Origin of the sequence: Propionibacterium acidifaciens DSM 21887 (genome assembly GCF_000426605.1) — a bacterium.
GTDB classification, from domain to species: domain Bacteria; phylum Actinomycetota; class Actinomycetes; order Propionibacteriales; family Propionibacteriaceae; genus Propionibacterium; species Propionibacterium acidifaciens.
The window spans coordinates 1-57186 of record NZ_AUFR01000014.1; the positions used below are offsets into that span (position 1 = coordinate 1).

Consider the following 57186-nt stretch of genomic DNA (forward strand, 5'->3'; position numbering starts at 1 on the left):
CACGCCATGGCCGGCCACATGCGCACCGGGCTGACCGGCGAGGCCCCCACCCGTGGTCACCAGGGTCCGCCCACCGGTCCGGGGCGCCACGGTGTCCCCGTTCCGACCACCCGACCCGCCGGACGGGCAGCGATTGCGGGCTCCTCCTGGGCGGTCACCCCCGCAGCCCCTCGATGCCGAGCCCGGTCAGCCGGTGGCGGATCAACCGGGCCAGGTGCTCGCGGCCGGTGCGGGCCGGCAGCACCAGGTAGCGCTCGGGCGCCCGGGCGGCGAGGTCGAGGAAGCCCTGGCGCACCCGCGCGTGGAAGCCATCGCCCGCCTGCTCGAGGCGGTCCCTGCCGCGCTTGACGCCGACGGCCCGCGCCGGGTCCATGTCGAGCAGCACCGTGAGATCGGGGACGAGCCCGCCCGTGGCCCACGCGCCGATGGCGGCGACGTCCTCGACGTCGAGCACCCGCCCGGCGCCCTGGTAGGCGAGCATCGAGTCAAGGTAGCGGTCGCAGATGACCACCGCCCCGCGGTCGAGGGCCGGACGCACCACCTGGTGCAGGTGCTGGGCCTTGTCGGCGGCGTACAGGAGGACCTCGGCGCGCGGTGCCACATCGCCCGTGGCGGGGTCGAGCAGCAGCCCGCGCAGCGCCTCGCCGAGTCGTGTGCCGCCGGGCTCGTGGGTCACGACGTGCTCGACGCCGGCCTCGGCCAGGGCGCGGGCGGCGAGGCGCACCTGGGTGGACTTGCCGACCCCGTCGCCGCCCTCGAAGACGACGAGCCTGCCCGCACGGGAGCGCCCGGATGCCGCCACGGTCAGCCCTGCCGTCCGAGCTCGGTGAGGGCCTCCACGACGCGCGCCGGGCCGGGCCGGGGCCGGGAGCCCCCGGAGGCCCTCGGCAGGTCGTCGCGCAGGCCCGGCCAGTCCCCGACGAAGGCGGCGCGGGCGGCCGAGGCCCGGGCGCAGGCGCGCTCGGCGGCGCGTCCGGCGCGGTAGGCCTGCTCCGGCGTCATCGCGGCGAGCCCCTCCGGCTCGGGCTCGGGCCCCTGGGCCGCCGCGAGGCCCCGCACGATTCGCTCGAGCAGCCTGGCGGTGCGCTTGGCCTTGCGGATGGCTGGTCGGCCGGCGCGGACGAGGGCGAGCGCCCGCTCGGCGCTGGCCAGCGCCTGGGCCCACGTCGCGTCGTCGTCGGGATGACCGACCGCGAAGTCGGCACCGGCGCGCAGACCGGCGAGCTCGGTGCCCAGCCTGGCCCCGAGGGCCTCATCGGCCCGCTCGGCGGCGGCATCGTCGACGCGCGGGATGCGCACCGCCAGCTCGAGTGCGTCGAGCAGCTCGTCGTACTCGTCCATCCTCCGGACGGCCCCGGGCGCAGCGGCCTCGAGAACGTCCAGCCGGCCGAGCTGGTCGGCGCGCCAGGCCGGGTCGGCGACGCCGCGCAGGACGTCGAGCTCGCCGCGGAAGCCGCGCAGGGCCCCGGCCAGGGCGTCCGGGTCGTCGGTCCCGCCGCTGCGCAGTTCGAGATCGGCGCCGACGATCGCGTGGAAGCGCCGGGCCAGCAGCCAGGACAGGAAACCGGCCGTCGTCGGGTCCGCCGGCCGCCCGCCGATGGGAGCGGGGGCCGGGGCGAGCTCGCCGACGCGGGCGAAGAGGCCCTTGAACCCGTCGACCCGCACCGCACCGATCTGGGCCATCTGCTCGGCGACGAAGGCCCGCTGCTGGGCGCTGAGACGGGCCACGTCGACGGTGGACTCGCGGAAACGGCCCGTGGCGATGCCGCCGCGGCGCACGGTGACGCGGTCGTCGGTGAGCACGGCGAGGATCCCGCCGGACTCGTCGAGGATCCCGTAGCGGGCGCGCGCCCGGGTGCAGCCGATGACCGGGCCCAGGCGCGCCCGGCGGCGGAAGGGCGCGACGAGATCGGCGACCTCGTCGGGCAGCTCCGAGTCGCCGTCGGAGGCGATCGGCCCCGACCGTCCGTCGGGCAGCCAGGGCCCCCACGCGGGCGCCCGGACGAACCACTCCCCCGATCCCCCGACGACGCGTTGGGCGACCATGACGCCGGCGTGGAGCAGGCGCTCGGTCGGCGTGTCGAGGACGGTCAGCCGCACCTGCCCGGCATCGGGGTCGTCGAGGAGGACGACCCGGTCGAGGTCGAGCGCGGTGCTCGTGAGCTCGGGCGCCTGCACGTGCCAGGGCGTCTCGAAGAACCAGTTCCTGCTCTCATGTGCGCTCATGCCCGCTCCTCGGATCGGTGTTCGGGTCCTGCCCGCCGGCCCCTGCCGCGGTCAGGAGGAGAGTCTCGACTGCCAGTCCTACCACGAAGGCCGTCCCCGCCCCGCCCCGCAGGCGGGAGGAGGGCCTACTCGGTCGCCCTCGCCGTGCTCCCGGCGGCCGTTCCGGGCCTCTCCCCGGCCCGGGCGTCCGACGCACTCCCGGCTGCGGAACCGGCCGCCCCCTTCGGGCCGGCGGCCCCGGAGGCCTTGGCTGTCCTCTTCGTCGTGGCCTTCTTCGTCTTCGCAGTGGCCCTCTTCGCCGTCCCGCGCGAGCCGCGCCGCTTCGGGGCGGGCCCCTTGGCGCGCTTGGCGGCGAGCAGCTCGGCCGCGCGCTCCAGCGTCACGGCCTCGACGGAGTCGGTCCTGGGCAGCGTGGCGTTCGTCTCGCCGTCGGTGACGTACGGGCCGAAGCGGCCGTCCTTGACGACGACCGGCCTGCCGTTGGCCGGGTCGGCGCCGAGCTCCCTGAGCGGGGCCGCCGCGGCGCGGCCGCGGCGCTTCGGCTGGGAGAAGAGCTCCTCGGCCTGTTCGAACGTCGTGGTGAAGATGGCCTCCTCGCTGGGCAGCGAGCGGGTGTCGGTGCCGCGCTTGAGGTACGGGCCGTAGCGGCCGTTCTGCGCGGTGATGACGTCCTCGCCCTCGCCGCCGACGACGCGCGGCAGGGACAGCAGCCGCAGGGCGTCGTCGAGGGTGACCGAGGCCGGGTCCATCGAGCGGAAGAGGCTCGCCGTGCGCGGCTTCGCCCTCTTCGAGCCCTTGGCCGGCGCCTCGTCCTCGGGCAGGACCTCCGTGACGTAGGGGCCGAAGCGGCCGTTCCTCACGACGATGGCCACGTGGGTCTGCGGATCGAGGCCCAGCTCGCGGTCGCCGCCGCCGGCCCTGGCCAGCAGCTCACGGGCCGCCTCGACGGTCAGCTCGTCGGGGGGCATGTCCTCCGGCACGTTGGCGCGGTGCGCATCCTCGTCCTCGACGTAGGTGCCGTAGCGGCCGACCCGCACGTCGACGCCCGAGTCGAGGTCGCCGAGGTGGAAGGTGGACAGGGCCCTCGCGTCGATGTCGCCGAGGGCCCTGGTCAGCTCGTGCAGGCCCTCGCGCGCGGACCGGCCGGACGCCTGCCCGTCCTGCGGACCGAAGTAGAAGTCGCGCAGCACCTCGAGCCGGTCGACCTGGCCCTTGGCGATCGAGTCGAGCTGCTCCTCGAGGTCGGCCGTGAAGTCGTAGTCGACGAGCGCGGTGAAGTGCTCCTCGAGCAGGCGGGTCACGGCGAACGCCAGCCAGGTCGGCACGAGCGCGGCGCCCCTCTTGAAGACGTAGTCGCGACTCGTGATCGTGCGGATGATCGACGCATAGGTCGACGGGCGGCCGATGTCGAGCTCCTCGAGCTTGGCGACGAGGCTCGGCTCGGTGAAGCGCGCCGGGGGCTTCGTCGCGTGCCCCTCGGCGGCGACCCGGACCGGGTCGAGCGGCTGGTCGGGGGACAGCCGCGGCAGCCTGGTCGTCCGCTCGGCCGGGTCGTCGGTGGACTCGACGTAGGCCTTGAGGAAGCCGGGGAAGGTGATGGTGCGGCCGGAGGCGGCGAACCGTGCGGTGCGCACGGCGCCGGCCCGCTCGCCGAGGTCGACGCGCTGGGGGCAGGAGGCCTCGATGCGCACGATCATCTGCTGGCCGGTGGCGTCGGCCATCTGGGAGGCGACGGTGCGCTGCCAGACGAGCTCGTAGAGGCGGAACTGGTCGCCGCTCAGCCCGGACTGGGCCGGGGTGCGGAAGCTCGCGCCGGCCGGACGGATGGCCTCGTGGGCCTCCTGGGCGTTCTTGACCTTGCTGGCGTAGATGCGCGGCCGGTCGGGCAGGTAGTCGGCACCGTAGAGCGAGCGCACGGCGTCGCGCGCGGCGTCGACGGCCTGGTCAGACAGCGTGACCGAGTCGGTGCGCATGTAGGTGATCCAGCCGCCCTCGTAGAGCTCCTGGGCGATGCGCATCGTGCGGTCGGTGGTGAAACCGAGTTTGCGGCCCGCCTCCTGCTGCAGGGTCGTGGTGCGGAAGGGCGCCGCCGGACGGCGGGTGTAGGGCTTGGCCTCGACGCCGGCGACGGAGAACGGGGCCTTCTCCAGGGCCGCGGCGAGCACGGCCGCCGCGGCCTCGTCGAGGACGACGACGTCGCCCTTGACCCTGCCGAGGGAGTCGAAGCTCGCGCCCTGGGCGATGCGGCGGTCGTCCAGACCGACCAGTCGGGCGGTGAACTCGCGCGGGGAGGCCTCGGCCCCGGCGTCGAGGGTCGCCTCGAGGTCCCAGTAGGAGGCGGCACGGAAGGCCATGCGCTCGCGCTCCCGGTCGACGATGAGACGGGTGGCGACGGACTGCACGCGGCCGGCGGACAGGCGCGGCATGACCTTCTTCCACAGCACGGGGCTGACCTCGTAGCCGTAGAGACGGTCGAGGATCCGGCGGGTCTCCTGGGCCTGGACGAGGTCCTCGTCCAGCTCGCGGGGGTGGGCCACGGCCTCCTGGATGGCGTCCCGGGTGATCTCGTGGAAGACCATGCGCCTGACCGGCACCGTGGGCTTCAGCTCCTGGAGCAGGTGCCATGCGATGGCCTCGCCCTCGCGGTCACCATCGGTGGCCAGGTAGAGCTCGTCGGAGTCCTTGAGATCGGTCTTGAGCTTGCGGATCGTGGCCTTCTTGTCGGCGCTGACCACGTAGATCGGGGTGAAGTCGGCGTCGACGTTGACCCCGGTGCGCGCCCACGGCTGGCCCTTGTACCTGGCCGGCACCTCGGCGGCGCTGGTGGGGAGGTCGCGCACGTGCCCGCGGCTCGACTCGACGACGTAGCCGGGGCCGAGGTAACCGGCGATCTTCGTCGCCTTCGTGGGGGACTCGACGATGACGAGCCGGCGCGGTGTGTCTGCCACAGTGATCCTTCGTGTGCCTTCGTCCTTGGACGGCCCCGGGACGGGCCGATGACCGTTCGCCCGGGTGGACGGACGCCAAGATCGTAGCGCTCACCGGACCGGCGCCCGTCGTACCGAACGGGCACGGGGTCGATCCTCACCGGCCCCGTGTGGGGCTCACCATAGCCTCGCCGGACGCCGACGGCGAACCGCGCGCCGGGAGAATGTGGGTGCGTCGGCCGTGTCGGCCCACGCGTCGTGAGGCTCGGGGAACCGCACGCCCGGGAGCGGGCGCCGAGGGGCCGTCTGGCAGCCAGAGCCCTGGGGCGTCGAACCGCGTGCCCGAGGACGGATGATGCGGAGGCGCCTCCGCTCGCGGGACCGGGCGCGGATCGCGCCCGGGAGCGGGCCGTGGCGGCGGGACCGATCATCAGGCGGGCGGGGCATCGGACGGGCGGACGGTGATGAAGCCGTCGACGAGGGCGTCGCGCAGTCTCGGGGCGAGTCGGGCGCGCAGCGCGGCGGGGTCGTCGCCGAGCAGTTCGGCGACCGCGTCGACGATCCGGCCCAGCGGGAGCTCGCCGTCGCAGGCGCCGAGCACGCCGCCCAGCGCCGTGTCCACCTCGATCGCCCTTCGCAGCCCGGTGGTCCGGCGCAGGACGACATGGCTCGGGTCGGCGGCTCCGGGCGCGCCCGTGGTCTCCTGGACGACGTCGGGGTCGAGCGTGCAGCGGGTGGCGAGGAGCGCGTCGTCGTCCAGGGAGCGGGCGTCGAGGGTCCGCCACCCGGATGACAGGGCGGGCCCGACGGGTCGGCCGATGTCGTAGGGCCATTCCTCGATGCGGATCCGGGGCCGGGCGGCCCCGGAGTTGCGCAGCATGATCCACCCCATGCCGACGCCGGTGATGCCCAGCCTCTCGAAGTAGTCGAGCCACCGGCGGTAGCGGGGGCCCCATTCGTCGCTGCCGGCCAGGCCGGCGTCGGTGAGCCACATCTCGATGTACTCGTAGACGTCGAGTCTCTCGCGCTGGATCACCCACAGATCGCAGCCGGTGCCGGCCGCCCATCCGGACAGGCGGTCCTGCCAGCGCGCGCCGCCTCCGTCGGCCCAGTTGGCGAGCACTTGGAGCAGGCCGCCGCCGGTCAGGTGCCGCGGCCCCCGCCGGACGACCCTCTCGACGAGGCCGTCGCCGGCGAAGGGCCCCTCGCGGTAGACGAGGCGCTCGGCGCCGTCGTCGGGCGGGCTCATGACGTAGGGCGGGTTCGTGACGATGAGGTCGAAGCGTTCGCCGTCGACGGGCTCGTAGAGGCTGCCCTCGCGCAGCCCGACCCGGTCGATGCCGTTGAGAGCCATGGTGAGCCCGGCGAGCTCGCAGGCCCGCGGGTTGAGGTCGGTGGCGACGACACGGCCGGCGTGGCGGGCCAGGTGCAGGCTCTGCACGCCGCATCCGGTTCCGAGGTCGAGGGCCGTGCCCACCCGGTCGGGGACGGTCAGCCGTGACAGCGAGGTGGACGCCGGGCTGACGCCGAGCACGTAGTCGGGACGGGTGGGCGTGACGATCCCGTCCAGCCCCGGGACGGGATCGGCGGCGACCCAGCCCGACCAGGAGCCGTCGGCGTCCTCGAAGCCGTAGGGGCGGATGTCGACGGCCGCCCTGACGCGGGGGCCGCCCGGGGCGGGCCCCGTCGGAAGGGGGTCGCCGGCCGGCGGCGCCGCCCCCGGCACGGGGAACGCCGCGGGCCCCGACTCCCGAAGAACGCCCTCGTCGATCAGGGACCGGAGCAGTCGGGCGCCGAGCACCCGCTCGACCGGTCCGCGCAGCAGGGTCTGCTGCAGGGGGAAGAGGCGGATGAGGATGGCCTGAGCGTCGTCGGCGGCGCCGAGGACGTGCAGCGCGGGGATCGTCGCATTGCGCGCGAGCCCCTCGCTGCCGGAGGGGCCGAGCCGCTCGAGCACGGCGTCGACGGTATACCCGGCGTCGACGAGGACGGCGCGGAGCGCGCCGACGGCCTGACTGCTGAGCATGGCCCCACTGTGGCACACGGGGGCGGCAGGTGGGGCGCCGTCCGGCCGGGCCGCCGACGACGGGTCCGGCAGGGCGCCCGGAGTCCGGGCGAGGACGAAGGGCGCCCGCTCCGCAAGATGCGCGGACGACGAGGACGCCCGCGGCAGGGCGTCCGGGGCCCGATCCGATGCGGCGTCCGACCGGACGCGGCGGGCCCGCCGGCGGCACCACGAGGATGAGTCCCATAGCGTGGTGGCATTCCCGTGGCAATGTGCTCGGGCTGTTGAGGTCTTGGGTGGGTCATCGTGGGATCTGTCCGGATTCCGCCAGAAGCTCCAAGGATCCCACGATGACCCACAACCAGTCTGCCCTGTCCGCGCTCGTGCAGGAGATGGTGGACGCCACGAGGACCGGGCGACGAGCGGCCGATGCGCGGCGGGCACTACGCGGACGTGCAGTGGGGCCCGCGCGCAGTGGACCTCCGTCCAGCAGCTCGACGACTCGGACGTCGAGCTCGTGGGGGCCGCGCGCAGTGGACCTCCCAGGCCGAGCTCCATGGCCCGCTGGGTTGGCATGCGGGCCCGCGCGCGCAGTAGACCTCCGCTCGGCCCGGTGTCGGCGGTGGCGGTCACGGCTGCAGGCCCGCGCGCAGTGGACCTCCAGTCGGCAGCCGGCGGCGGGCACGAGAGGCGCTGCCGGATCTTCTCACGGCCGGCGTGGAGATGTGGACCTCCAGTCGGCAGCCGGCGGCGGGCACGAGGCCTGCGGGCACAATGGGCTTCATGGCAGTCCCCGAGTGGTTGAGCGAGCATCCCAGCGCGATCCACATCGACCACCGCGACGCCACCGGGGGCAGGCGCGGGCAGTGGCCGGCGTGGTTCTCCCCGCACCACCGCGAGGGCCTGGTCGCCCACGGCATCGAAACCCCCTGGGAGCACCAAGTACGAGTCGCGGAGCTCATGCACGCCAGACGTCACGTGGCGGTCTCCACGCCGACCGCCTCGGGCAAGACGCTGGCCTATCTGCTGGCGATCATCGCCGACACGGCCCCGGCCGGAGTTCCGACGAACTCCGCCACGGCCGGGGCTCCGCCGGACGGCGCACCGCAGAAAGCCGTCGGGAACGGAATCCCGACGGACGGCCCCTCCGGGAGGGCCGCGCCGGGCAGCGCCCCGGGCGGGACCGGCGCCCCCATGGGCCCCGCACGGCCCGGGGCCGAGGCCGGGGCGGGCGCAGACGCCCCGCACCCGTCCGGCGGGCCCCCGCACCTCTCGGAGGGACGCCGTCCTCCCCCGGACGGTCTCCCCCGGTTCCCGGGCGGGCCCCCAGGCCGCCCCCGGGCGGGGCGCGCCGCGACAGCGTCGTCGGCCAGTGCGCTGCTGGGCATCCACCGCGAACCGACGGCCCTCTACCTCGCGCCGACGAAGGCGCTCGCGCACGACCAGCGTCGCGTGGCGCGCGAACTCGGCCCGAAGGGCTGGCCGATCGTCGCCCTGGACGGCGATTCCGACGCGGCGACAAGGCGTTTCGCTCGCGAGCACGCGCGCCTCGTGCTGACCAACCCGGACATGCTCCATCATGCGGTCCTCCCCCGGCACGCCCGATGGGCCCGCCTGCTCGGCGGGCTGCGCCACGTCGTGATCGACGAGGGGCACCGCTACCGCGGCGTCTTCGGCGCGCAGGTGGCCTGCGTCATCCGGCGGCTGCGCAGGCTGTGCCGGGCCTACGGCTCCGATCCGGTGTTCGTCATCGCCTCCGCGACATCCGCCTCGCCCGGCGAGTCGGCGGCGCGCCTCATCGGCGAGCCCGAACCGATCGACGAGGTGACGCTGGACACGGCACCGCACCCGGCCCGCGACGTGGTGCTGTGGCGGCCCGAGGGCGACCCCGGCACCGACACCGCGGCCCTCCTCGCGAGGCTCGTCGACGACGGCAGGCAGACGATCGCCTTCGTGCCGAGCCGCGCCCAGTCCGAGCTGGTGGCGGAAGGGGCGGGGCGCAGCCTGCGCACCGACCGCCGCGTCCTCGCCTACCGGGCGGGGTATCTTGCCGGTGACCGGCGCGAGATCGAGCACGCCCTCACGACCGGCGGACTGGCCGGGGTGGCCGCCACGAACGCCCTTGAGCTGGGCATGGACATCTCGGGCATGGACGCCGTGCTCATCTGCGGTTTCCCCGGCACACTGGCCTCGCTGTGGCAGCAGGCCGGGCGCGCCGGGCGGGCCGATCGCGACGCCCTCGTCGTGGTGCTGGCCAACCAGAACCCGCTGGACGCCTACCTGTTCGCGCACCCCGAGCTCATCTTCGACGCCCCCGTGGAGCGCACGGTACTCAGCCCGGACAATCCGTACGTGCTCGGCCCGCACCTGGCGGCCGCCGCCCAGGAGATGCCGCTCCAGCCGGACGATGCGCGCTGGTTCGGCCCAGGAATGGCCGCGCTGGCCGATCAGCTCGCCTCGGCCGGGCTGCTGCGCCGCCGCCGGACCGGATGGTTCTGGCCGAGGCCGGAACGGGCGGTGGACGCCATCGACCTGCGCGGTCTGGAAGGCGGGCCGCTGGACATCGTCGAGACGGAGTCGGGGCGCGTCCTCGGCCAAGTGGATCTGGAGGCCGCTGACCGCAGCGTCTTCCCCGGCGCCGTGTACCTCCAGCAGGGCGAGCAGTACGTGGTGGACCGCTTCGCTCCGGAGCGCCGCGAGGCGCTCGTGCGCAGGCAGCGCCCCGGCTATCACACGCAGCCGCTGTCAACGACGCAGGCGCGCATCCTCCACGAGGACGCCGGTCGGCGCTTCGGCGCGACGCAGGTGCGCACCGGCGACGTCGAGCTCGTCACGCAGGTGATCGGCTACCTGCGTCGGGACGAGAGGACCGGCCAGGTGTGGGACGAGAATCCGCTCGAGCTGGACGAGCACCGCATGGTGACGAAGGCGGTGTGGTGGACGGTGCCGCAGGAGGTGGCCGACCGTCTGGGCCTCTCGGCGGTCAGGCTGGGCAGTGCCGCGCATGCGGTGGAGCACACGGCGATCGGCCTGCTGCCGGCCTTCGCCCCATGCGACCGCTGGGACATCGGCGGGGTGTCGATGGTGATGCACCCGGACACCGAGCTGTGCACGATCATCGTCCACGACGGGGTGGCGGGCGGCGCCGGCTTCGCGGCGCGCGGCTACGAGATGGCCGATGAATGGGGGCGGGCGACGCTGGAGCGGCTGCGCACCTGCGCCTGCTTCGACGGCTGCCCGGCGTGCGTCGTCTCGCCGAAGTGCGGCAACGCCAATCAACACCTCGACAAGGAGGCGGCCGCACAGCTGCTCGCCGCTCTCATCGGCGACTGAGCCGGCTGGGACGACTGCCGCGGCGTCTCCGGCGCCGGGCGTCGTTCCATCGCCCGCCGCCGCGTCGGCAGCTGGACCGCCGACCGGGACCGCTCCCGTGGCCGAACCGGTGACCGGGCGCCGGACGACCGCCGCCCAGCGGAGTCCCGCGCACCGGACGGCCACGCCGATGACAGGACCCGGCCCGGTGAGCGGGCCCACGCCGATGAGAAGGCTCATGCCGCCGGCCAAGGCCGCTCCCATGACCGGACCGGTGACCGGGCGCCGACCCGTCGCCTCCCCCGGGCAGTGCGGCTAGCCATCGGGGCCGTCCTCGTCCTGGGCCGACTCCGGGACGTTCGGGCCGGCCCGCCGGGCGGCCGGATCCTCGTCGGGGACGAGGAAGCCGGCATGGGCCCGTTCGTTCACCCGGGAGGGAGCCCCCGCCAGCGCCGGCCGGAGCTCGACCGACACCTCGACGTGGACGATGTACTCCCCGCCGCCGGCGCTCACGTCGCAGTCGGCGAGTTCACCGCCGTTGCGCTGAGCGTACTCACGGGCGGCGTCGCAGGCCGATGCGCCCTTCTCGTGGGCGTGCGCCCCGGCGAGGGCCGCCAAGTCGGCGGCTTGCCTGGCGCGCTGGTCGCTGGCGATCCAGCCCGACAGGACAAGCACCCAGAAGGCGGTGACGCACAGGACGACGATGATCGAGGCGGACAGCGCGGTGCCCGAGCCCCGCTCGTCGTCGCCGAGGACGGGCCGGACGGCGCGTTCGGGCGGGACCCCGCCTGAACGGGTCGGACCATGGCGACGGACCAGACCGGATCGACGGGCCGGACCGCCGGACCGGACCGGGGTGGCGGGCCGCGTCGCACGGGCCGCGTCGGGCCCGTCCGTCCGCGCGGTCATGGCCGCTGCTCCCTCGCGTGGGGCTCCTCGGTGACGGTGGCCCGACCACTGACCCGAACCGGCCCGAGGCGACCCCACCGCAGTTCATCGGTGACACTCACTCGGACGACCCCGTCGTCGACGTCGGTGAGGACCTCGCTGCCGGGCGGCACCGAGGCGCGGGCGCGCTCGGCGGCGGCCTCGTCGCCCCGGGCGAGCTGCCGAGCGATGGCGACCGCGGAGTCCTGGCAGCGCATCTGGGCACCGACGACGCCGATGACCCAGCACAGGCATGAGGCCATGAGCGCGGCCGAGAGGATCGAGACGGCCAGCTCGACGGTGACCATGCCGCGCTCGGCGCCTCGCCGGGCGCTCCGGGCGCTCCGGGCGCGCCGGATGCTGAGGTCGGGGAAGCACCGGTCGTGGGAGCAGCGACTTGGAATGGTGCGGATGACGCGCATCGTTCTGTCCTTCTGAATGGTTGGGACGGTCCGACTGGACGTCGCCGGACCGCGCGAGGACCCCGGCGGTGGGGCTGGGCCGGCCGAAGGGGACGAGCCGAGCGGGATGACGAGCCGGACGGGACCGACGGATGGGCGAGCCAGGCCCGAACGGAACAGGCCGGGCGAAGTCGGCCTCGAACGGGGTGGGCCCGCCGGGCCCGCCCGGACGATGGCGCGCCGGAGGGGGTGGGCCCGGCGCGCCACCGGGCGATGCGGTCAGGAACCGATCATCGGGGCGACCTTGTCGATGAGGTCGAGCACGAACTTGAGCATCTTCTGGAAGAACTGGTTGTCGGTGAAGATGTGCAGCAGGACGAGGGCGAGGGCCACCGCGGCGAGGATGCCGACGGCGTACTCGGCCGTCGCCATGCCACGCTCGTAGGCCCGGCGCAGCCGACCGGACCGCGGGCGCTCTGCGGCGACCGGAACATCGACGAACTCGGGAACGCCCTGGTCGTCGGCCGGATCGGGATCGGGCTCGACGACGTCATGCGGGTGCAGGGGGATGATCTGCGCGGTCATGGTGATTCCTTTCTGCGGCGAGGCCCGTGCGGGCCCCGCGGTCTGCGCCGGGCCCGCGGGCGGGCCGGCCGAATCGCCTTCGGCCCCATCGCCTCAGGCACCCGCAGTGTGTGCGTCGACCGGCCGGGCAGATCAGGCGGACAACATCGGCGCTGAACGGACAACACCCTGTGCGGCTCGTGACCCCACGAGGCCCGAGCCTGCCGGACCCGGTGGACGTGCACGCCGGGCCCGGCGCAGCACTGCGCGAGACTCGAGCCCGCGGGCCCTGGTTCCGCGGGCGGCGGCACGGGGGCGCGTCCGGGGTGTCTGACCCGCCCCTCGGGCCCTGGCCCCGCGGGCGGCGGCCACGTCGTCGACACGCGAGCGGAGCCCCTCCGCCCCGGGTTCCGGCCCGCGGACGCCTCTGCCAGGGACTCCCCGAGCAGGCCGGCGGGGTCGGCGACACGGGTAGCGGTCATCGTGATGGCTCCTGTTCGAGAGACCTGCGGTGAGCGAACTCGAAGCTCGAAGGACGACACGGTGGCCGCGTCCCCGTCGGGGACCGAGGCGAGCACCGCGCCACCCACCGTGCGGGACTCCGCTCCAGGTGGTGCGAGGCGGTTCCCACCCGGCCAGCACGATCCCCTCGGGCGATCAGCGGCGCCCGGGCCGCCCGGCGACAGCCCGGATCGACAAGTCCCCGTACATCCGATTCTTCCCAGCGCCCCGCGCGCCCGGCGATGACATGTTGGCCTCCCAGCCGCTGATGGGGAGGCCCCGCAGCGCCCCGCGCGCCCGGCGATGGCATTGCACCGTGCTCATCTGGACGTCCGTGGCGACGACGCGCCGCGCGCACCGGGGCGTCCCGGAGGGCGGGCCGGTGCGGAGGACCCGCCTCAGAAGTGGACGTTCGCCAGCACACCGGCGATGATCGGCACGACGCCCGAGAGGATGAACGCGGGCAGGAAGCAGCCCATCATGGGACCGACCGCCCGCACGCCGACCGTGCGGGCCCGCTCCGTCAGATGATTGCGTCGAACGCGTCTGGCCAGGTCGGCGTGCATGTCGAGAGTCTCGGCGAGCGCCTCCCCGGTGCGGGCCCCGCGCGCCAGGTCACGGCCGGCCGGGCCCCAGACCGGATGGTCGCGCAGGCCGTCCCAGGCCTCCGCCTCGCTGAACCCGACGGCCAGGCGCGCCTCGACGTCGCGCAGCAGCGCGGCACTCGGCTCGGGCGCCACGGCGGCGACCTCGCTCGTGGCGGTGCGCAGGGCCGCCCCGGCCTGGAGAGACGAGGCCATGAGCTCCAGCACCTCGGGCTGTTGGAGCATCAGCCGCTCCCGGCGCCGGCGCACCCGGCCCGGTTCGAGCCTGCCGATGAGCACCCACACGGCGGCACCGGCTCCCAGGCCGCACGGCCAGGCGACGAGGAGGGGCACCGGGAGCAGCACCAGTAGCGCCACCACCGAGGAGACAGCGCCGACGCCCCGCGCCCAACCGGGCAGTGCCGCCTCGCGCTCGCCCTCCCGGCCGGACCGGATCGGGCCGGCCGCGGCGGCAGCCAGCCGCCCGGCTCCCCCATCGGGCACAAGCAGGAGCCCGCACACCGCCACGGCGGCACCGGCCGCCACCGCCTGTCCGATCATGATCCGTCCTCCTGGGCCCGTCGGGCGAGCAGCTCGGTCCAGATCAGACCGGCGCAGGCGAGGACGACGGCAGCGGCCAGGCAGGACTTGCCGGCGAGGGTCGTCGTGAGGAAGCTGATCGGGTTGCCGCCGGCGAAGAAGCCCATGGCGACGCCGGCCGCCGGCAGGGCGCACAGCAGGCGGCCGGTGAGCCGGGCCACCGCCAGCTCGCCGGAGACCTCGGCCCGCATCTGGGCCTCGTCCGAGACGTTCTGGGCAACCCGCTGCGCCACCGGCGACAGGGGCGCGCCGGCCCGCTCGCACAACCGCCAGGCACGCCCCAGGGACGACAGCCCGGAACAGCCCGGGCGGGCGCCGGCGGCCAGCAGTGCGCCGCCGACCTCGCCGCCGACCAGCAGGGAGCCGACCGCCTCGTCGAGGACGGGACAGTCCTCGGCGGCGATCTCGAGGGCCCTGCGCGGGGTCTGGCCGATGCGCAGCTGGGCGGAGATGACCCGGCAGGCCCGGGCGACCGACTCGGCGCGCCGGAGCGCCCTCCTCTCGTTGCGGTGCTCCCACAGCACCCAGCCGAGCGTGCCGCACAGGGTCGCGGCGATGACGATCCACGCCAGCGCCCACGGCATGACCACCGCCGCGCCGGTGCAGCAGGCGGCGAATGCGAGCACGACGAGTGGCGCGACCCCGGGACGGTGCGGCGCGCCGACGGCCTCGTCGAGCCTGCGCAGCCGCCGCGCCCCGGAGGGCCCGATGGCGCAGACGAGGGCGAGGGCGAGCATGAGCGCGGCGAGGATCCTCATGAGGGCACCCCCGACAGTTCGGCCAGGCGCGACCACTGCCCGGCGGGCCGCGAGACCCCGTCGGCGGCGACGACGAGCGCCTCGTCGATGCGGACGCGCCCGTCATCGCCGCTGCGCACCACCCCGATCTGACCGACGCCGCGCTGCCCGTCGGCGCCGCGCCGCACGTGGATGACGGCATCGAGCGCGGCCCCGATCTGGGCGTGGCAGGCCTCGCGCCCCATGCCCCCGAGCGCGGCGAGGGCCTCGAGCCGAGCGGGCACGTCGGCGACGCTGTTGGCGTGGACCGTGCCGCACCCGCCCTCGTGGCCGGTGTTCATGGCGGTGAGCAGATCGCACAGCTCCGGCCCCCGCACCTCGCCGACGACGAGCCGGTCGGGCCGCATGCGCAGCGCCTGCCTCACGAGGTCGGTCATGGTCACGGCCCCGGCCCCCTCCGCGTTGGGCGGGCGGCACTCCATGCGCACCGCGTGGGGGTGGTCGGGGTTGAGCTCGCGGGAGTCCTCGACGATGACGATGCGCTGGTCGTCGGGGACGAGCGAGAGCAGGACGCCGAGCAGGGTCGTCTTGCCCGATCCAGTCCCGCCGGTGACGAGGAAGGCGGCCTTGTTGCCCACGAGCCCGGCGAGGACGGCCGCGGTGCGCCCGTCGATGCTGCCGCCGGAGCGGAGCTCTTCGAGCGTCATGGACCGGCGGGCGGGCACGCGCAGCGAGATGCACGTGCCGGGCTCGGCCAGACACGCGAGGACCGCGTGAAGACGGGTGCCGTCGGGCAGGCGGGCGTCGACCCACGGGCTGGCGTCGTCGAGGCGCCGGCCGGCCGACGCCGCGAGCCTGGCGGCCAGGCGGCGCACCTCCTCGTCGGAGGCGAACCCGGTCTCCATGCGCTCCAGGCCTGCGCCGCGGTCGATGAAGACGTCGTCCGCTCCGTTGACGAGCACGTCGGTGACGCCGTCGAGGTGGAGGAGCCCCTCGAGCGGGCCGGCACCGACGCTCGTGCGGCGCAGCGCATCGGTGGCGGCGAGCACCGACGCGTCGGAGACGACCAGGCCGAGCCGGTCGAGCCCCCGGGCCACCTCGGGCGGGCCCCAGTCGCGGCCGTTGGCCGCGAGCCAGCCGCGCAGGAGGTCGAGTTCGTCGTCACGCATCGGCGATCACCGCCTCGACGAGGGCGTCGACCTGACGCAGGTAGCGGCGGCGAGCCGCGCGGGCCGGCGGCTCGCCGACCCGGGAGGCGGCGGGCAGGCGCGGGTCGGAGCCGATGACGCCGACGACCGGCAGGCCGAGCGAGTCCGACACGGCGCCCGGGGCGAGCGGAAGACCGCGGCCGGTACGCACGACGACCTGGGCGTCCTGCCAGCCGTGGTGGGCCGCGCGGGCCCGGGCGGACATGACCGACCGGACCTCGGCCGCCACGACGAGCAGGCGCAGCGCGTTCTCGGCACCGGGCAGGTCGACGGGCGAGGGGTCGTCGAGGACGACGACCCGGTACGAGCGGGCCAGCGCGTCGAGGACGGCCCGCACCGCGACGGGTCCGGGCAGGCCCACGGCGGCCCCGTCCGGGCCGTCGGGGCCGCGCCCGCCGCCCGGGGTGCGCGTGGCGGCGAGCAGGTCGACCCCGCACATCCGCGGCAGCCGCCCGCTCAGATCGCCGACCGTGCCGGCTGCCGAAGCGAGATCGCTCCACCGCCAGCCCGGCTCGCGCTCGGCGCCGAAGAGCAGGTCGACTCCCCCGCTGCACGGGTCGAGGTCGACGAGCACCGACGACAGCCCGCCCTCGACGCAGCGCTGCGCCATGGCGCCGGCGAGCGTGGACGCCCCGACCCCGCCGCTGCCGCCCATGACGTCGACGACGACGGCCGTGGCGGTGCTCCCGCCCCGGGCCCGGGTGAGCAGTGCGGGCAGGTAGCCGGCGTGCCCGGGCAGGACGATCGCCGAGGCCCCCAGCGGCACCGACCACGCCGCGGCGGTCTCGGGATCGTCGCCGACGATGTGCACGTCCGTGCGGAAGGCCAGCCCCATGCCGGCGATGCACGGCGCCAGGTCGGCGCCGACGAGCACGAGCGGGGCCCTGCCCCAATGCTGGCGGATCTGGGCGCTCTCGCGTGCCACGATCGGCTCGACGCCGCACGAGGCGGCGGCCGCCAGGACGGCGTCGAGGAGCCGGGCGTCGCGCGTGGCGACGAGCACCGGGTGCCGGGCCGGCCCCGGGCGCTCGCCCCGGCGCCCGTCCGTCCCGACTCGGCGCCGGTGGGGCCCGTCCCCTCGGGTGCGGACCGGCCCGGACAGGCCCCGCCCCAGATCCCTCCCCCGGCGGCCCTGCCGGCCCGGATCATGTGGGCCCGGATCACGTCGGCCCCGGCCCTGCGGGGGCGGGGGGAGGATGCGCGGGCCGTCGGGCCCCGTGACCGGCTCGGGAGCGGGCCCAGCCCGCTCCTCCCCTTCGACGGTCACGGGCCCACTCGGCACGGGCCCCATGGTCACGGGCCCCACTCGCACTGCTCTCATGCCCGCAGTGTGTCCGGCGGGCCGCGGATTTCTCACCACCGGACGCATCTGTGGACAACCCTCCGCGTCGCGTCGCCGAGGCGGCCCGCCCGGCCGGTCTCCCGGCCCGCTCCCCCGGCCGCCCTAGTATGGGCGCCATGTCGTCCTCCGGTCTCCGCTTCCCCACCCAGGCGCTGAGCTGGCTCACCGGCGACCGCACCGACAGCAGGGTCCTGACCCTGTCGAACTCGGCCGGTCTGCCCCGCCGGATCGCCGCCGCCGGGAACCGTGTCTGGTGCCTCGGAACGGGGCCCGCCGCCGTGCGGCGCCTCGGCCCGGCGCTGGGCGTCGAGCCCCTGGCGGCCACCACCGCGGCGCTGCCCTTCGACGCCTGCCGGTTCGACGTCGTCCTGGCCCACCAGATGCTCCACCTCCTCACCGAGAAGCCGCACGTGTCCGAGATGGCGCGCGTCCTGCGTCCCGGCGGGTGGGTGGCCGCGTCCTATCTCGTGCGCGACGACTCGGTGCCGTGGGTGCGCCGCCTCATCTCGCTCATGCGCAGCGTCGACCCCGGGGCGATGAGCGCCGACCTGGGCGTCGGCTCGATCCGCACCCTCGTCGACCACAAGTACTTCCCGCGCTGCGAGCAGCGGGACTTCCGCCTCTGGGTGCCGGTGACGCGCGACGCCCTCGTCGGGATGGCGGCCGAGCTGCCCGCGGTGGCCGAGCTGGCCGATCGGGATCGCCGCCGCGTCCTGCTCGGCGTGGGCGCCATCTACGACGGCGCCTCGGCCGGCGGCGAACTGCGCCTGCCCTACCACCTGACCTGCCTGCGCGCCTACGTCGACCACGCCGAGATGACCACGCCGATCCGCCTCGGCGAGGACGCCCTCGTCATCCGTCTCTGAGGCGCCCGGCGGCGCCGGCCGGCCCGTGCCGGCATCCGTCCGGGGAGCCGCGTCGAGGGGCCGGCCTCGCCCCCGACGGACGCCCGCCGTCGTCCCCGACGACTCCGCCGGGTGGACGGCGGGCGGTCCGTCGGGCAGCGCCCGCTAGAATTCCCTGCGGGTGTGTCGGGAAGTCTGGTCGACGACGAGTCCCGCTCCGTCCACCCGAAAGCCGATCCGATGACGAAGACCGCTCCCCAGCCGCCGCGCCGCGCGCGCCGCATCGACCCGAACAACTTCCATCTCGGCGAGGTCCTGCGCGCCAACACCGCAGGGGGCGTCCTCATGCTCATCGCCACCCTCATCGCGCTGGTGTGGGCCTTCCTCGGCAAGCACGGCTACGAGGCCTTCGTGGAGTACCCGATCGGCCCGTACACGGTCGCCGAGTGGGCCTCCGACGGCCTGCTGACCGTCTTCTTCTTCATCTCCGGCCTGGAGCTCAAGCGCGAGTTCACCGAGGGGAGCCTGCGCCGCCCGGCCGATGCGATGGTGCCGATCACCGCCGCTGCCTGCGGCATGGCCGGCCCGGCGCTCGTCTTCATCGTCATCAACGTGCTCGGGGGCGGCACCCTCCACGGCTGGGCGGTGCCGGTCGCCACGGACATCGCGTTCGCCCTCGCCGTCCTGGCGGTGGCGGGCAGGCACCTGCCGCCCTCGCTGCGCGCCTTCATGCTCACCCTGGCCATCGCCGACGACCTCGGCGGCATCATCGTCATCGCCATCGTCTTCAGCACGGACCTGTCGTTCGCCTGGCTGGGCGGCGCACTGGCCTGCATGCTCCTGTGGTGGATCCTTCAGCGCCGTCGCGTCGACAACGGTTGGATCTATCTGCCGATCTTCCTCGTCTGCTGGTTCTGCATGCTCCACTCCGGGGTGCACGCGACGATCGCCGGCGTCGGCCTGGGCCTGCTCACCCGCAACACCCCCGAGGCCCTCAACGAGCCGCTCGACCGCTGGCAGCACGTGCTCGACCCCTGGTCGGCGGGTCTCGTCGTGCCGATCTTCGCCCTGACGAACGCCGGCGTGCACGTGGACGGGCAGTTGTTCGCCGCGCTGTGGACGAATCCCGTACCGCTGGGCATCATCGCCGGTCTGGTCCTCGGCAAGTTCATCGGCATCCTCACGGGCAGCTGGCTGACCGTCCACCTGTCGCGCGCCCGGCTCGGGGACGGCCTGACCTGGGGCGACATGATCGCCGCCGCGGAGCTGGGCGGTGTCGGCCTGACCGTCTCGCTGCTCATCGCCCACCTCAGCTTCCTCAACAACCCCGAGGTCTACGACGAGGCGAAGGCGGGCGTCCTGGCCGGCAGCACCATCTCGGCCATCCTCGCGGTGCTCCTGCTGCAATGGCGCACGGCCGTCCACAAGCGGTGGCGCCGCGAGAAGGCCCGCGCAGGACGCGCCCTCCGGGCCGGCGCCGGGGCCGCGCCGGTCCGGACCGGGACCGGGCCGGGGTCCACCGCCGGGGCCTGAGCCGCCGGCTCCCGGCCGGGGCCGTCCCCGCAGGCCGGTTCAAGCCGGACCTCGTTGACCACCGGGCGCGCCGACCCGTTACGCTCTTGTCAGACGAGCACCGTCTTCATGCGAGCACCGTCGTCACAGTTCGGAGGAAAACCATGGCTGAGCGTTCCCGACTCGGGGAGTACATCTCCACCATCAAGAGCGGTGCCCCGCAGATGATCTCGGGCATCAAGGAGCTGGCCCGGGCCGAGCTCGTCCCCTCGGCGAAGCACGCCGGGATCGGCGGCGTCGGGCTGGGCGCCGTGGCGGCCTTCGGCCTGTTCCTGCTGCACTGCCTGCTGTGGGCCGCGGTCTTCGGCATCGCGGTCTTCTTCCACGCCGTCGTCGGCTTCGGGTGGCTCGGCTCGATGGCCTTCGCCTTCCTCGCACTGGCCGCCATCTCGCTCATCCTCGTCATCGTCTTCGCCATCGTCGCCTTCCTGCAGTTCCGCCAGGTCAAGGCCCCGACCGCCACCATCGCCGAGACGAGGGCCTCCATCACCGCGCTGTCCACCGCCGTCACGGAGGGCGTCTCCGAGGCCAGGCGCGGTGTCATCAACCGCCGCGGCGACGACACGATCACCTACGTCGGCTGAGCCCGGGCCGGGCTCCGGACGCGCACCGACCCGGGACGCGCAGTGGGGCCGCATCCGTGACGGATGCGGCCCCACTGCGTCGTCGGGCGCCCAGCGGACCGCCCGCTCAGGCGTCGAGGTCCTGTTCGATGAGCGCGGCGATGGCGTCGACCGCGGCGGCGTCATCGGACTCGACGCGAACGGTCGCCCCCTTACCGGCGCCGAGGGTCATGATCATGAGCGGGGAGGCGGCGTCGACCCCCTCCTCGTCGCTGCCGGGGACCGACAGCAGGATCTCGTCGTCGAACTCGCCGGCCTTCTCGGCGATCAGCGCCGCGGGACGGGCGTGCAGACCGACCGCGGAACCGACGACTGCGTCTTTGCTGGCCATGAGACGTTCCCTTCGTAGAGGAGTTCCGAAGAACAAAGGTACGGGAAGAATTCTTCCACACGAGTGCACGGCCGTGGTGGCTTCTCAACTCCGTATTCCGAGCATCCTGCGCACCACCGTCCGGACGTGCCAGACTGGAGTCATTCGTCCGCCCCGATGGGCCGCACGGCCGCGGTTCGTCGTCCGCCCGGGGCCAGCGCAGGAGGAAGTCATGGCTCAGACCGGATCACTGACAGTCACCGGGACCGGCGTGGTGTCGGGCATCGCGTACGCACCGGTCCGCAGGGTGCAGCCCCGTCCGCAGCTGCCGACGGGCGGGACGATCGACGAGGGCGAGCAGCAGGCCGAGATCGACCACTTCGCCGAGGCGATCGTCGCGGTGCAGAACAATCTGCTGGAGCGCGCCGAGCACGCCACCGGCAACGCGGCCCAGGTGCTGCGCGCCACCGCCGAGCTCACCGCGGACCGCGGCCTGTCGCGGTCGGTGCGCAAGCTCATCAAGCAGAACGAGACCGCCGAGTGGGCCGTCGTCCAGGCCGTCGACAACCTCGTCACCCAGTTCGAGCGCCTCGGCGGCCTCTACGCCGAGCGCACCACCGATCTCAAGGACATCCGCGACCGCGTCGTCGCCGAGCTGCGCGGCGAGCCGACCCCCGGCGTGCCCGAGCCCACCGAGCCCATCGTCCTCGTGGCCGAGGACCTCGCCCCGGCGGACACCGCAGGCCTCGACCCGGAGCTCACCGTCGCGCTGGTCACCGAGGCAGGCGGCAAGACGAGCCACACCGCGATCATCGCCCGCCAGCTCGGCATCCCCTGCATCGTCGGCACCGGCAAGGCCATCCGCCGGATCAAGAACGACACCACGGTGCTCGTCGACGGCGCCGCGGGGACCGTCGTCGCCAACCCCGATCCGGACAAGGCCGCGGCCGCCGTCGCGGAGTCCGCCGACTACCTCAACCGGGTGCGCTCCTGGCGGGGCCCCGGGCGCACGAGCGACGGCTACGGCGTCGAGCTGCTGGCCAATGTGGGCAGCGGCGAGGCGGCGGCGAAGGCCGCCGCGGGTCAGAGCGAGGGCGTCGGCCTGTTCCGCACCGAGCTGTGCTTCCTCTCGGCGCCCGTCGAGCCCGGCATCGACGACCAGGCGGCGATCTACCGGTCGGTCCTCGAGCCCTACGCCGGGCGCGGCGGCCACACGCACGTCGTCATCCGCACCCTCGACGCCGGCTCCGACAAGCCGCTGGCCTTCGCGAACCTCGAGACCGAGGAGAACCCGGCGCTCGGCGTGCGGGGCCTGCGCCTGGCCACCGACAACCCCGATCTGCTCGCCCACCAGCTCGACGCGATCGCCGTGGCGAGGAAGGGCCTCGACATCGACGTGTGGGTGATGGCCCCGATGGTCGCCACCGTCCCCGAGGCCCGCGAGTTCGCCGGGGCCTGCCGCGACCGGGGGCTGTGGCCCGGCGTCATGGTCGAAGTGCCGGCCGTCGCCCTGAACGCCGACCAGGTGCTCGCCGAGGTCGAGTTCTTCTCGATCGGGACGAACGACCTGACGCAGTACACGATGGCCTCGGACCGGCTGTCGCCGCACCTCGCGGCACTGAACGACCCGTGGCAGCCGGCCGTCCTCAGACTCATCCAGATGGCGGCCCAGGCCGGCCTGCGGGCCAACAAGCCGGTCGGCGTCTGCGGCGAGGCGGCGGCCGATCCGCTGCTGGCCTGCGTGCTCGCCGGCCTCGGCGTCACCTCGTTGTCGATGGCCGCACCCGCCCTTCCGGCGGTCGGCGTCCGGCTCGGCGACGTGACGATCGAGCAGTGCCGGCAGGCCGCCTGCGGTGCGCTCGCCGCGCCCGACGCGGTGAGCGCGAAGGCGAGGGCGGCGGCCATCCTCGGCGGCTGAGTCCCCCCGCCTCTGGAGCCGGCCCGCCCCGCAGCCCGGCGTGCCCGTCCCGCCGGAGTCGTCGGCGCCCGCCGGTGATGGTGGCGCCGTGCGGCGCCCCGCCCGTCCCGGACGCCACCGACCGATGCCGCCGTCAGCGGCCCCGCAGCCTCTCGATCTCGCGGCGCTCCTTCTTGGTGGGCCGGCCCGAGCCCCGCTCGCGGCGCGCCACCGGGGCGGACAGGTGGGCGGGCCGCTCGGGAGACAGGTCCCGGTAGGCGGCCCGGGCGAGCGGGGCGCCGACGCGTCTGTCGAGCAGCTGGACGACCTCGAAGCGGCGCTCCCAGCCCGGGGTGCGGACCGTGATGAGGTCGCCGGGGACGACCCGCTGGGCGGGCTTGACCGGTGCGCCGTTGCAGCGGACGTGGCCGCCCCGCACGGCCTGGGTGGCCATGCTCCGGGTCTTGTAGATGCGCACGCTCCACAGCCACACGTCGATCCTCGTCATGGGTCCACAGTGGCGCGGCCGGGGGCGGCGAGTCAACGCGGCGCGCGCCGGTCGACGGGCTCCGTGCCCTCAGTGCCGGTCCGAGCGGAAGCGCTCGGGAACCTCGATGACGCGACCGGCGTCCCAGGGGCGCTCCCAGCCGCCGAGGCGCAGCAGCAGGTCGGTGAGGAGGGCGGTGAGCCCCCACACGAACAGCTCGCCGAACTGCCAGGCCGGCCCGGTCGTCCTGCCGGCGTGGCGAGCGCTGACCCTCCGGGCCGGATCGGCGAGTGCGCTGACCGGCCAGGCGTGGACGCCGGCGACCTCGCGGGGGTCCCCGGGCGCGAGGACGGCGTCGGGATGCCACCAGCCGACGACGGGGACGACGTCGAAGCCGGTGGCCGACAGGTCGACGGCGGGCATCGTGCCGAGCACGTGCACCTCGTCGGCGGCGAGCCCGATCTCCTCGGTCGTCTCGCGCAGGGCGGTGGCGACGGCGCCGGCGTCGCCGCACTCGGCCCGGCCGCCGGGGAACGAGATCTGCCCGGCGTGGTCGCGCAGTCCGCCGGCCCGCTCGGTGAAGACGAGGCTCGGGTCGGGCGCGTCGGACAGCAGCAGGAGCACCGCCGAGGGGCGGCCCCGGCCGCCGGCGCGCCAGCGGGGCGGCAGCACGGCGTCCACCGCCGGGTCGGCGAGGGCCCGCCTCAGCCCGTCCAGCGCCGGTGGCACCGGCGCCGGAGGGGTGCCGGGCGCGGCGCCGACGGGCGGCACGTCGACCGGGTGCGTCATACGCGGGCGACCAGCTCGACCTCGACCGAGGCGTTCTTGGGCAGCACGGCGACGCCGACGGCGCTGCGGATGTGGCGCCCGTCGGCGCCGAAGATCTCGGCGAGCACGTCGGAGGCGCCGTTGGCGACGGCGGCCTGCTCCGTGAAGCCGGGCGCGCTCGCCACGAAGACGGTGACCCTGGCGATGCCCCTGAGAGCGTCGACGCCGCCGGCGACCTCCGCTGCGGCGGCCAGGGCGTTGAGGGCCGCGACGCGGGCGGCGGCCTGCGCGGCCGCGGCGTCGGTCTCGGCGCCGACGATGCCGGTGACCAGGCCGTCGGGGGTGAAGGGGATCTGCCCCGAGGTCTGGACGGTGTCGCCCAGACGGGTGGCGGGGACGTAGGAGCCGACGGGCGCGGCGACCGGCGGCAGCTCGATGCCGAGTTCGGCGAGGCGCTGGGACGGGGTGCTCATGAGTTCACCGGCCTCTTGAAGAAGCCGACGTAGCTCGCGGCGGCGGGCAGGCCGTCGGAGGGCGGGGCGGGCTCGGGGCCGGGGACGAGCTGGACGAGCTCCCAGCCGTCGGCGCCGAAGTTGTTGAGTATCTGCTGGGCGACGTGGCCGAGGACGGGAGCGGTGAAGTACTCCCATCTCGTCGCGCCGGCGGTGCCGTTGTCGGGCATGGGACCCCCTTGGTCAGCTGTGCGACGGAGCGCCCGGCGGTCGCCGGACGCGGGCCCGGGCGGGCGCGCCCGCCCGTGAGGCACCGTCCAAGCTACCGCGGGGCGCCGGTGCGGCGACCCGGCCGACCGGAGCCCGGGCGATCCGCCGACCGGGCAGTTAGGCTTGTCGCCATGAGTGATCGACAGTCGGGGACCAGGCTCAACTCGATGCTGATGTTCGTGCTCGTCAGCGTCGTGTGCGGCGTCGTCGTGGCGGGCATGTGGATGCCCTTCGCCGGCGCCGCGTCGTCGGCGACCAAGACGGTCGCGGCCAACCTGAAGAACGTGCCCGCCGATCTCACCGTCCCCCAGCAGGCCGAGGGCTCCAAGGTGCTGCTCGCCGACGGCTCGACGCTCGCCGAGTTCTACGACCAGAACCGCGAGTACGTCCCCCTCGATCGGATCTCCCCGCTCATGCAGAAGGCCCAGCTGGCCGTCGAGGACCACCGCTTCTACTCCCACGGCGCCATCGACCTGCAGGGCGTGCTCCGCGCCTTCGCCGGCAACGTCGTCGGCGGCGGCATCAGCGGCGGCGGCTCGACGCTCACCCAGCAGTACATCAAGCAGGTGCGCATCCAGCTGGCCCAGGAGAACAACGACGCCGACGCCGAGGCCGCCGCCCAGGAGGCCACCCTCAGCCGCAAGATCCTCGAGATGCGCTACGCAGTGGCCCTCGAGAAGCAGCTCACCGACCAGCTCGGCTCCCTCCATGCCGCCAAGGAGCAGATCCTCGAGCGCTACCTGAACATCGCGTACTACGGCGACGGCGCCTACGGCGTCCAGGCCGCCGCCCAGCACTACTTCGGCGTCAACGCCTCCGAACTCGACCTGGAGCAGTCGGCTATGCTCGCCGGCCTCGTCCAGAGCCCCAGTGACACCGACCCGGTGAACAACACCGAGGCGGGCATCGCGCGACGCAACGTCGTGCTCGACCAGATGCTCAAGTACGACCAGGAGGGCGTCTGGTTCGAGGGCGCCGACCAGCTCACCCAGGAGGTCGTCGACGCCGCCAAGTCCACCGGCTTCGACCAGAGCAGGGTCACCTCCGACTCCAGCGGCTGCACCGCTTCCCGCTACCCCTTCATCTGCCAGTACGTCGAGAACGTCCTGCTGTCCGACCAGATGGGCGACCTCGGGTCCACGGCCGACGAGCGGCAGCGCACCCTCTACCGCGGCGGCCTGACGATCCAGACGGTCATCAACCCGGCCACCCAGGACGCGGCCCAGCAGGCCATCAGCAACCTCGTCTCCCCCTCCGACCCGGCCGTCTCGGTGGCCGTCATGACCGACCCGAGGACGGGCCTCATCAAGGCGATGGCGCAGTCCCGCCCGGTCATGGGCGACGACGCGGAGGCCGGCCAGACCTACTACAACTACGCCGTCGACCAGTCGATGGGCGGCGCCGAGGGCTACCAGGCGGGCTCGACCTTCAAGGCCTTCGTCGCGGCGGCCGCCATCGACGAGGGCTTCATCCCGGACCGGACGGTCTACAACGCGCCCGCCAGCAAGGACTGGGCCGGCACGACCTTCCGGGGCTGCAGCGGCGACTTCTCGCTCGTCGACTCCTGGAAGGTCTCGAACTCGTGGAAGACCGGCCAGATGAACCTCAACACGGCGATGGCCTACTCGGTCAACAACTACTTCGTGGCCCTCGAGCGCGACGCCGGCGTCTGCGCCTCGGTGCAGATGGCCGAGAAGGTCGGCATGAGGCTGTCCAGCGACGACGGCAGCACCCTCGAGGACTACGGCGACGTCGCCTCGTTCACGCTCGGCGCCCTCAACGTGACGCCGCTGTCGATGGCCGAGTCCTACGCCACCTTCGCCAACCGCGGAGTGCACTGCGCCCCGATCATCCTGTCGTCCATCAAGACCGAGGACGGCGCCGACGTGGCCGTGCCGAGCGCCAACTGCCAGCAGGTGATCGACCAGAACACCGCCGACGGCGTGAACTCCGTGCTCAAGTCCGTGCTGCAGAACGGCGGCACCGGAGCCGCCGAGCGCCTGGCGGGCAACTACGACCAGGCCGGCAAGACCGGCACCGCCGGCTCCACCGAGACCGAGTCCGCGGTGTGGTTCAACGCCTACACCCCCGACCTCGAGGGCGTCGCGATGATCTCTGTCGACTCCGGCGACGACTACTGGGAGGGCCGCTCCAAGACCCTGACCGGCCTGCGGCTGGCCAACGGCAGCTACCTGTCGGGCAACTCGACGACCGAGTCCGGCAGCATCTGGAAGTCCATGATGACGGCCGAGATCGCCAACGTCACGAACCCGTCGAGCTTCGCGGGCTACTCGCCCAAGAACTCCAACCAGTCCGACCTGTACACCGGGAGGTGACCCGATGGCCCACCACGCACGAGCGCTCGCAACGACCCTGGGCGGCACCGCGGCGTTCGGCGCGGCCGTGCTCGGCGCCGCCGTCGTCGAGGCGCACGCCTTCACGACCCACCACGTCGACGTCCCGGTGCTCGCGCCGGGCTCGGCCCCGATCCGCGTCCTGCACATCTCCGACATCCACCTGCAGGCCCGACAGCGCGACAAGATGGCCTTCCTGCGCCGCCTGGCCGACGAGAGGCCCGACCTGGTCGTGAGCACCGGGGACCACATCAGCCAGGGCCGCGCCATCGAGGAGCTCGTCGAGGCCCTCACGCCCCTGCGCGAGCTGCCCGGCGTCTTCGTCCTCGGGTCGAACGACTTCGAGGCGCCGGTCTGGCGCAACCCGGCCGCCTACCTGTGGAGCACCACGTCCGATCTGGAGAACCCCGCCCGCGTCGCCCTGCCCACCGAGCACCTCCGCGAGCGGCTGCAGGGCCTGGGCTGGGTCGACCTGGACGACGCCGCGGTGCGCGTGCGGGCCGCCGGGTGCACGCTCGACCTGCGCGGCACGGGCGACCCGCACATCGGCCTCGACCACTACGAGCGAGTGGCAGGCCCGCCGGCCGCCGACGCCGCGGTGACGATCGGCGTCACCCACGCCCCGTACCGTCGGGTGCTCGACGCGATGGTCGACGACGGCGTCGGGCTCGTCCTGGCCGGGCACACGCACGGAGGCCAGGTGTGCCTGCCGAACGGGCGGGCGATCATCACGAACTGCGACATCGACCCGGGGCGGGCCAGCGGGCTGCACCGCTGGGCGCACGCCGGCCACGAGGGCTGGCTGCACGTGAGCAACGGCATGGGCACCTCGCCGTTCGCGCCGTACCGGCTGTTCTGCCGGCCCTCGGCGACCCTGCTGCGGCTCGTGCCCGCCTCCTGAGGCCCGACCCGCCACTGCCCCGGCGGCGCCCCGGGGCCCGGGGCGCGATTCGTTATCGGCGCCCCCGTGGGCTAGACTGACCGGCGGCCGGGCCGCTGGGCCCGGGCCACGGGGTGTGGCGCAGTTTGGTAGCGCGCTTCGTTCGGGACGAAGAGGTCGCAGGTTCAAATCCTGTCACCCCGACCGGTGACGGGGCGGAAGCACTTGAGGTGCCCCGCCCCGTCCGGTGTGCTCCGCCCCTGCAAGCTCTCGCGTGTCCTCCCCACGGGAACCGCAGGGGCGGATCCGATCGGTCCGGTCAGGAATACCTCTTCTCGAAGCGCCGTTCCAGGGACTCCAGCGAGTGGCCGAAGGTCTCGGGCAGGAAGCGCCAGTAGAACAGCAGCGAGCAGATGTTCACCGCGGCGAAGATGAAGAACACCGTGCCCTGCACCGCCTCGATGAGATTCGGGAAGGCGAAGGCCACGATGACGTTGCCGGTCCAGTTGCAGAACACGGCGATGCCGTTGGCGATGCCGCGCACCCGCATCGGGAAGATCTCGGAGAGCATGAGCCAGAAGGTCACGCCGATGAAGCACTGCATGAAGAACAGGAAGCTCAGCATGAACAGCAGCACCAGGTAGCTCCGTGCGGTCGACTCGGGCAGCAGGAAGACCAGGCCGAGGACGATGAGCGAGCCGACGCACCCGCTCTGCCCGGTGAGGATCATCCGGCGGCGCGGGAGGCGGTTCAGGAAGAACGTGATGCCGATGTACACCGAGACGACCGAGACCACGCCATTGGCGATCGTCGCCACGAGGGAGGCCCGGGTGCCGAGACCGGTGGAGATGAGGATCGTCGGCGCGTAGTACATGATGCCGTTGACGCCGGTGAGCTGGGAGAAGAAGGCCAGCCCGATGCCGATGAGGGTGATCCGGCGGATCCACCTGATGCGCAGGTCGGCCCAGCCGCCCCGCCCGACGGCGCGCTCCTCCTCGACGCGACGGATGATGTCCTGGCCCTCGTCCTCGACCTCGTCGGCCATGCGCACCTCGTTGAGGACCGCCCACATCTCCTGGCCGCGGTTCCTGTTGGCGAGCCAGCGCGGGGACTCCGGGAGCAGATGGATGCCGATCCACAGGCCGATGGCCGGCAGGGTCGCGACGGCGAGCATCCACCGCCACATGCGGGCCTGCGGCCAGACGGTCGCGATGATCGCATTGCAGGTGTAGGCGAGCAGCTGGCCCGTGACGATCATGAGCTCGTTGCGCGAGACCATCGTGCCGCGGATCTTCACCGGCGACATCTCCGACAGGTAGACGGGCACGGTGGCCGAGGCGCCGCCCACGGCGAGGCCGAGGACGAACCTGAAGACGATGAGCACCTCCCGGTCGGGGGCGAGGGCGCAGCCGAGGGCGCCGATGAGGAAGATGACGGCCACCGTCATGATGCTCCTCCTGCGCCCGAAGCGGTCGGACAGCCGGCCGCCGATGAGCGCGCCGAAGGCGGCGCCGACGGTCAGCCCGGTCGTCACGAGGGACTCGTCGAAGGCGGACAGTCCGAAACCGCCGGCCTCGCGCGGCTCCTTCAGGAATGGCAGGGCGCCGGAGATCACGCCGGTGTCGTAGCCGAAGAGCAGGCCGCCGAGGGTGGCGATCGAGCGGATGGTGAACAGGCGCCGGTCGACCCTGCGCTGCTCGTCGCCGGCGGACGCGGCCGGGCTGCTCATGTCCGGTCCTCCCGCGTGAACGCGGCGATGAAGTCGTCGAGGGCCGCGTCCGAGTCGCCGGCGGCGAAGGCCTCCATGCCGACGACGCCCTCATAGCCCATCTCCCGCAGCCCGCGGGCCACCCCCGCGTAGTCGATCTCGCCGGTGCCGGGCTGGCAGCGACCGGGGACGTCGGCCACCTGGATCTCCCCGATCCAGGGCAGGGACTCGCGGCAGGTCTCGATGAGGTTCCCCTCGCCGATCTGGCAGTGGTAGAGGTCGAGGTTCATCCGCAGGTGGGGCGAGTCGACCGCCCTGACGAGCGCGCGGGTGTCCCGTGCCAGGGCGAAGGGCGTGCCGGCGTGGTCGACGAGGAGGTTGAGGTTCTCCAGGGTGAAGACCCGGCCCGCGGCGCGGCCGATCTCGGCGAGCCGGGCGAGGGTGTCCCGCGCCGTCAGCCACATGTCGGGCGTGACGACCTGGACGGGGCGGACGGGGCGGCCATCGCCGTCGAGCCCGGTGCCGTGCACGTTGAGGCGCGGGCTGTCGATGATCTCGGCCGCCTCCACCGAGCGGCGGGCGGACTCGAGGAACTCGTCGATGGCGTCGGCGTCGGTGAGATTTCCGGAGATGTAGCCCGTCATGGACGAGAAGACGGCCCCGGTGGCGGCCAACTCCTTCAGGTCCTTGGCGGTCCAGTCCCACATCTCGACCTGGAGTCCGCGGGCGGCGATCCTCTCGACGCGCTGGACGAACGGCAGATCGGTGAAGATCATCTCGGCGCATGCGGCCAGGGTCAGGGTGCTCATCGTGCGACCTCCTCGAGGGTGACGGAACGGTTCTCCTGCACCGAGACGATGGCGGCACGGGCGATGGCGGGGGTGCCGAGCTCATCGGCCAGGGCCGTGGCGGCGTCGAGGCGCGGGTCGATGACGGCGGCGAGTCGGGCGCCGGGCACTTCCCGGGCGATGGCCCGGGCGTGGTGGGTGCCGATGCGCCCCGAGCCGACGAGCGCGAGTCGGATGGGTGATGCAGTCATGTGAACTCCTTCGTTCATCTCGGACTGGACAGGAAACTAGCACGTTCTAGTTCTCATGAGAAGACCCTTCGTCGTGGGATCGGAGATGAAAACGTCGGTTGACCACGAAAACATGCTCTGACGTTGGGCAAAGGCGTTCGAAGCGGCACCGCGAACCAATGATTGAAGAATAACTGTAACTAGTACGTTGCAGTGCGTCCTGAGGACCTCGCCGCGATGGCCTAGGCTTGCCGCAGACCGGTGGCCGGCAGATCGGTGGCCGGGCGGGGCGGGACCGGCGGGAGGAAGGGCCATGACCGAGCAGGCGAGGCGGCGCCCGACGCTCGTCGACCTCGCCGACGCCGCGGGCTGCTCCACCTCGCTCGCCTCGATCGTCATGCGGGGGGCCCCGGGCGCCTCGGAGGCCACCCGACGGCGCGTCATGGCCGCTGCGGAGCGGATCGGCTACCGGCCCGACCAACGGGCCCGGAGCCTGCGACGGAGCACCTCGGGGCTCATCGGCGTCGCCTACCACGTCTCCGAGCCGTTCCACGCCGACCTCGTGGAGGGGCTGTACGAGGTCGAGGCCCCGTCCGGCGACGACTTCGACCTCGTCCTCGGCGCCGTCGTCCCGGGGCGCGGCGTCGAGCAGACGATCGAGCCGCTCCTGCGTCAACGGTGCGAGGCGATCATCCTCATCGGCACCATGCTGCCGGTGGCGAGGCTGCGCCGCATCCGGGAGGAGACGCCCCTGGTGCTCGTGGCCCGTCGGGTGCGGGCCGCGGGGATCGACGTGGTGCGCACCGACGACCATGACGGGCAGCGGCTTGCCATCGAGCACCTCATCGGGCTCGGGCACCGGTCGATCGCCTATGTGGACGGCGGGCAGCACCCGGGCGCGGCGACCAGGCGCCGCTCCTACCGGGACACGATGGCCGCGCACGGTCTGGGCGACCGCGTCCGCGTCGTGGCGGGCGGGAACACCGAGGAGGAGGGCATCCGGGCCACCCGTCGGCTCCTCAAGGGGGACGAACGGCCGACGGCGATCGCGGCCTTCAACGACCGTGCGGCGACGGGCGTGCTCACCATGCTCATCCGCGCGGGGCTGCGGGTGCCCGAGGACGTCTCGGTCATCGGCTTCGACGACGCGCGCATCGCCCGCACGACGATCGTCCCGCTCACCACGGTCCGGCAGGACACGGCGCTCATGGCGCGGGTCGCGCGGGAGCGGGCGGCAGGTCTTGCGCGGCAGCGCTTCGTCGCCGGCGAGCAGGTGCTCGTCCCCGAGCTCACCGTGCGGCAGAGCACCGGCCCAGTGCCACGGAGTTGAGCGCGCGGACGTCGGACGCGCCGTGCCCGGGAGCCGCTTCCGCACCGCCCGAGCGGGACGGGGGTCGGGGCGGAGCTCATCCCCTCAACCGGCCCGGGCTACCGCCGATGTGTTGCAAGCGAACCAGTTCGGCATACAGGGGACAATTCTCCATGAGTTCATGATGGGTACCCGAAGCGATTATACGGCCATTGTCTATGACGATGATCCGATCAGCGTTGAGAATGGTGGACAGACGATGCGCAATGACGATCACGGCACGGCGTGTCTTCGCACGAACAATGATGTCCTGAAGAACGGCCTCGTTCCCGCTGTCGAGATTGGAGGTGGCTTCATCCAGCAAGAGGATGGGCGCGTCTGACAGCAGCGCACGAGCTATGGCCAGACGTTGGCGCTCCCCACCGCTGAGAAAGACGCCATTCTCTCCGATTTCTTGGTCAAGGAACTCCTGTGCCGTCATGGCAGGCGGGATGAGATTGCAGTCGGCAAGGGCTTGGACACACTCAGCATCAGTCGCAGTACGACGCCCGAGCCGGAGGTTGTCACGGATCGTTCCGGACAGCGCTGGAGCGTCCTGTTCGACATAGGCGATCTGGCGCCGGATCGTATCCCTGCCGTACGACGTCGCCTCCTGTCCTCCGAAGAGAATCCGACCGTGGGTCGGATCATAGAATTGCTCGACGAGACCGAACACCGTTGTCTTCCCAGCACCGCTCGGCCCGACGAGAGCGGTCATCCCCGCGTTGGCATCGAATGTGACGTCGTCCAGAGCCAAGGAAGCCGCGGAGGAATCCGGATAAGAGAATCCGACATGGTCGAAACTGAGGATGCCATCGCCTGAAGAAGTTGCGTCCACCACGACGGCAGGAAGCGGCACATCTTTCTGACGTCCTTCTGGAGCCATGTCGAGAATGGACTTGACCCGATCGAATGATCCGAGAGCCCGGTTGACGGATGTCGTGATCGTGGCGAGCATCATCATCGGCGCGATGATCAGCATCACGTACATGACGAATGCGCTCAGCTGCCCGATGCTCATCTTGCCGGACGCCACACGCAGCCCGCCGACACCGATCACCCCGAGAAGCATGACCTGCACTGCGACGCCCACGAAGGAATTAACCATCGCCTTGAGCCAAGCGATCTTCAGACCCGCATCGCGAGAGCTCCTCGCATCGGAGATCGCACGCCCGACCTCGTCAGCGGTGGCACATGTGGCACGAATCGTACGGATCGCGGACAGGGACCTGTCGACACGGGCGGCCAGCAGGCCAAGGCGCTGTTGCTGCTCATGGGCGGCTGGACGGGACCTCCGGCCCAAGAGCAGGCTGATGATCACCAGAGCAACCGCCACCGTCACCACGACGAGCAGCAGCACCGGATCGATCAGGGCCATCAGCACCACAGCTACCACGATGGTGATCGACTGTGAGCAGAGTTCAACGATGCCCTGGCTGATGATCTCCCGTGCAGTGGCGACATCCGCGGTAACCCGTGAGACGAGATCTCCTCGTCTATTCGCGTCGATAACCGAGATCGGGAGATTGAGCATGCGATCGATCACCCCTGATCGCAAAGAGAATGAAAACTGCTCGCCGCTGCGCTCGAGGATGAGTTGTTGCATGGATGTCAACAGAGCTGACAGGGTGAGCAGCACGATCAAGGCCACCACGGGGAAGGCCAAGGAACGGTGTCCGTAAGTGTCGATGATCCGTGACACCATCAGCGGCTGCGCCGCACCCGCCAGGGAACCGAGGATTCCGAAGACCAAGGCCCCCATGAGTGATTTCCCAAGCGGTTTGACATGAGGCCATACATCGCTGAGTCCTGCCGCGCCGTAGCCGTTACCGGTCGTCTGATCAAGACCTGTCGTGTCGGAATATGTCATGATGTTCGCACACCTATCATCCGTTCCTGAGCAGAAGATGAGTCGTGTAGACCGCGGCTGCAACGATCGCCCAACCCACCAGTTCGAGAATTGCCGTGGCCCATCCGGGCCCGGTGAGAGCGGCACCGCACGCAGAATAGGGGAGCAACCGCACCAAGAGAGGACACCAGCGGTCCACCCAGGGCAGGAGAAGAACGGGCACGAGTGACAGAATCGCCGCCGCCAGCACCGCGTTCGACAGAACAACCGACAGGGCCATCCCTACCAGCGTGAAGGCCACAACAGAGCAGAGGTACCCCGCCAACACCGCCCACCACGACGATGAGCCATCGACCCCCCGCTCGGTCCACGACCGGACCGATCGGTCGATTACTGCGATGACCAAGGCCGGAGGCACCGTCGTCAGCAGGAGCGACGCGATGCGCACCCCGGCCAGGATCCCTCTGCGGGGGACTGCGAGAAGCGCGGTGACGGCCTCCCCGCCCGAATCCATCGCGCCGGCCGAGCAACCGCCCAGGCAGCCGAGCGCCACCACGCCGGTGAGTCCGAGGGTTTCGGGAAGACGATGCGGTTGCTCCCCACCGGTCGAGATCATTACTCCCCCCAGCAGAGCCGGGACGACGCCGATGAGGAACGCAGCGGCGCCGAGCGCTTTCGCACGAGGCAGGGTGAGCAGCCTCACCGTCTGGGAGACGAGCACGGACCGGAGTCCCGGAAAATCCCAGTCGTGCTTCGCCGGAGTACTCATACGACCGCCCGTCGAGTGCCGTTGATCATCACGGTCAGCGCCGACACGGCGAGCCAGCCCGCGAGGATCATCGTCCCCGCCGTCGCCCCGGGTTCCCCCGGCTCCCGCTGGTAACCGAACAGGAATGTCTTCGCGGCGATCATGGGAAGAACATTGTTCACCCCTTGACCGATGATCCTGAGAAGGCCGGACATCGAGGCGACGGCCTGCAGCACGATGAAGATCATCCCCGCCAAGGTGCTGCGCATCAGCACGGTGACGGCGAGCGCCGTCACCGTCATGACGCACGCGACCAGAGCGATGCGCAGGCACGAGAGGATTCCCGCTGCAGAGACGATGACAGAACGGGCCGGGGCAGGCAGCATGAGCCACAGAACGGCGTCGGAGAGCAGGAAGACCGTGATCGTCGAACCAACCGTCGCTACGAATGCGAACGTCATTCCGGCAGCCGCACGGCGGGCCCCCGAGGGAACCGCCAGAGCCGTCAGCTGGAGTTGCTTCTGACCGGACCGGTAATCCTGACCGCAGACCATAACCAGCAAGAGGGGGAAGAAAACGGCCATGCTCTGGTAGGGGGCTGAAATAATCATGTCCCCCACATACCGTTCCAGAGGAACCGCCCCCTCAAGATCATCGAGAACCACGCCGTCATGAAGGGTGGGCAGTGCCCCCCGGGCGAGGATCACTCCGTTGTAGGTGAAGTAGAGATTCAGAGCCAGGATGACGGCGAAACCGATCCACCAAGAACGCAGGGTCAGTGTCTTGGCCACCTCCATCGCTGCAGCGGCCCGCCATGCCGCGAATCGGCTCTGTTCGGTGGCTGCAACCACTCGGTGCGAGGACAGTTCAGAGGCAAGCATGCGATCAGATCCTCTCGACCTCGTCCACGAGATGAAAGTATGCCTCCTCCAGATCCGCATGATCCGCGCGGATCTGGTCGGTAGCGCCATCGGCGATGACTCGGCCGCGGGAAAGCACGACGACGTGGTCGGCCACGCTTTCGAGTTCCTTGATGAGATGGCTGGACACCAGCACGACACCGCCACGATCGGCATGGCCGCGGATCAGGGTGCGCAGCCATCTGATGCCATCGGGGTCAAGCCCGTTGAAGGGCTCATCGAGGATGAGGGTCTCAGGATCACCCAGCAGGGCCGTGGCCATCCCCAGACGCTGCCTCATCCCCAAGGAGTAGTCCTTGACTCTTTTCCTCTCGCTCCCCAGCAGGCCGACAAGGCCGAGTACCTCTTCGACCCGCGCCGGGGGGATCCGATTGCTCCGCGCCACCCATCCGAGCTGATCGACTGCCCGACGCCCTCCATCGGGGATGGCGCCGTCAAGCAGCGTCCCGACCCGGCGTAGGGGGTACGGGCCCAGATCACGATACCGGCACCCGGACACGAGGGCCTGCCCGGAGGTCGACCTGGTCAAATCGACGATCATGCGCAGGGTTGTGGACTTGCCCGCCCCGTTCGGCCCCACCAGACCAGTCACGCAGCCATTCAGGGCCATGAGGCTGACGCCGTCGACGACCCGGCGACCCGAGTAATCCTTGACGAGAGCATGGACGTCGATCATCGTGGTTCTCCCCTCCGTCGCGGTCCGACCACGACCGCTCTGTGATAGCCGCTCACCTGCTCGGGTTCATCAACAGGGACTCCGGCGACCTCCACCCAAGCATGAGCAAGGAATGGGGTCGTCTGAAAGCCCGTGCACCATACCGGGGTCCTCCTTGCCATCCCGCCGAGCAGCATGACGGCCACGGATCGTTGAAGGCATCCCTTTCCTGCGCACCTCTTGCTCACGACGTTCACTGCATTGCGCCACTTGGACACCTCAGCAGCCTCAGCCGGCAGGGTGCCGCAACACACGAGTCGCAGGACCATCGAGATCACCGCTGGTGGGAGAAAACTGATCAGTCTGGCCACGGCAACGGCCAGGCTGGCAGCCAGTTTCATACGCGAACCGGCCTCATGGCGAGGCTGGGGCATCAGCGGAGCACTCATCGGATCCTCCTGATCAGACGAGCTTTGCGCAGGTCGGCCAACAGACGTACACAGTCACGCAACACGTGGTCCGGATCGGCGCCGGTGTCCCTCGCGATATCCGCCCCCACCTCCTCGAGAGTTCTTCCCCGATCGAGCGCTTCGATGACACGCACTGCCGTGGGATTGACATGCCAATAAACCCCACGAACAGTGTCCAAGAGCACCGTCCCCTCAGCAGTAGACGTGACAGCAACGTTCTTACTCAGCACAGTCATTTTAATTCCTCATGTCCATGACGAGGTAATTCAACGCGTGGCGGAGAAGGACCTCAACCAGCGCTCCACCATCTCCACCCGCAACAAATCCTCATATACCAGGCCATCGGGTGAATAAGCAGAAAGCTCCTGGTTCAACACATCCGGATCAATCAGCCCCATGTCCACCAGAACCGACCCCTCGGAGAAAAGGCTCCGAATCCTGTCACGGGACGAACTGAACGCGACAAAAGTTTCAAATGAGTACTCTCCTTTGTCGTGCCGTTGGAAATAATCTATGGGCATGTTCTCGGGGCGAGCCGCCGCCAGCAATGGCTTGATCACATCAGCTCGAAATCTGTCCTCGATCCTCAGACGCATGGCGATCGCAACAACGCGATCATCCAGATATGGACTGACGAGTCTCACTCCAGAGCCGGAAGGAAGCATCTGCTCCGTACGCCTTACCAGTGTCCCATGATAGAGCGTAGCACCCCTTACTTGATGCGAAGTACGGTCATGATGAAGCATCAGATCAGCACGCTCAGCATATTGCAATGCACGTTTCGAAAAATTGTCTCGGGCCTCGTTGGTCAAATATTTTGGGAGTCGCATGGCCGGAACCCAACGGGCTCCTTCGACGAACATATCGGAAGCCCTTGCGGAAACCCCACGAGCGATTCGCAACAGATCCGACACGGGCCCTTCATGTCGCCTGACGTGTTGTAACGTCGCACTCCATCTGAATTTGTTGACCTGACTCCATGAAAAAACATCTCGCAAACCATGTCGGACGTGCGAATGCGCCATGGACCAAGCCATCGCAGGCATTGCAGCGAAAAGCTCGTCCCCACCATGTCCATTGACATGCGCCACCGACTTTGAATTCTCATACAGTCGCCCTATCTCATCAGCAAGAGCGAGATACCTGGCATCATCACTCGGCCCCTCTGGCATCCACGCAAAAAGATCTTCTGAAAATCTGTCCCAATTCTCCTCAACCATCATTGAGACATAATCACAAATCTTGTGAGTGCTTCTCACGTCCCGCGCCGCTCGATCCGACCAGAAATGATCATGGTTTGCCGGGTCAGCCGTTCTGAAAAATAGAGTGTTGATATCATCCATAGAGCACTGCCGGGCGATGTAGACGAGCGTCGTGGAATCCAGACCACCAGACAGATCCATACTCAGCAGATCCGTTGAATCCACCAATGAATCTATCACTTCGACCAAGGCATCATGCAGAACAGGAGATAGCGACTCCACAGCGTCAATCGGATCGGGAGTACGCCACCATGAAACCTCATCGACCCTCCCATCAGCCGTGATCCTCAACCAATTCCCCGGATGCACCATACTGACTCCCGTCCAGATGATGCCCTCCGAGAATGGAAAATCCATCTGAGCCTCGGTCAACCGAATGACCAACTCATCCCGACTCACCTCAGGTCGAGTCCTGCGGAACAACGTCTCCTGTCGATCGCTGACGAGGATCTCGTCTCCACGCCGTGCCCAGAAGACGGCACTCGTACCACTGGCGGATCCTTGGGCCCTGATCGTACCGGAGGAATCACATGCGATGACCAGTCCCCCATCCTGCACCAGACTGCTCAAGTCGAGCTCCTGCACGCAACGGCAGTCGGCAGGCAGCGTCACTGACGGGTCCTGCAGACCACTTGGAAAGATGACCACCTGAACATCTCGTGACCGCCATGATCGCACACGGACCCCCTCTGAGACGACCAGCTCCCCGCCACCTAGTTCAGTCGAGGAACATATCCGCCCCTCTCCCGATGCAGCACCCCCAAATACCTGCTCACACCCTCTTCCACCGATAATGTATAGAAATGACATGGATGACTTCACCTCTTGCTTCGTACGGCTAAAACCGACGGGTCGCCGGAAAGTGGCGACCCGTCGGAGCTGGACTGATTCGACATCAAATCTGCATCTCACAGTCCACGGTGATCGTCAGGACCATGGCCAGTAGACAACAGCCAGTGCACGGAACCCCCCATACGTCTTTCAGGGGTGCATGCCCTGCGCCATTGGTGGCGTCGGCAAAATCAGCGATCCTCGTCAGAACCGGCGTCTCGTACATGTCGGAGCCTCCTTCCTGTCTTGCTGCTTCGACTGCGCGATTCAACTGCGCATAACAAAGCTCTCGCACCTCTTTTAGCTCCGTTTTTAGCTCCGTCAACATCTGCACGCATGATTGACAACGAATGATGTCAGGACGTCCAACCAAACTGTCATGATATGATGATAACTGTCATAACGTGATGACATCTGGGTTTGTGTGCCACCCGACACAGGAAACCAACCAAGCCGAAAAACGAGTTCGTCGTCTGTTCACCTGCGCATCGTCCATTTGCAGGCGGTACAACCTTGGCACTCAGTCCGGAACGGTCAGAACTCCGGCGCCTCGTAGCGCACCGGGTCCGACGTGCAGCGATCTTCCTACTCCGCTCGGGATGATGTACCATCAATCTCATTGATGCTGCTCGGTGGACCACCTGCGGAGGGATGCCCATGACTCATCGCCGTTTCCTCTCGTCGTGGGGAGGAAGCACATGCCTTCTCGCTCTACTGAGCGTGGCGGCGATGTCGATCAGTTTCTCGGGGCAGAGGAGTTCGGCGCCGCCGATGATGGTGCGATGCCTCACCCTGTTGATAATGGCCATCGGCATCACGGCCATGGCCCTGCGGACTGGCCGCCCTCTGCTGGCCCTGTCAATGGTCGCCGGCGCCTATCTGCCGGCGGTCGCCCTCCATGCGGAGCAGAGCATGGCGATACCGTATTCGGCGGTTCTCCACTCCTGTCTCGTCCGGACCAGCGCAAGACGCGCAGCCGCTGGCGTCGCCGGCACCTTGGTCCTCGTCACGGTGCCAGCAGTCGTGGAGCGACCCGACTCCGACGATGAAGGCCTGCTGCTGGCCGGGCGCGCAGGAGCCGTGCTCTGCGTGGTGATGGCCGGCCTCATGGCGCGGGCGTGGCGGGCGCGGCAGGAGTCGCTACGCGAGGCGGAACGGGAGCGCCTGCGCGCCGACCGGGTGGCCCAACAGCGCGACCGGTCCATCGAGCGGGAACGACTCGCCGTTCAGCTGCACGACAGCGTGGGTCACTGCCTGACGACCATCATCGCGCTGTCCGAGGGTCTGACGGGCCTCTCGACCGACCCCGACTGCGCCAGGGCCGTCCAGGGCATCAACTCGCTGGCCCGAGAGGGGCTCGGTGAGACGCGGCAGGTCGTCGAGTCGCTCGGTACCACGCAGTCATCGGGGCCCGGCGCCGACGTCACCGGATCGGGGGTCGGCACCGTGTCGCAGCAGTGCACCGCGCAGCACGGCTGGGACGACGTCGGAGAGCTGCTCGACCATGTCCGCGCCTCCGGCATCATCACGAGCTTCACCGAGGAGGGCGCCCGCCCCGCAGGCGAGAACGGCGGGCTCTGCTTCTCCCTGACCCGCGAGGCGCTGACCAACTGCCTACGCCATGGCGCGGGCATCACGCACATAGCGGTCCTGTGGCGACACCACCCGGACGGCTCCACGCACGTCCTCGTCGAGGACGACGGCGACGTGCGGGGGCGGGAGGGGAAGGAGCCGTGCAGCGGCACGGGACTGCGCCGTCACCGGGACCTGATCCTCGCCCGACACGGGGACTTCTACGCCGGTTCACCGGACGGCAGCGGCTGGGTGATCGATGCCACTGTCGCGCCGGAGGGCGCGGAGAGGGCGACAGCGCCATGATCGGGGTCATGATCGTCGACGACCACGAGCTCGAACGCTTCGCTCTGTCCTTGGTCGTCCGCAAGGACCCGCGAATCACCGTCGTCGCCGAGGCCGAGGACGGGCGTGCCGCGTTGGACGTGATCGCCGGCCTGAGGGAGCGAGGTCGACCGATCCCGGACGTCATCCTGATGGACGTGCGCATGCCCGGTATGGACGGGATCCAGGCGACCCGGCGGATCGTCAGGGCGTTCCCCGGGGTGCACGTCCTCATCCTGACCACGTACGACCAGGACGATTACGCGTTCAAGGGGCTGTCCGCGGGCGCAGTGGGCTTCCTTCTCAAGGACGCCAGAGGGGAGGACATCACCCGTGCCATCCACGCGCTGGCCGCTGGAGAGGCGGTGCTGACCCCACGGATCACCCGCAAGATCCTGAGCAGGGCGGGACGCCTGGACCCGCCCGATGGGCGCCCGCCGGACGCCCTGTTCTCCGAGCTGTCCCCGCGCGAGCGGCAGGTCGTCGAGCTGATGGCCGACGGCCGGTCGAACGGCGAGATCGCGAAGGTCATGACGATCCAGGAGGCATCGGTACGGCGCAGCGTCAGCAGGATCCTGGCGAAGACCGGGCTGCGCGACCGGGTGCAGATCGTATCGGCCTGGTACAAGGCCATGAGCTGACGGCCCGGCCCTGCGCGCGGCGGCAGGCCTCGATGGCGCACACCCGGCCGGTGAGCGGGCGTGCGCCATCCGCGCGTCGGCCGCCCTCAGTCCGCGAGCTGCCTGCGCTTCGCCTCGACGGCCCGCTCGGCCTCGGCGCACACGCGGTCGAGGTCGCGGCCGATGCCCGCCGCCGAGTAGGCGGCGAACAGGCCCTCGACGAGCGGGGCCGCGAGCAGCCTCGTGCGCTCGGCCACCTCCGGGTCGAGGAACTCGACGGCGGTCTGTGCGCTCATCACGGCACTGCCCAGGTCCATGAGGACGACGACGCCCTCCCCGTCGTCGGCGCGCCCGACGGCCTCGACGATCGCCATGGCATCGGTGCCGAGCGCGCCCTCGGCGGTGCCGGCGGCCGTCTCGAGGCGCACCCGCGAGGCCGGCATGAGCCGCCGCGTGAGATCGACGGCGGCCCCGGCCAGCTGCCGCGAGTGGGAGACGACGACGATGCCGGTCATGCCGTCTCCCCCGCCACGGCCCGGGCCAGGGCGTCGACGATGATGGCCGTCGAGGCGGCACCGGGGTCGATGTGCCCGGCGGAGCGCTCCCCCAGGTAGGAGGCGCGCCCCTTGGTGGCGATCATCGGCTCCGTCGCGTCCCGGCCGGACGCCGCGGCGTCCGCGGCGGCGCGCGTCGCGGCGACGATGTCCTCGGGGTGCCCCCTGAGGGCGCGCAGCGCCGGGTACCAGGCGTCGAGCATCGTCTTCTCGCCCTCGGCGGCCTTCCCCCGGGCGACGAGGCCGCCGACGCCCGCCTCGACGGCGTCGGCCAGTGAGGTCGAGCCGATCGCCCCGACATCCTTGAGGGCCCCGCCCATGCGCAGGAGGAAGGTGCCGTAGAGCGGCCCGGCCGCGCCGCCGACGGTGGACACGAGGGTCATGCCCGCCTTCTTGAGCAGGGCGTCGGCCCCTCCGGGCCCGCCCGCGTCCACCGCCTCGACGACGGCCGCCATGCCGCGCCGCATGTTGGTGCCGTGGTCGGCGTCGCCGATGGCCGCGTCGAGCTCGGTGAGCTCGTCGGCGCGCTCGGCGATCGCGGCGTCGGCCAGTCGCAGCCAGGTCACGAGGACGTCGGAGCCGATCGTCGCCGCCATCTCAGGCCCCCCAGCGCAGCCCGGGCGTGTTCACCGGGGCGTCCCACAGGCGCAGCATCTCGTCGTCGGCGCGCAGCAGGGTGAGCGAGCAGCCGGCCATGTCGAGGCTGGTGATGTAGTTGCCGACGAGGCGGCGCTCGATCCCGACGCCCCTGGCCGCGAGCAGCTCGGCGACCTCGTGGTACATGACGTAGAGCTCGATGAGCGGGCTCGCGCCCATGCCGTTGAGGAAGGCGATGACGCCGTGGCCGTCGCCGGCGGGCAGCTCGGCGAGGATCGGCTCGACGAGTCGCCCGGCGATCTCGGAGGCTGGGGCGATCTTCTCGCGGTGGCGGCCGGGCTCGCCGTGGATGCCGATGCCGATCTCCATCTCGTCGTCGGGCAGGTCGAAGGACGGCTTGCCGTTGGCGGGAACGGTGCAGCTGGTGAGCGCCATGCCCATCGAGCGCCCGTTGGCGTTGACGCGGGTGGCGATCTCGGCGACCTCGGCCAGGGGGCGGCCCTGCTCCGCGGCGGCGCCGGCGATCTTCTCGGCGAGGACGGTGACCCCCACGCCGCGGCGACCGGCCGTGTAGAGGGAGTCCTCGACGGCGACGTCGTCGTTCGTGACGACCGTGGCGACCTCGATGCCGGAGCCGGCGGCGATCTCGGCGGCCATCTCGAAGTTCATGACGTCGCCGGTGTAGTTCTTCACCAGGTGGAGCACGCCGGCGCCGCGGTCGACGGCGGTGGTGGCGGCGATGATCTGGTCGGGCACCGGCGAGGTGAAGATCTCGCCCGCGCAGGCGGCGTCGAGCATGCCGGGGCCGACGAAGCCCCCGTGAAGGGGCTCGTGCCCGCTGCCACCGCCGGAGACGATGGCGACCCTGCCCTGCTCCTTGGCGCGGGCCCGGTAGACGATGTGCTTGTCGAGGTCGACGCGCAGGGCGTCCGGATGCGCGGCCGCCATGCCCGCCAGGGCATCCGCGACGACGGTGTCGACGGAGTTGATGAGTTTCTTCATGGCACGAAGGTACCGCCACCGCCCCGCGCCGTCGCCCCCGACCGGCCCATCCCGGGGCGGCGGGGCGCGCGGGGCGGGGCCGCCGGGCGCGACTATGGTTGGCCCCGTGCCCTCGTCCGTCACCCCGTCCGGTCATGACGCGCCCCACGCCACCCTCATCGCCCAGGCGGCGCAGATCCTCTACACGAACGGCGAGACGACGCACGCCACGACCGAGGTCGTCGGCGAGCTCAACGCGCTGTTCGGCACCGACTACACGCTCGTCCCGTCCTGGCCCCAGCTGAGCCTGCTGCATCCCGACGGCACGATCGTCCGCGCGGTCCCCACCCGCATCGAGGGCATCAACATGCGCCGGGTCAGCCGCATCCACAAGGCGCTCCACGCGCCCGGCGGCCCCGACCGCGCCGGGCTGACCGCGGCCGTCACGCAGGCGGCCCGACTCCCCGCCTGCCCCACCTGGCTGTTCTGCCTGGCCTGCGGGGTCGGCGCGACGATGATGTCTCTGCTCTACGGCATCGGTCACGTCCACTCCGTGGCACTGCTCTTCGCGGCCTCCGCCCTGGGCGGGCTCCTTCGGCGGGTCCTGCCGGCGGGCGCGGGCCAGGCGACCCGGGCCCTGGCCGCCGCCTTCGTCGCGGGCCTGGCCGGAGCCCTCTCGGTGCACCTGGGCTGGTCGAGCTCGGCCCGACTGATCGCCGTCTGCCCCGGCATGATGCTCGTGCCGGGCCCGCAACTGCTCAACGCCTGCATGGACATCGCCCGACACCGCCACGACTTGGCGGTGGCGCGCATCTGCGAGGCCGGCCTCACGATCCTCGCCATCGCGGCGGGCATCATCGGCGGCCTGGCCCTGGGCGGGGCGGACCTGCCCGTCACCGCCCGGACCGGCGCCATCCCACTGTGGCTCGACGTGCTCGCGGCGGCCGGTGCGGCCTGCTGCTTCCCCGTCTTCTTCTCGATGCCCTACCGGACGATCATCCTGGCCTTCCTCGCCGGGGCCCTCGGTCACGGCGTGCGCTGGCTGGCGATCAACGACCTGGGCTGGAGCGCACCGGCCGGGGCCCTCCTCGACTGCCTGGTGGTGAGCCTCGTCGCGACGCCCATCTGCCGGTTGCGCCACGTCCCCTTCGCCGGGGTCGGCTTCGCCTCGGTGGTCGCGCTCGTGCCGGGCGTCTACCTGTTCCGCGGCATGGCCGGGCTCATCACCTTCACGACCTCGGCGGGCGACCCGGCCGAGGCGCTGGCGACGATGACCGACCTCACGACGGCGGGTTTCATCATCGTCGCGATGGCCATCGGCCTCATCGCCCCGCACCGGCTCATCGACGCCTGGATGGACCGCCTCGACGCCCGGAGGGCCCGCGGCCGGACGAGCGGGTGAGCTCCGGGACGCGGCCGGGCGCGCCGGGCCCCGTCTACGCTCGGAGGCATGTTCGACCAGCTTCCGCACCAGCCCGCCGCCGAGCACCCCGAACTGCTCGGCGAGCCCGTCCGCCGGCTCATCCACCTGCTGCCCGACGCCGAGGTCTTCGTCATCGACCCGGCGCTGTCCGACACCGAGGCGCTGTGCCGGGCCTACGGCGAGGACGAGTCGACCTGCGGCAACTGCGTCATCGTCCGGGGCCGGCGCGGCGAGACGGAGCGCACCGCGGCCTGCCTGGCCCTGGCCACCACTCGCGTCGACGTCAACCGGCTCGTCCGCAGGCGCCTCGACGTGCGCAAGTGCTCCTTCGCCCCGATGGACGACGCGGTCGCCGAGTCCGGCATGGAGTACGGCGCGATCACCCCGGTGGGGCTGCCGCCCGAGTGGCCGATCTGGATCGACACGGCGGTGGCGCGGGCCGAGCGGGTCTGCATCGGCGCCGGGACCAGGTCCGCCAAGCTCATCGTCCCGGGCCGTTCGCTGTCGGCGTTGCCGAACGCCGAGATCGTCGACCAGCTGGCGCACTGAATCCGCCCTGAGCGTCGACACGGCCCCACCGGCCCGGAATATCAGGGTCTTGACATGGGATTTCACCGGGGACCGAACGGCCCTTCCCCTGGCCTTGCCCCCACCGGTTCACTAAGCTGTTGCCAGCCGACAGGGGGTGCAGGAGCCGTCATGACCAACCGTGATGAGCAGCCGTTGCGCACCGATCCGGCGGAGTACGCGGCCGCCGAGTTCGAGCTGCAGAGCACCGGTCAGGCCGACTACGGCAACTGCGTGCCGTCCCGGCTCATGCGCGTCCTGTTCATCCTCTGCGGCGTCCTGCTGCTCGTCTTCGCGCTGCTGCTCATCGTGTGGGCCCACGCGAGCGCGCTGATCGTCGTCGGTCTCCTGTGCGCCCTCGTGATCGCCTTCACCGTCTACATGGAGCTGTGCCGCCGGCTCTTCGCCTTCGACGGCGGAGGCCTCATGGGCGCCATGCACCAGATGGTCGTCGACAACCTCGACTGGGACGGTCGCGGCCGGCTCCTCGACATCGGCTGCGGCGCCGCGGCGCTCACCGCCCGTTGCGCCATGACCTTCCCCGACGGGGAGTTCACCGGCATCGACGACTGGGGCGCCACGAGGAGTCGCGCCAAGGAGCAGTGCGAGGCCAACGCGCGCGCCGAGGGCATCACCGCGCCCATGTCCTTCGTCGAGGGGGACGCGGCCCATCTCGACTTCCCCGACGGCTCCTTCGACGCCGCGGTGAGCAACTTCGTCTTCCACGAGGTTCGCTCCGAGCCCGACAAGCGGGCCCTCGTCCGCGAGGCGCTGCGCGTCGTCCGCCCGGGCGGCGCCTTCAGCTTCCAGGACCTGTTCGCCCAGCCGAGGCTCTACGGCGACATGACGGCCTTCGTCCAGGAGCTCCGCGCCGAGGGCGTCTCCGACATCGAGTACATCCCCCACACCGAGAACCTCGTCGGCGCCCCCTCCTGGGTCAGGACGCCGTGGATGATCCGCAACGCCGGAATCCTCCACGGCCATCGCTGAGCCCCCGGGGCCGCCGGTCGGGGTCGAACCCGGTGGCACGAGATTCCGGACGAGGCGGCACGTCGGCGCAGCCTCGTTTAGAGTGAGGTCATGCGCGTAGTGGTGTGCGGCGAAGCACTCATCGATCTCATCCCCGACAACTCCGTCCCCGGCACGACGCAGTCGAGCCTGTGGCAGGCGCACTCCGCCGGCGGTCCGCTCAACACGGCGATCGCCCTGGCCCGCCTGGGCATGCCCGCCCAATTCCTCGGCCGTCTCGGCGGCGACGGCTTCGGCGCCCAGCTGCGCAGTCACCTGGCCGTCAACGACGTCGGTCTGGACCTGACCGTGCAGACCGAGGCCGAGCCCACCTCGCTGGCGATCGTCAGCGTCGACTCCACCGGTCAGGCCACCTACACCTTCCACCTGAGGAACACGGCCAACTTCAACTGGAGGCCCGAGGACCTGCCCGAGCTGACCGCCGACGACTGGCTCCACACCGGCTCGCTGGTGGCCGTCGTCGAGCCGGGCCGCAGCACCCTGCTCGACTACCTGGCCAGGACGCCGGCGCGGCTGTCGTTCGACCTCAACGTGCGTCCCACCGTGGAGCCCGACCCCGGGCGCTACGCCGAGCTGCTCGACCCCTTCCTCACGGTGCTCGGCGAGCGCGGCGGCATCGTGAGGGCCAGCGACGAGGACCTGCGCTGGCTCGACCCGTGCAGCGGGGCGAGCGCCCAGGAGCTCGCCGCCGGCATGGCCCGCGACCACGGGCTCGACATGGTCGTCGTCACGGTCGGCGGTCAGGGCGCCTTCGCGGTCGGCGCGGATCGCGAGCTCGCGTCGGTGCCGGGCATCCCGACGGCCGTCGCCGACACCGTCGGGGCCGGCGACACCTTCACCGCCGGCTTCCTCAAGGTGTGGCTCGACGAGCAGGATCTCACCGAGGCGATGCGCAGCGGCTGCGCGGCCGCCTCGATCACCTGCTCGCGCATCGGCGCGGACCCGCCGGACGCCGACGAGGTGGCGGCCCTGCTCGCCCGCTCCTGAGCGGCCGGCGCGGCCCCGGGGGCATCGTGGGGAGGGGTCCGGGGATTCCCCGGGCCCCTCCCCGCGGAACCGGCCTCATCCGCGCCGAAGGTGCAGCCTGCGCAGGATGGAGTCGAGGAAGGCGTCGAACTCGCGGACCCGGAAGATCCTCACGCCGATGAGCAGGAAGACCGAGAAGACGACCACCCCGACGGCGTCGGCCGCGTACTGGGCGAGCAGCGTGTCGTGCATGGTCCAGACGATGAACGAGCCGACGAGGTAGGCGGGCACGCCGCCGACGACCGAGGCGGCGAGCATGCGGGCGTACAGGCCGAGGACGCCGCGCAGGTTCAGGCCCTCCATCTGGCGGCGGGCGTACCCGGTGAAGACGATGGACAGCGCCGCATTGCCGACGAACATGCCCGCGCAGATCGTCACGACGCCGACCCTGGCCGGGGCGAACGAGGCCGCCAGGGCGAAGAGCACCTGGAGGCCGGTGACCAGGCACTGCATCCACAGGTTCGTGCCGCCCTGCTCGGTGGCGAAGCAGTACTGCTGCTGCAGCGTGACGATCGTGTACGGGACGGTCGAGGCGGCCATGAGCACGAGCGCCCAGGCGGTCGCGGTGGCCTCCACCGGGGCCAGGCTCCAGTAGATGCCGCGCACGACCGGGCGGGCCAGCGCGATGAGCACGACGCTCGTCGGGATGATGCCGACCATCGGCAGGGTCAGGCCCTTGTGGAGCAGTTCGCGCATGCCGTCCAGCCCCGACTCCTCGTCGCGGCGTTGCCAGGCGCGGGCCAGCTGCGGGAACAGCGCCGTGAGGATCGAGAAGGCGATGAGCGAGTAGGGCATCTGGAAGAGCGTGTTGGCGTTCTGGTAGGCCGCGTAGCCGGCCACGTACTGGCCGGCGGGGCCGCGGTCGATCATGCCGGTCGCGACGTTCATGATGAACAGGCCGCCGCCCTGGGCGATGCACAGCGCCAGGAAGGTGAGGCCGGCGAAACGTCCGACCTGGCCGAAGCCGTAGCCGCGCAGGCCCCAGCGGGGCCGCCAGCGGAAGCCGGTGCGCGCCAGCACGGGCACGAGGACGAGCGCCTGCGCGAGGATGCCGAGGCTCGCGGTGCCGGCGAGCACCAGGATCATCGAGCCGGTCCAGGCCGACGGGTCGGCCTGCTGCCCCCACAGGCGCAGGAAGGCGAGCTCGCCGGAGATGGCGACGACATTGTTGAGCACGGGCGCCCACCCGTAGGGTCCGAAGGAGCCGCGCGCGTTGAGCAGATTCCCGAAGACGGCGAAGACGCCGTAGAAGAGCACCTGCGGCATGCAGAGGAAGGCGAACTCGACCGCCAGGTGCAGGGCGGGGCCCTGCAGCCGGGTGAAGACGCGCATGAGCACCTCGGCGCCGACCGTGCACAGGAGCGCGACGCCCGCGATGAGCGCGAAGGTGACCGTGAGGAGCCGGTCGACGAACTCCCGGCCGCCGTCGGGGCGCTTCATCGCCTTGGTGATCTGCGGCAGCAGGACGGCGTTGAGGATGCCGCCCGACAGGAGTACGAGGATGTAGTTCGGCAGCGAGTTGGCCGAGCGGAAGGCGTCGGCGGCGAGGGTCTGGCCGACGACCTTGACCAGGAGCATGGCGTTGACCATGCCCAGGACCCGGGACACGAGGGTGCCCGAGGCCATGAGGACGGAGTTGCGGCCGAGATTGCGGCGGTCGCGCTCGTCGAGCTCGTCCTGGCTCAGCCCCCCGTCCGACGGCGGACCCGCGCCCACGCGCGGCGCCCCGGGACCGCTCGGGCCCGGGCTCACCAGGCGCCCCACCCCCGGCAGGGCGGGCGCCAGGGCCTCGAGCTCGGTGCGCGGGATGATGCGCGTCTGCTCGTCGTCGCCGTAGGGGTCCGGCGGCGGCTCGGCGGCCCGGCGGGGGCGATAGCTCAACGCCCGGTACCCGCGTAGACGACTGCCTCGCCGTCGGCGTCGAGGCCGAAGGCGGTGTGGGCGGCGCGGACGGCCCGGTCGAGCAGGTCGACCTCGACCACGACGGAGATGCGGATCTCCGAGGTGGAGATCATGTCGATGTTGATGTCCTGCTCGGCGAGGGCGTCGAAGAAGCGGGCGGTGACGCCCGGGTGGGTGCGCATGCCGACGCCGATGACGGACAGCTTGCCGATCTGGTCGTCGTAGAGGAGCTTCTCGAAGCCGATCTCGTCCTGGCCGGCCTTGAGCGCGTCGATGGCCCTCTTGCCGTCGCTCATCGGCAGGGTGAAGGAGATGTCGGTGCGGCCCGTGGCGGCCGAGGCGTTCTGGACGATGACGTCGATGTTGATCTCTGCCTCGGCGATGACGTCGAAGATCCTGGCGGCCTTGCCGATCTGGTCGGGCACCCCGACGATGGTGATCTTCGCCTCGCCGCGGTCGGAGGCGACGCCGGTGATAATGGCCTGTTCCATCTCATTGCCCTTCTTCATGTCGGTGTGGCCCGTGACCCAGGTGCCCGGCTTGTCGTCGAACGAGCTGCGGACGTGCACGGGGATGTTCTCGCGGCGCGCGTACTCGACGCAGCGCAGGTGCAGCACCTTCGAACCGCAGGCCGCCATCTCCATCATCTCCTCGTAGGTGATCTCGGGGATCGGGGCGGCCGCCGGGACGATGCGGGGGTCGGCGGTGAAGACGCCGTCGACGTCGGTGTAGATCTCGCAGTACTCGGCGCCGAGCGAGGCGGCGAGGGCGACCGCCGTGGTGTCGGAGGCGCCGCGGCCGAGCGTCGTGACGTCCTTGGTGTCCTGGCTGACGCCCTGGAAGCCGGCGACGATGGTGATGTTGCCGGCCTCGAGGGACTTGTTGACGCGGCCGGGGGTGATGTCGATGATGCGGGCGTTGCCGTGCAGCCCGGTCGTGATGACGCCGGCCTGGCTCCCGGTGTAGCTGCGGGCGGGCACGCCGAGGTCGTTGAGGGCCATGGCGAGCAGGGCGGCGCTCTGGCGCTCGCCGGTGGTGAGCAGCATGTCGAGCTCGCGGGGCTGGGGCTGGGGGCTCACCTCGAGGGCCAGGTCCATGAGCTCGTCGGTGGCGTCGCCCATCGCCGAGATGACGACGACGACGTCGTTGCCCTCCTGTCGGGCGCGGGCGATGCGCCGTGCGACGCGCTTGATGGACGCGGCATCCGCAACGGATGATCCGCCGTACTTCTGGACGATCCTGGCCATGGGTCCCCCCTGTGGTTCGACGCAGCCAACTCTAGCGGGCGGTCACCGGGCCCCGGGGAATAGCATGGCGGGGTGGACATCTCATCATCCCTGCGCATCGGCGATGTCGAGCGCGACGCCGCCCTCGCGCGGCTCCAGTCGCACTACGCCGCCGGTCGGCTGAGCACCGGGGAGTTCGAGGAGCGCATGGAGAAGGCGCTCGCCGCGCACTACCAGAGCGAGCTCGACCCGCTGTTCACCGATCTTCCCGACGACCCGCAGACCCGCTTCTTCGACGAGACGGGCCCGGTCGGGCGGGCCGCCCGTCCCAGCGCGCTGACGCCCTGGCAGGCGCCGCCGGCCCCCCGGCCGTCGCATCGCGGGGTGACGGGCGCGATGCTCGTCGCCGTCGGCGGGCTGGTCTGGTCGGCCGCCCTCATCGCCACCCTGCTCGGCGCGCCGGGAGAGGTCTGGGCCGCCGCGATCGCGGTCATGGTGGGCTGCGGCATCATGAGCAGGAGCCTGCGCCGCGGCGACCGACAGGAATTGCCGGCCGTCGGGGAGCGGCCGGCGGCCCTGCCCGGGGGCCCGGACGACTCCGTGCGGCCACACGCGGGCCGGGAGCAGTACCGCACGGCCCGGCAGGAGGCGCGGGCCGTGCGTCGCGAGCTCCGCGACACCGTCCGGGAGCAGTACCGCACCCGGCGCCGCGAGTACCGCCGCAGGCGCCGCGGCCGCTGACCCGATCGTCCACCGGTACGGCCCCCTACCGGCCGGCCCCTGAATCCGCTGTGCGGAATCTGTTCATCGAGCGCGCGAAATTTTAGGCTCATGCCATGAGCATTCAATGGGGAATCGCCGGGTCGGGCCGCATCTCCCACATGATCGCGGCGGAGTTCGGGGCCGTCGAGGACGCCGAGGTCGTCGCCGTCGGCTCGCGCAGCACGGAGCGGGCGCGGGCCTTCGCCGCCGAGTTCGGCATCCCGCACGCCCACGGCAGCTACGAGGCGCTCGTCGCCGACCCGCAGGTCGACGCGCTCTACATCGGCACGCCCAACGCCCGGCACTTCCCGCTGGCGCTGGCGGCGATCGATGCCGGCAAGGCAGTCCTCGTCGAGAAGTCGATGTGCTGCCAGGGCGAGCACGCGCGCCAGCTCATCCGCGCCGCCGCCGAGCGCCGGGTCTTCCTCATGGAGGGCATGTGGACGCGCTTCCTGCCGGCCATCCGGGCGGCCCACCAGGCCGTCGAGTCCGGCCGCATCGGCCAGGTGCGCACGCTCCAGGGCGACCTGTTCGCCCACCGCCCCTTCGACCCGACCGACCGCCTCTTCGCGCCCGAGCTGGGCGGCGGGGCGATGCTCGACCTGGGCGTCTACGTGCTGCACTTCGCCCAGGACTTCCTGGGCGCGCCGTGCTCCATGCAGTGCACGGGGCGCTGCTACGACAACGGGGTGGACGCCGACATGGGGCTCCAGCTGCGCTACGACGACGGCTCGTTCGCGCAGCTGTGCTGCTCGCTGGCCGGCCACGGCCCGGCGCGCATGGTCATCGCCGGCACCGAGGGATTCATCGAGGTCGGCCCGCGCTTCCACCACCCCTCGGAGATCACCGTGCACGCCCCGGACGACGGCCCTCAGGTGATCAGCGAGCCGTTCGAGGGCTCCGGCTACCGCCTCGAGCTCCAGTCCGTCACCGATGCCATCGCCTCGGGCGCCACCGAGCACGAGCTGGTGCCGCTCGCCGACTCGCTGGCCGTCTCGCAGACGATGACCGAGGCGCTCGACCGGTTCGGCTACCGTCCGCACGACCAGCTGACCCTGTGAGGCCCCGAGGCGCCGGAGCGGGGCATCCCGCGGACGGGCCACCGCCCCGACCCGACGGGCCGACCCGCGGGCGACGACCCGGGACGCCCGACTGGTTCGGACGCCGCCCGCACGACCGCGCGTCCCCCCGTCCCGGGCGGGCGGGCCCCGGGCCACCGGGGCGGGGCGCCGTGGTGGGATCCTGGATGCGGCGCGCCGACGGTCGACGCGCCGACGGAGGGAGCACGATGACGACAGTCGGATTCATCGGGGCGAACGGCCTCATGGGCCATGGCATGGCCTCGAACATCGCCAGGAGCGGTTTCGATCTTCTCTACACGGTGCACGCGCACGCGCCGGCCGGGCTCGACGAGCTGGGCGCCCGGCGCGTCGACTCGAACGCCGAGCTGGGCGCCCGCTGCGACATCGTCGTCCTGTGCATCACGACGGCCCAGGACGTCCAGCAGACGGTGACCGGCCCCGACGGCCTGCTCACCCGGCCCCGCGAGGGCCTGGTCATTGTCGACGCGGCGACGAGCGAGCCGGCCGTCACGCGCGAGCTCGCCGCGCAGGCCGCCGCGCTCGGCGTGGCCTATGCGGATGCGCCGCTCACCCGCGGCCCCGCCGAGGCGGAGGCGGGCCGCCTCAACACGCTCGTCGGGGCCGACGACGAGGTCTTCGCCCGGATCGAGCCGGTGCTGGCGAGCTACTGCGAGAACATCCTGCGCGCCGGCCCGGTGGGCGCCGGTCACACGATCAAGCTGCTCAACAACTTCTGCCTCCAAGCGGCGACGACGGCCCTGGCCGAGTCGTTCGCCGTGGCGCGGGCGGCGGGCGCCGATCCGCGGACGCTCGTCGACGTGCTGGGCAGGGGGATGTTCGACAACCAGCTGCTGGCCATCATGGGGGCCGCTCTGGACGGCGACCACGAGCGTCAGCAGTTCGCCCTGGGCAACGCCCGCAAGGACGTGCGCTACTACACGCGGCTGGCGGGCGACGTCCAGGTGGCGCCGGTCGTGGGCGACGGCGTCCACGAGGCGCTGTCGCTGGCGTGCTCGGCGGGCTACGCCGAGCGCAACGTGCCGTGGGTGACGGAGGCGGCGGCCCGGATCAACGGCCTGCCGGGTTCGGAGTCCTGACGGGCCCGGGATCCTGACCATCCCGGCCGCCAACCCATCGCCGCCGCCATCCCGGCCGCTCTCCGAATCCGCTCCCACCCCATTCTCCGGCCAACACCCCAGATATGTCCGATGTGGGAACGGAAAGGGGGGATGGGAACGAAAGAGGGGGGAGTGGGGCCCGCTCGGCCGCGCATCCGCTCGAGGACCCGACGGGCGCGCCGCGCCTCAGGCCCTGCCGACCCTCACCCGCAGGCCCAGGTCGTCCTCGGCACGCCAGTCGTCGGCTGGCTCGGCCCGGTGCATGCTCGTGGCGAGCACCTCGGAGGCGATGAGCCCGGCATGGGTCTCGATGGCCTCGACCAGATCGGCGTCGTCGCTGGCCCAGGCCAGGTCGATGCGGTCCGAGACGTCGAGCCCGGCGGCCTTGCGGGAGTCCTGCACGAAGCGGATGACCTCGCGGGCCCGCCCGGCGCTGACGAGCTCGGGGGTGAGCGTCAGGTCCAGGGCGATGGTGTCGCCCTGGACGTCGGCCACCGACCAGCCCTCGCGGGGGCGCTCGGTGATGAAGACGTCGTCGGGGCCCAGCTCGACGGCCCCGACGCCCTCGACGTCCAGCGTCACGGATCCGTCGGCCAGCCCGGCCGCCAGGGCGGCGGCGTCGGCGGCGGCGATGGCCCCGGCGACGACGGGCGTCTGCTTGCCGTACCGCCTGCCGAGCGCCCGGAAGTTGGCCTTGGCGCTGTGGACGACGACGTCGCCGGCCGAGCCGAACGAGTCGAGGCGCTCGACGTTCAGCTCGGCGGTGATCTCCGCGACGAGCTCGGCGGGCAGCTTCGCCAGGGCGGCGGAGCTCACGAGCGCCCTGCCCAGCGGCTGGCGGGTCCGCACCCCGGCCTCGGCACGGGCGGCGCGGCCGACCTCGACGAGACGGCGGGCGAGACCCATGGCCTCGTCCAGCCCCGCGTCGATGAGGGCCGTGTCGGCCTGCGGCCAGCTGGTCAGGTGAACCGACTCGGGGGCGCCGGGGACGGTCGGGCGGAAGAGGTCCTGCCAGACCCTCTCGGTGATGAAGGGCGCCAGCGGCGCCATGAGCCTCGTGAGCGTGGCGAGGGTCTCGTGCAGCGTCCACAGGGCGCCCGGGTCGCCGTCCCAGAAGCGACGACGGGAGCGGCGCACGTACCAGTTCGACAGCTCGTCGATGAAGGCCTGGACGAGCGTGCCGTAGCGCTGGGAGTCGAAGTCCTCCAGCGCCGCCGTGGCGTCGACGACGAGCTTGTTGGTGGCACTGGTCAGCCACCGGTCGAGGACATGGCGACCGGCCGGCTCGGGGGCCCGTCCGACGGGCGCCCAGCCGTTGGCGCGGGCGTACAGGCTCTGGAAGGCGACCGTGTTCCAGTAGGTCAGCATGACCTTCCGGACGACCTCCTGCAGCGTCGTGTCCCCGACGCGGCGGGCCGACCACGGAGAGCCCGCCGCGGCCATGAACCAGCGGACCGCGTCGGCCCCGTGCCGGTCCATGAGCGGGACCGGCAGGAGGATGTTGTTGAAGTGCTTGCTCATCTTGCGGCCGTCCTCGGCGAGGATGTGGCCCAGGCAGAGCACGTTCTTGTAGCTGGACCGGCCGAAGACGAGGGTCGGCACCGTCATCATCGTGTAGAACCAGCCGCGGGTCTGGTCGATGGCCTCGCAGATGAAGTCGGCCGGGAAGTGCTCCTCGAAGCGCTCCTTCGAGCCGGGGACCCACGGATAGCCCCACTGGGCGAAGGACATCGAGCCCGAGTCGAACCAGGCGTCGATGACCTCGGGGACGCGGTGGTAGGTGCCGGGCTCCCCGGGCAGGGCGAAGGTCACGTCGTCGACGAACGGACGGTGCGGATCCATGTCGGCCAGCTCGGGCCTGCCGGCCAGTCGGGCGAGCTCGGCGCGCGAGCCGACGCAGCGCAGCCTCGAGGGGTCCTCGTCGTTGCGCCAGATCGGCAGCGGCGTGCCCCAGTAGCGGGTACGCGACAGCGCCCAGTCGATGTTGTTGCGCAGCCAGTCCCCGTAGCGGCCCCACTTGATGGACTCCGGGTACCAGGTGGTCTCCTCGTTCTGGGCGAGGAGCTCCTCCCTGCGCCGGGTCGTGCGGATGTACCAGCTAGGCTGCGCGTAGTAGATGAGCGGGGTGCCGCAGCGCCAGCAGTGCGGGTACGAGTGGGTGTGCATGTCCGAGCGGAAGAGGATGCCCCGCTCGGCCAGGTCGGACAGCACCACCGGATCGGCGTCCTTGAAGAACAGGCCTCCGACGAGGGCCAGCCCCTCCTCGAAGGTGCCGTCCGGGCGGATCGGGTTGATGATCGGCAGGTCGTTGGCGCGCCCCACGGCCATGTCGTCGGCGCCGAAGGCCGGGGCCTGGTGCACCAGGCCGGAGCCGTCCTCGGTGGTGACGTAGTCGGCGAGCACGATGAAGTTGGCGCGCCGGTCGAAGGGCACGATGTCGTAGGGGCGCTCGTAGTCCCAGCCGGCCATGTCGGCGCCGGTGACGGTCTCGAGGACGCGCCAGAGGCGGTTGCCGTCCTCGTCGACGTCGCCCAGCACGGCATCGAACAGCGGGGCGGCCACGACGAGCTCCTGGGAGCCGTCGGTGGCGAGCACGTAGTCGACCTCGGGGTGCACGGCGACGGCCGTGTTCGAGACGAGCGTCCAGGGCGTCGTCGTCCACACGAGCAGCCGGGCGCCGCGGGCGGCCCACGGGCCGCTGGTCAGCGGGAAGGTGACGTAGATCGACGGCTCGGTGACGTCCTTGTAGCCCTGCGAGACCTCGTGGTCGGACAGGGCCGTCTCGTCGCGGGGGCAGTAGGGCGTGACGCGGTGGTCCTGGACGAGCAGGCCCTCGTCGAAGATCCGCTGGAGGGCCCACCACTCGGAGTCGACGTACTCGGGCGCCATCGTCCAGTAGGCGTCGTCCATGGCCACCCAGTAGCCCATGCGGCGGGTCAGCTCGGCGAACTCGTCGACGTGCTCGGTGACCGAGGCGCGGCACCTCTCGTTGAAGCGCCCGATGCCGTAGTCCTCGATCTGGCTCTTGTGGTCGATGCCGAGCTCCTTCTCGACGGCCAGTTCGACGGGCAGGCCGTGGCAGTCCCAGCCGGCCTTGCGGTCGACGCAGAAGCCCTGCATCGTCTTGAAGCGGGGGAAGAGGTCCTTGAAGACACGGGCCTCGATGTGGTGGGTTCCGGGCTGGCCGTTGGCGGTGGGCGGGCCCTCGAAGAAGTTCCAGCGCGGCCCGTTCCGGGTGGCCCGCCAGCTCTTCCCGAAGGTGCCGTCGGCCTCCCAGAAGGCGATGATTCCGTGGTCCATCGCCGGAAGGTCGATCTGGGCCGGAACCGCCCGGTAGCCGGCGGTGGTGGATTCGTGCCCGGACTCGCTCGATGTCATCGTTCCTCTTCGCTGTTGACGCCTCCGACGCTGCGAAGGGACGGGATCCCGGCGTCAGGACGCCGGGGGCGGCCCGCGGTACCACCCTTCTTGGGGCGCCCCGGGGGCGCCCCCTCTCGCTTGCTCGCCGCTGCCGGTTCTAGTGAGCAGGCTCCCCTGCCGTTCTTCCGGCGGCTCCGGAGTGATGGCTCCCTCGACGCCTGCGACCCGGAACATTGTAGACGAGTCCGCGCAGAGCCCCACCCGGCCGCCGCGGACCGGCCGTTCGCGGCGTTCCGGCGCGCACGAGGAGCGCATCCCGGTCCTGTCGGGATCGAGACGCCCGGGGCCGGTTCCGGCGCGCCCGAGGCGGCACAGCACATGCGTCCAGAACCCGAGGGTCCTGCCGCATGGCGGACGTCCCGGCGCACTGAGGGGCGCATGC

At 71.5% G+C, this 57186-nt stretch carries 50 protein-coding genes and 1 tRNA gene; 18 read left to right on the forward strand and 33 right to left on the reverse strand.

What is annotated here, in order from left to right; translation table 11 throughout:
- Positions 1–154: 154 nt before the first annotated feature.
- The 4 genes from tmk to K336_RS0106375 form a co-directional block, all read right to left on the reverse strand.
- Positions 155–808 (reverse strand): dTMP kinase, encoded by a 654-nt coding sequence (gene tmk / locus K336_RS0106360; RefSeq protein ID WP_028706577.1) that lies wholly within the window; start codon positions 806–808, stop codon positions 155–157.
- The gene (locus K336_RS0106365) at positions 805–2226 is read right to left on the reverse strand and encodes a hypothetical protein (RefSeq protein WP_028706578.1); all 1422 of its coding nucleotides are present in this window, start codon (positions 2224–2226) and stop codon (positions 805–807) included. The genes tmk and K336_RS0106365 overlap by 4 nt, the downstream gene beginning before the upstream one ends.
- Positions 2227–2351: 125 nt before the next feature.
- Positions 2352–5174 carry a type I DNA topoisomerase gene (gene topA / locus K336_RS14945; protein ID WP_021796668.1) on the reverse strand — a complete coding sequence of 941 codons (2823 nt, stop codon included), beginning with the start codon at positions 5172–5174 and terminating at the stop codon, positions 2352–2354.
- 409 nt (positions 5175–5583) lie between these two features.
- Positions 5584–7179, reverse strand: coding sequence for a DUF7059 domain-containing protein (locus tag K336_RS0106375; RefSeq protein WP_028706579.1), 1596 nt, complete (start codon positions 7177–7179; stop codon positions 5584–5586).
- A 762-nt stretch (positions 7180–7941) separates the two neighbouring features.
- On the opposite strand from K336_RS0106375, the gene K336_RS0106380 reads away from it, so the two are divergent.
- Positions 7942–10491 carry a DEAD/DEAH box helicase gene (locus tag K336_RS0106380; protein ID WP_028706580.1) on the forward strand — a complete coding sequence of 850 codons (2550 nt, stop codon included), beginning with the start codon at positions 7942–7944 and terminating at the stop codon, positions 10489–10491.
- Between the two features lie 294 nt (positions 10492–10785).
- Here the strand turns inward: K336_RS0106380 and K336_RS16930 are convergent, their stop codons facing one another.
- The 7 genes from K336_RS16930 to ssd all read right to left on the reverse strand — a co-directional run bounded on the left by K336_RS16930 (position 10786) and on the right by ssd (position 16995).
- Complete coding sequence (locus K336_RS16930) at positions 10786–11379, reverse strand: Rv3654c family TadE-like protein (RefSeq protein WP_021798562.1); 594 nt, start codon at positions 11377–11379, stop codon at positions 10786–10788.
- A complete protein-coding gene (locus tag K336_RS0106390) occupies positions 11376–11819 on the reverse strand; it encodes a TadE family type IV pilus minor pilin (protein ID WP_021798556.1) in 444 nt (147 codons plus the stop codon). The genes K336_RS16930 and K336_RS0106390 overlap by 4 nt, the downstream gene beginning before the upstream one ends.
- A 258-nt stretch (positions 11820–12077) precedes the next feature.
- On the reverse strand, positions 12078–12383 hold the full coding sequence (locus K336_RS14955; RefSeq protein ID WP_021798555.1) for a DUF4244 domain-containing protein: 306 nt from the start codon (positions 12381–12383) through the stop codon (positions 12078–12080).
- A gap of 878 nt (positions 12384–13261) precedes the next feature.
- Positions 13262–14008, reverse strand: a complete 747-nt coding sequence (locus K336_RS0106400; protein ID WP_028706582.1) for a type II secretion system F family protein — start codon at positions 14006–14008, stop codon at positions 13262–13264.
- A complete protein-coding gene (locus tag K336_RS14960; protein WP_051245470.1) occupies positions 14005–14805 on the reverse strand; it encodes a type II secretion system F family protein in 801 nt (266 codons plus the stop codon). The genes K336_RS0106400 and K336_RS14960 overlap by 4 nt, the downstream gene beginning before the upstream one ends.
- Positions 14802–15953 (reverse strand): TadA family conjugal transfer-associated ATPase, encoded by a 1152-nt coding sequence (locus K336_RS0106410; RefSeq protein WP_028706583.1) that lies wholly within the window; start codon positions 15951–15953, stop codon positions 14802–14804. Before K336_RS0106410 ends, K336_RS14960 begins: the two co-directional genes overlap by 4 nt.
- The gene (gene ssd / locus K336_RS14965) at positions 15946–16995 is read right to left on the reverse strand and encodes a septum site-determining protein Ssd (RefSeq protein ID WP_051245471.1); all 1050 of its coding nucleotides are present in this window, start codon (positions 16993–16995) and stop codon (positions 15946–15948) included. The genes K336_RS0106410 and ssd overlap by 8 nt, the downstream gene beginning before the upstream one ends.
- Positions 16996–17450: 455 nt before the next feature.
- On the opposite strand from ssd, the gene K336_RS0106420 reads away from it, so the two are divergent.
- From K336_RS0106420 to K336_RS18520, 3 genes are all read left to right on the forward strand, one after another.
- Positions 17451–18200: a class I SAM-dependent methyltransferase gene (locus K336_RS0106420; RefSeq protein ID WP_028706584.1), complete on the forward strand. Its 750-nt coding sequence runs from the start codon at positions 17451–17453 to the stop codon at positions 18198–18200.
- 162 nt (positions 18201–18362) lie between these two features.
- Positions 18363–19712 (forward strand): Na+/H+ antiporter NhaA, encoded by a 1350-nt coding sequence (gene nhaA, locus K336_RS14970; protein WP_226906016.1) that lies wholly within the window; start codon positions 18363–18365, stop codon positions 19710–19712.
- 143 nt (positions 19713–19855) lie between these two features.
- On the forward strand, positions 19856–20335 hold the full coding sequence (locus tag K336_RS18520; protein ID WP_028706585.1) for a phage holin family protein: 480 nt from the start codon (positions 19856–19858) through the stop codon (positions 20333–20335).
- Positions 20336–20441: 106 nt separating this feature from the next.
- Here the strand turns inward: K336_RS18520 and K336_RS0106435 are convergent, their stop codons facing one another.
- Positions 20442–20705, reverse strand: coding sequence for an HPr family phosphocarrier protein (locus K336_RS0106435; RefSeq protein ID WP_021797736.1), 264 nt, complete (start codon positions 20703–20705; stop codon positions 20442–20444).
- A gap of 211 nt (positions 20706–20916) precedes the next feature.
- Between K336_RS0106435 and ptsP the strand changes: the two genes are divergently transcribed.
- Positions 20917–22602: a phosphoenolpyruvate--protein phosphotransferase gene (ptsP, locus tag K336_RS0106440; protein ID WP_028706586.1), complete on the forward strand. Its 1686-nt coding sequence runs from the start codon at positions 20917–20919 to the stop codon at positions 22600–22602.
- 133 nt (positions 22603–22735) lie between these two features.
- Here the strand turns inward: ptsP and K336_RS0106445 are convergent, their stop codons facing one another.
- The 4 genes from K336_RS0106445 to K336_RS0106460 form a co-directional block, all read right to left on the reverse strand.
- Entirely contained in the window at positions 22736–23089 is a 354-nt protein-coding gene (locus tag K336_RS0106445) for an RNA-binding S4 domain-containing protein (protein WP_021796479.1), read from the reverse strand.
- Between the two features lie 69 nt (positions 23090–23158).
- On the reverse strand, positions 23159–23857 hold the full coding sequence (locus tag K336_RS0106450; RefSeq protein WP_051245473.1) for an NUDIX hydrolase: 699 nt from the start codon (positions 23855–23857) through the stop codon (positions 23159–23161).
- Positions 23854–24309, reverse strand: a complete 456-nt coding sequence (locus tag K336_RS0106455; RefSeq protein WP_021796469.1) for a RidA family protein — start codon at positions 24307–24309, stop codon at positions 23854–23856. The genes K336_RS0106450 and K336_RS0106455 overlap by 4 nt, the downstream gene beginning before the upstream one ends.
- Positions 24306–24518 (reverse strand): DUF4177 domain-containing protein, encoded by a 213-nt coding sequence (locus tag K336_RS0106460; RefSeq protein ID WP_021796472.1) that lies wholly within the window; start codon positions 24516–24518, stop codon positions 24306–24308. Before K336_RS0106460 ends, K336_RS0106455 begins: the two co-directional genes overlap by 4 nt.
- Positions 24519–24689: 171 nt before the next feature.
- On the opposite strand from K336_RS0106460, the gene K336_RS14975 reads away from it, so the two are divergent.
- The 3 genes from K336_RS14975 to K336_RS0106475 all read left to right on the forward strand — a co-directional run bounded on the left by K336_RS14975 (position 24690) and on the right by K336_RS0106475 (position 27996).
- Positions 24690–26894, forward strand: a complete 2205-nt coding sequence (locus tag K336_RS14975; protein ID WP_021796463.1) for a transglycosylase domain-containing protein — start codon at positions 24690–24692, stop codon at positions 26892–26894.
- A 4-nt stretch (positions 26895–26898) separates the two neighbouring features.
- The gene (locus tag K336_RS0106470; protein ID WP_021796477.1) at positions 26899–27813 is read left to right on the forward strand and encodes a metallophosphoesterase; all 915 of its coding nucleotides are present in this window, start codon (positions 26899–26901) and stop codon (positions 27811–27813) included.
- Between the two features lie 109 nt (positions 27814–27922).
- Positions 27923–27996, forward strand: a tRNA-Pro gene (locus K336_RS0106475).
- Between the two features lie 115 nt (positions 27997–28111).
- On the opposite strand, the gene K336_RS0106480 is transcribed toward K336_RS0106475, so the two are convergent.
- Genes K336_RS0106480 through K336_RS0106490 form a run of 3 tightly spaced genes read right to left on the reverse strand, consistent with a single transcriptional unit; the run spans position 28112 to position 30539 of the window.
- Positions 28112–29521: a sugar porter family MFS transporter gene (locus tag K336_RS0106480; protein WP_021796464.1), complete on the reverse strand. Its 1410-nt coding sequence runs from the start codon at positions 29519–29521 to the stop codon at positions 28112–28114.
- Complete coding sequence (locus tag K336_RS0106485) at positions 29518–30309, reverse strand: TIM barrel protein (RefSeq protein ID WP_021796476.1); 792 nt, start codon at positions 30307–30309, stop codon at positions 29518–29520. Before K336_RS0106485 ends, K336_RS0106480 begins: the two co-directional genes overlap by 4 nt.
- Positions 30306–30539, reverse strand: a complete 234-nt coding sequence (locus K336_RS0106490) for a Gfo/Idh/MocA family oxidoreductase (RefSeq protein ID WP_021796480.1) — start codon at positions 30537–30539, stop codon at positions 30306–30308. Before K336_RS0106490 ends, K336_RS0106485 begins: the two co-directional genes overlap by 4 nt.
- 292 nt (positions 30540–30831) lie before the next feature.
- On the opposite strand from K336_RS0106490, the gene K336_RS0106495 reads away from it, so the two are divergent.
- A complete protein-coding gene (locus K336_RS0106495; RefSeq protein ID WP_028706588.1) occupies positions 30832–31848 on the forward strand; it encodes a LacI family DNA-binding transcriptional regulator in 1017 nt (338 codons plus the stop codon).
- Between the two features lie 76 nt (positions 31849–31924).
- Here the strand turns inward: K336_RS0106495 and K336_RS14980 are convergent, their stop codons facing one another.
- The 8 genes from K336_RS14980 to K336_RS18525 form a co-directional block, all read right to left on the reverse strand.
- On the reverse strand, positions 31925–33736 hold the full coding sequence (locus tag K336_RS14980; RefSeq protein WP_081660638.1) for an ABC transporter ATP-binding protein: 1812 nt from the start codon (positions 33734–33736) through the stop codon (positions 31925–31927).
- 16 nt (positions 33737–33752) lie between these two features.
- Positions 33753–34436, reverse strand: a complete 684-nt coding sequence (locus tag K336_RS0106505; RefSeq protein WP_155945013.1) for a hypothetical protein — start codon at positions 34434–34436, stop codon at positions 33753–33755.
- Positions 34437–34480: 44 nt separating this feature from the next.
- The gene (locus tag K336_RS0106510; RefSeq protein WP_155945014.1) at positions 34481–35344 is read right to left on the reverse strand and encodes a hypothetical protein; all 864 of its coding nucleotides are present in this window, start codon (positions 35342–35344) and stop codon (positions 34481–34483) included.
- A gap of 4 nt (positions 35345–35348) precedes the next feature.
- On the reverse strand, positions 35349–36059 hold the full coding sequence (locus K336_RS0106515) for an ABC transporter ATP-binding protein (RefSeq protein WP_021796470.1): 711 nt from the start codon (positions 36057–36059) through the stop codon (positions 35349–35351).
- Positions 36056–36487 (reverse strand): lasso peptide biosynthesis B2 protein, encoded by a 432-nt coding sequence (locus K336_RS20160; protein ID WP_021796481.1) that lies wholly within the window; start codon positions 36485–36487, stop codon positions 36056–36058. The genes K336_RS0106515 and K336_RS20160 overlap by 4 nt, the downstream gene beginning before the upstream one ends.
- Positions 36484–36744 carry a PqqD family peptide modification chaperone gene (locus tag K336_RS20165; RefSeq protein WP_021796473.1) on the reverse strand — a complete coding sequence of 87 codons (261 nt, stop codon included), beginning with the start codon at positions 36742–36744 and terminating at the stop codon, positions 36484–36486. The genes K336_RS20160 and K336_RS20165 overlap by 4 nt, the downstream gene beginning before the upstream one ends.
- Positions 36745–36774: 30 nt before the next feature.
- The gene (locus K336_RS17635; protein ID WP_162142572.1) at positions 36775–38340 is read right to left on the reverse strand and encodes an asparagine synthase-related protein; all 1566 of its coding nucleotides are present in this window, start codon (positions 38338–38340) and stop codon (positions 36775–36777) included.
- 325 nt (positions 38341–38665) lie between these two features.
- Positions 38666–38929 (reverse strand): lasso RiPP family leader peptide-containing protein, encoded by a 264-nt coding sequence (locus K336_RS18525; RefSeq protein ID WP_155945015.1) that lies wholly within the window; start codon positions 38927–38929, stop codon positions 38666–38668.
- 473 nt (positions 38930–39402) lie between these two features.
- On the opposite strand from K336_RS18525, the gene K336_RS16935 reads away from it, so the two are divergent.
- Both K336_RS16935 and K336_RS0106530 read left to right on the forward strand, forming a co-directional pair.
- A complete protein-coding gene (locus K336_RS16935; protein ID WP_162142573.1) occupies positions 39403–40479 on the forward strand; it encodes a sensor histidine kinase in 1077 nt (358 codons plus the stop codon).
- A gap of 8 nt (positions 40480–40487) precedes the next feature.
- The gene (locus K336_RS0106530) at positions 40488–41138 is read left to right on the forward strand and encodes a response regulator transcription factor (protein ID WP_231386071.1); all 651 of its coding nucleotides are present in this window, start codon (positions 40488–40490) and stop codon (positions 41136–41138) included.
- 86 nt (positions 41139–41224) lie between these two features.
- On the opposite strand, the gene dhaM is transcribed toward K336_RS0106530, so the two are convergent.
- From dhaM to dhaK, 3 genes are read right to left on the reverse strand one after another with little or no spacing between them, the layout of a single operon-like run.
- Positions 41225–41632 carry a dihydroxyacetone kinase phosphoryl donor subunit DhaM gene (gene dhaM / locus K336_RS0106535; RefSeq protein WP_021796475.1) on the reverse strand — a complete coding sequence of 136 codons (408 nt, stop codon included), beginning with the start codon at positions 41630–41632 and terminating at the stop codon, positions 41225–41227.
- Positions 41629–42267: a dihydroxyacetone kinase subunit DhaL gene (gene dhaL, locus K336_RS0106540; protein ID WP_021796474.1), complete on the reverse strand. Its 639-nt coding sequence runs from the start codon at positions 42265–42267 to the stop codon at positions 41629–41631. Before dhaL ends, dhaM begins: the two co-directional genes overlap by 4 nt.
- Position 42268: 1 nt before the next feature.
- Complete coding sequence (dhaK, locus tag K336_RS0106545; protein ID WP_021796461.1) at positions 42269–43270, reverse strand: dihydroxyacetone kinase subunit DhaK; 1002 nt, start codon at positions 43268–43270, stop codon at positions 42269–42271.
- 106 nt (positions 43271–43376) lie between these two features.
- On the opposite strand from dhaK, the gene K336_RS18530 reads away from it, so the two are divergent.
- The 4 genes from K336_RS18530 to K336_RS0106565 all read left to right on the forward strand — a co-directional run bounded on the left by K336_RS18530 (position 43377) and on the right by K336_RS0106565 (position 47255).
- Positions 43377–44651 (forward strand): threonine/serine exporter family protein, encoded by a 1275-nt coding sequence (locus tag K336_RS18530; RefSeq protein WP_051245477.1) that lies wholly within the window; start codon positions 43377–43379, stop codon positions 44649–44651.
- Between the two features lie 48 nt (positions 44652–44699).
- Positions 44700–45221 (forward strand): YbaK/EbsC family protein, encoded by a 522-nt coding sequence (locus tag K336_RS0106555; protein ID WP_021798918.1) that lies wholly within the window; start codon positions 44700–44702, stop codon positions 45219–45221.
- Positions 45222–45371: 150 nt separating this feature from the next.
- A complete protein-coding gene (locus K336_RS0106560; RefSeq protein WP_081660640.1) occupies positions 45372–46229 on the forward strand; it encodes a class I SAM-dependent methyltransferase in 858 nt (285 codons plus the stop codon).
- Between the two features lie 90 nt (positions 46230–46319).
- Entirely contained in the window at positions 46320–47255 is a 936-nt protein-coding gene (locus tag K336_RS0106565) for a carbohydrate kinase family protein (protein WP_021798919.1), read from the forward strand.
- 75 nt (positions 47256–47330) lie between these two features.
- On the opposite strand, the gene murJ is transcribed toward K336_RS0106565, so the two are convergent.
- A complete protein-coding gene (gene murJ, locus K336_RS14995) occupies positions 47331–49175 on the reverse strand; it encodes a murein biosynthesis integral membrane protein MurJ (RefSeq protein ID WP_051245479.1) in 1845 nt (614 codons plus the stop codon).
- Positions 49172–50443, reverse strand: a complete 1272-nt coding sequence (locus K336_RS0106575; RefSeq protein WP_021797022.1) for an aspartate kinase — start codon at positions 50441–50443, stop codon at positions 49172–49174. Before K336_RS0106575 ends, murJ begins: the two co-directional genes overlap by 4 nt.
- Before the next feature lie 72 nt (positions 50444–50515).
- Here K336_RS0106575 and K336_RS16940 point away from each other — a divergent pair, with 72 nt between their 5' ends.
- From K336_RS16940 to K336_RS0106590, 3 genes are all read left to right on the forward strand, one after another.
- On the forward strand, positions 50516–51163 hold the full coding sequence (locus K336_RS16940) for a DUF1707 SHOCT-like domain-containing protein (protein ID WP_021797021.1): 648 nt from the start codon (positions 50516–50518) through the stop codon (positions 51161–51163).
- A 95-nt stretch (positions 51164–51258) separates the two neighbouring features.
- Positions 51259–52245 carry a Gfo/Idh/MocA family protein gene (locus K336_RS0106585; protein ID WP_028706593.1) on the forward strand — a complete coding sequence of 329 codons (987 nt, stop codon included), beginning with the start codon at positions 51259–51261 and terminating at the stop codon, positions 52243–52245.
- Positions 52246–52472: 227 nt separating this feature from the next.
- Positions 52473–53363, forward strand: coding sequence for an NAD(P)-dependent oxidoreductase (locus K336_RS0106590; protein WP_028706594.1), 891 nt, complete (start codon positions 52473–52475; stop codon positions 53361–53363).
- Between the two features lie 207 nt (positions 53364–53570).
- On the opposite strand, the gene ileS is transcribed toward K336_RS0106590, so the two are convergent.
- Positions 53571–56762, reverse strand: a complete 3192-nt coding sequence (gene ileS / locus K336_RS0106595) for an isoleucine--tRNA ligase (protein WP_028706595.1) — start codon at positions 56760–56762, stop codon at positions 53571–53573.
- Positions 56763–57186 lie beyond the last annotated feature (424 nt).

Coding starts and splice junctions, on each gene's coding strand:
- K336_RS0106365 (WP_028706578.1), bottom strand. CDS start 2,226: ATGAGCGCACATGAGAGCAGGAACTGGTTCTTCGAGACGCCCTGGCAC.
- K336_RS0106375 (WP_028706579.1), bottom strand. CDS start 7,179: ATGCTCAGCAGTCAGGCCGTCGGCGCGCTCCGCGCCGTCCTCGTCGAC.
- K336_RS0106380 (WP_028706580.1), top strand. CDS start 7,942: ATGGCAGTCCCCGAGTGGTTGAGCGAGCATCCCAGCGCGATCCACATC.
- K336_RS16930 (WP_021798562.1), bottom strand. CDS start 11,379: ATGACCGCGCGGACGGACGGGCCCGACGCGGCCCGTGCGACGCGGCCC.
- K336_RS0106390 (WP_021798556.1), bottom strand. CDS start 11,819: ATGCGCGTCATCCGCACCATTCCAAGTCGCTGCTCCCACGACCGGTGC.
- K336_RS14955 (WP_021798555.1), bottom strand. CDS start 12,383: ATGACCGCGCAGATCATCCCCCTGCACCCGCATGACGTCGTCGAGCCC.
- K336_RS0106400 (WP_028706582.1), bottom strand. CDS start 14,008: ATGATCGGACAGGCGGTGGCGGCCGGTGCCGCCGTGGCGGTGTGCGGG.
- K336_RS14960 (WP_051245470.1), bottom strand. CDS start 14,805: ATGAGGATCCTCGCCGCGCTCATGCTCGCCCTCGCCCTCGTCTGCGCC.
- K336_RS0106410 (WP_028706583.1), bottom strand. CDS start 15,953: ATGCGTGACGACGAACTCGACCTCCTGCGCGGCTGGCTCGCGGCCAAC.
- K336_RS0106420 (WP_028706584.1), top strand. CDS start 17,451: ATGTCGTCCTCCGGTCTCCGCTTCCCCACCCAGGCGCTGAGCTGGCTC.
- K336_RS18520 (WP_028706585.1), top strand. CDS start 19,856: ATGGCTGAGCGTTCCCGACTCGGGGAGTACATCTCCACCATCAAGAGC.
- K336_RS0106435 (WP_021797736.1), bottom strand. CDS start 20,705: ATGGCCAGCAAAGACGCAGTCGTCGGTTCCGCGGTCGGTCTGCACGCC.
- ptsP (WP_028706586.1), top strand. CDS start 20,917: ATGGCTCAGACCGGATCACTGACAGTCACCGGGACCGGCGTGGTGTCG.
- K336_RS0106445 (WP_021796479.1), bottom strand. CDS start 23,089: ATGACGAGGATCGACGTGTGGCTGTGGAGCGTGCGCATCTACAAGACC.
- K336_RS0106450 (WP_051245473.1), bottom strand. CDS start 23,857: ATGACGCACCCGGTCGACGTGCCGCCCGTCGGCGCCGCGCCCGGCACC.
- K336_RS0106455 (WP_021796469.1), bottom strand. CDS start 24,309: ATGAGCACCCCGTCCCAGCGCCTCGCCGAACTCGGCATCGAGCTGCCG.
- K336_RS0106460 (WP_021796472.1), bottom strand. CDS start 24,518: ATGCCCGACAACGGCACCGCCGGCGCGACGAGATGGGAGTACTTCACC.
- K336_RS14975 (WP_021796463.1), top strand. CDS start 24,690: ATGAGTGATCGACAGTCGGGGACCAGGCTCAACTCGATGCTGATGTTC.
- K336_RS0106470 (WP_021796477.1), top strand. CDS start 26,899: ATGGCCCACCACGCACGAGCGCTCGCAACGACCCTGGGCGGCACCGCG.
- K336_RS0106480 (WP_021796464.1), bottom strand. CDS start 29,521: ATGAGCAGCCCGGCCGCGTCCGCCGGCGACGAGCAGCGCAGGGTCGAC.
- K336_RS0106485 (WP_021796476.1), bottom strand. CDS start 30,309: ATGAGCACCCTGACCCTGGCCGCATGCGCCGAGATGATCTTCACCGAT.
- K336_RS0106490 (WP_021796480.1), bottom strand. CDS start 30,539: ATGACTGCATCACCCATCCGACTCGCGCTCGTCGGCTCGGGGCGCATC.
- K336_RS0106495 (WP_028706588.1), top strand. CDS start 30,832: ATGACCGAGCAGGCGAGGCGGCGCCCGACGCTCGTCGACCTCGCCGAC.
- K336_RS14980 (WP_081660638.1), bottom strand. CDS start 33,736: ATGACATATTCCGACACGACAGGTCTTGATCAGACGACCGGTAACGGC.
- K336_RS0106510 (WP_155945014.1), bottom strand. CDS start 35,344: ATGCTTGCCTCTGAACTGTCCTCGCACCGAGTGGTTGCAGCCACCGAA.
- K336_RS0106515 (WP_021796470.1), bottom strand. CDS start 36,059: ATGATCGACGTCCATGCTCTCGTCAAGGATTACTCGGGTCGCCGGGTC.
- K336_RS20160 (WP_021796481.1), bottom strand. CDS start 36,487: ATGAGTGCTCCGCTGATGCCCCAGCCTCGCCATGAGGCCGGTTCGCGT.
- K336_RS20165 (WP_021796473.1), bottom strand. CDS start 36,744: ATGACTGTGCTGAGTAAGAACGTTGCTGTCACGTCTACTGCTGAGGGG.
- K336_RS18525 (WP_155945015.1), bottom strand. CDS start 38,929: ATGTTGACGGAGCTAAAAACGGAGCTAAAAGAGGTGCGAGAGCTTTGT.
- K336_RS16935 (WP_162142573.1), top strand. CDS start 39,403: ATGGCCATCGGCATCACGGCCATGGCCCTGCGGACTGGCCGCCCTCTG.
- K336_RS0106530 (WP_231386071.1), top strand. CDS start 40,488: ATGATCGTCGACGACCACGAGCTCGAACGCTTCGCTCTGTCCTTGGTC.
- dhaM (WP_021796475.1), bottom strand. CDS start 41,632: ATGACCGGCATCGTCGTCGTCTCCCACTCGCGGCAGCTGGCCGGGGCC.
- dhaL (WP_021796474.1), bottom strand. CDS start 42,267: ATGGCGGCGACGATCGGCTCCGACGTCCTCGTGACCTGGCTGCGACTG.
- dhaK (WP_021796461.1), bottom strand. CDS start 43,270: ATGAAGAAACTCATCAACTCCGTCGACACCGTCGTCGCGGATGCCCTG.
- K336_RS0106555 (WP_021798918.1), top strand. CDS start 44,700: ATGTTCGACCAGCTTCCGCACCAGCCCGCCGCCGAGCACCCCGAACTG.
- K336_RS0106560 (WP_081660640.1), top strand. CDS start 45,372: ATGACCAACCGTGATGAGCAGCCGTTGCGCACCGATCCGGCGGAGTAC.
- K336_RS0106565 (WP_021798919.1), top strand. CDS start 46,320: ATGCGCGTAGTGGTGTGCGGCGAAGCACTCATCGATCTCATCCCCGAC.
- K336_RS0106575 (WP_021797022.1), bottom strand. CDS start 50,443: ATGGCCAGGATCGTCCAGAAGTACGGCGGATCATCCGTTGCGGATGCC.
- K336_RS0106585 (WP_028706593.1), top strand. CDS start 51,259: ATGAGCATTCAATGGGGAATCGCCGGGTCGGGCCGCATCTCCCACATG.
- K336_RS0106590 (WP_028706594.1), top strand. CDS start 52,473: ATGACGACAGTCGGATTCATCGGGGCGAACGGCCTCATGGGCCATGGC.
- ileS (WP_028706595.1), bottom strand. CDS start 56,762: ATGACATCGAGCGAGTCCGGGCACGAATCCACCACCGCCGGCTACCGG.